Genomic DNA, 57,671 nt, shown 5'->3' on the forward strand with positions numbered 1-57,671 from the left:
GTGAACGCGGTCTGGTACAGCGACGGCGCGAAGGCGAGCGTCACCGCCACGAACGAGAGCGCCACGATGATCGCCGGAAGGCTGCTCGCGAGATAGGCCGCCCCCTCGAGCAGCCGTGACACCCGTCCCGGGTAGCGCACCGCCAGCCAGGCGAACGGCAGGGCGACGGCGATGGTGCAGAGCGCCCCCGCGAGCGCGAGACCGAGCGTCTGGAGCGCCGCGATGCCGACGTCGCCGAAGGCCGCGGCATCCGCTCTCATGAGCCATCGGACCACGCTCGTGAGCGGCACCACGAGAGCGCCCACGAGCACGGCCGCCACCACGGCGAGCGCCGGCACCGTCAGCCGGCCGAGCCCCAGGGCCTCCGCCGGATGGGGAGAGCCGCCGCCGACACGGGCGTAATGGGCGCGGCCCCGGGCAGCCGACTCGGCGCCGAGGAGGATCAGGCACAGCAGAGCGAGCACCAGCCCGAGCGCGGCCGCGTTGGGGCCGGCGAACATGCTCTCGTACGCGACCACGATGGCCGTGGTGAACGTGTCGAAGCGCAGGAACGCGAACGCGCCGTACTCGGCCAGGAGGTGAAGGGCGACCACGAGGGCGCCGCCGAGCACTGCGAGCCGCAGCTGCGGCGCGACGACGCGGAAGAACACGGCCCACGAGCCCATGCCGAGAGCGCGCGCAGATTCCTCGAGCGCAGGGTCCAGACCCCGGATCGCCGCGAGGGCGGGCAGGTACACCAGGGGGAAGTAGGCCAGCGTCGCGACCAGCACCGCTGCCCACAGTCCGTTCATCGACGGGATGGCGCTCGCCCAGCCGTAGCTCGCGACGAACGCGGGGATCGCCAGCGGGGCAGCCAGGGCGACCTTGAAGACCCCGCCGCCCGGCAGCGTCGTGCGTTCGACGAGCCAGGCGCCGCCCACGCCGAGGACGACGGTCGCCGGCACGCCGATCACCACCAGCAGCACCGTGTTGACGAGCAGCTCCGCGACCTTCGGCCGGAAGACGAGGGCCGACAGCTGGTCCCACCCCATGGCGAACGCCGCCTGGACGACGTAGCCGATCGGGATCAGCGCGCCGAGGGCCAGCACCGCGACGACGACGACCAGCCCGGCGGGCGGACGCCTCTCGGTCGTGCCGCGCGCGGGTGCTCGCGTCTGCAGCTGGGTCAGAGGAGTCCGGCTTCCGTCATGAGCTCGATGACCGCGGGCCCGTTGAGCGTGGACGGGTCGATCACGGGTGCGTCGAGCTCGGCGAGCGGGGGCAGCTCGGGCTTGGCGGGGACGTCGGAGGCGACGGGGTACTCGAAGCTGTAGCCCTCGCCGAGGATCTTCTGCCCCTGCTCCCCCGCGATGAACGCGAGGAACTGCTGCGCCTCGTCGGCGTGGGGGGCGTTCTTCAGCACGCCACCGCCCGAGATGCTGACGAAGGCACCCGGATCCTGGTTGCCGAAGTAGTGCAGCTTCGTGTCGGCGCTGTCTTCGGCTGCGGCGTCCTGGTCGCGGAACCAGTAGTAGTGGTAGATGATGCCCATCGGCACCTCGCCGGCGTTGACCGCCTTCATCGTGACGATGTTGTTGCGGTACTCGACCGCGTTCTCGGCCATGCCGTCCAGCCAGTCGCGTGCGCCGTCCTCACCCTGGGTCGCGAGCACGGCCGAGACGATGGCCTGGAAGTCGGCCTTCGCAGGCGCGGCACCCCACTCGCCCTTCCACTGCGGGTCCGCGAGGTCGAGAAGCGATGCCGGGAGCTCGCTCTCCGAGATCAGCTCGGGGTTGTAGACCAGCACCGTCGAGCGGGCGGCGATCCCCGTCCAGAGACCCGAGGACGGACGGAACTGCTCGGGAACGAGCGCCAGGGTGGACTCGTCCACGGGGGCGAAGAGGTCCGCGTCCTCGACGAGCGACATCGCCGGAGAGTTCTCGGTGAGGAACACGTCGGCCTTGGAGGCCTTCCCCTCCTGCACGAGCTGGTTGGCCAGCTCGCTGTCGTCGCCGTTGCGGAGCACGACCTCGATGCCGGTCTCGGCGGTGAACGCGTCGGCCCATTCCTCGGTCAGCTGCTCGTGCTGGGCGTTGTAGACGACGAGGGCGTCCGGATCGGCGGCGTCGTCGCTCGCAGCTCCACCGGCGCAGCCGGCCAGGGCGAGGCCCGCCACCACCACCGGTACGACGAGGAAATGGCGCAGGCGCGCGGAAGACGGGCGGCGTGAAGGCATGGGGAACCCCTCGGAAACAGACAGGTAAGGCTAGCCTAAAGCACGCGATCGCCGTGTTTCGTCCGGTTCCGTGCCCTCCTGTGCCGGATCGGTCAGTACCAGATGCTCAGGCGCGGCGCCGTGTGCCAGCCGAGCACGCGGGTCGCCATGGCGAGCGCGTCCGCGGATGCCTCGGCCGAAGCATCCGTCACCGACACGCGTCCCGCCGCGGCAAGAGTCGCGAGCGAGACACCGCCGAGGTACGTGGCGGACAGTTCGGCGACGCCGAGAGCCACCGTCGGCGCATCGATCGATTCACCGTCGCCGAGGATCCGCACGCGTGCGGCGCCGCGCTCATCGGCCTCGAGCAGGTAACGGCCGGCGGCGATGCCGAGCGAGTCCGAGACGTCGATCAGCAGCGTGCCCGGGCCGCCGTAGCGACGGGTCTCGAGCGCGGCGACGACGTCGATGATCCGCAGGTATTGGTGGTCGCGCACGCTGACCTTCGCCGCGCGCTGGTCCGCGATCATCCACAGCAGCGGCTCATCGACCGACAGCTCGCCCGCGTGCACCTCGGCCACGAGGTCGAGCTCGAGCAGGAACCGCCACAGCGCCGCGTACGCGTCGTCGGTCTCGGCCAGCAGGTAGTGGACCGAGACGGTCGCCTTCGTGAAGTCGTCGTGGTTCTCGCGGACCGCGTACACCGCGACTCCGCGCACCTCGCCCGCCGCGTCGGAGTACTGCACGGCGCGCTTCTCGGCGGTCTTCTCGGCGGCGGGGTGGGTGCCGGCGAACCCGTCCCAGTGACCGCCCGGCACGTCGATCTCGCCCGGGTGGCGGTGCCGCACCCGCTCGTGCAGGGCCGGCATCAGCTCGCGCACACGCTCGCGGCCGATGAAGTCGATGCGCCCGGCGGGCTGCGGGCCGATCCAGCCGGCGCGCTTGGTCTCGATCGTCCAGGAGGCGCCCGCTGCTGCCGGGGCGAACCCGTACCGCCCGTACAGCGGCGACTCGCTCACCGTGAGCATCGCCATCGGGATGCCGGCCGCCTGGGCCGCTCGCAGCTCCCCCTCGAGCATCGCGCGGGCCACGCCCTTGCGCCGGTGCGTCGGTGCGACGGTCACGGCGGAGATCGCGCACGAGGGGATCATCGCCTCGCCCGGCACCGTGAGCTCGCCGAGCCACGACGCGATGGTCGCGACGGGAGCGTCCATCGGCGACTCCGGGTCGAAGACGCCGGTGAGCCGACGGTAGCCGCTGCGCTCGCGCGTCGCGGCGATCTGCTCCGCGGTGCGCTCTGCGTCCTGGAAGCCGCGCGCGACCGACTGGAGCCAGCCGACGTACTCGTCGCTGTCGACGGCGATGCGCCGGTAGTCCAGTCCGTTCGTCGCGAGCCGCCCGGCCGACTCCTCGTCGACCGGACCCGCACGGAAGGCGGCGCGTTCGGTCTCGCTGATGCGGCCGTATGCCGAAACGGACGTGCTCATAGATTCTTCCTCTCCGCGCCCGCGAGGGCTCAGGTGGGTGTGCGGCCGGTCGGGGCCCGGCTCAGGTGACCAGGCGCGCGCCGGCGACCGGCCCGTGCACGTGGAGCGCCTCGTAGCCCGCGGCCGACAAGGTGATCTGCAGTTCGAGCGCCGACTCCGGGTCGACGGTCAGGAAGGCCAGCGTAGGGCCTGACCCCGACACCATGCCGGCCAGAGCGCCGGACTCCTCGCCGAGCTCGAGCACCTCGCGCAGCTCGGGGCGCAGCGACAGCGCAGCGATCTGCAGGTCGTTGCGCGTGTGCTCGGCGAGCGCGATGGGGTCGGCGGCCCGCAGCGCGTGGAGCACGCCGGGCGCGACCGCCGGCACCCGGGCACCCGCGTCGATGTCGGGCCGCGCACGCAGCTCGTCGAGGTGCGCGTAGACCTCGGGGGTCGACAGTCCGGCGTCCGACGGCACCACCACCCAGTCGAAGCGGCCCTTCGCGAGCGCCGGGCTCAGCTCATCGCCCCGCCCGGTGCCGACGGCCGTCCCGCCCATCAGGGCGAAGGGCACGTCGGCGCCGAGGCGTGCGGCCAGCTTGTGCAGCTCGGCGGTGCCGAGCTCGGCCCCCCACAGCGCGTCGCATGCGACGAGGGCGGCCGCAGCATCCGCCGATCCTCCGCCCATGCCGCCCGCGACCGGAACGTGCTTCACGATGTCGAGGTGCACGCCGCCGGCATGGCCGATGCGCTGCGCGACGAGCCGCGCGGCGCGGACGGCCAGGTTGCGGTCGTCGGCGGGGACGCCGGTCACGTCGACGGTGCCGGAGATCGACACGGTGAACTCGTCGGACGGCGACGCCCACACATCCTCGTACAGCGACACCGCCTGATACGCCGACGCGACGTCGTGGTAGCCGTCGTCGTGCACGCCGCCGACCTCGAAGAACAGGTTGAGCTTGCCCGGCGCCCGCACCCGCACGCCGTCCGCGGCGAGAGCCTGACTCACCGGTTCGCCGATTCCGCCCAGAGGTCCACGTCGATGCCGTCCGACAGGGCGTCGATGCGCTCCTGCTCCTCGACCGTGAAGGCCGGCCCGTCGAGCGCCTTGAGGTTCTCGTCGAGCTGCGCGGGACGCGAGGCGCCGATGAGCGCGGACGCGACGACCGGGTCGCGCAGCACCCACTGGATCGACATCTGCGCGAGCGTCTGCCCGCGCTCCTTCGCGATGACGTCGAGCGACCGCAGCGTCGACAGGCCCTTCTCGCTCAGCGAGCCGCTCGGCAGCGACCCGCGCTGCTGCGCGCGCTCGGCCGACCCGTCGCCGAGGTACTTGTCGGTCAGCAGCCCCTGCGCGAGCGGCGTGAACGCGATCGCGCCCATGCCCTCCTGCCTGAGCACCCCGGTCAGCCCGTCCTCGACCCAGCGGTTCAGGATCGAGTACGCCGGCTGGTGGATGACGAGCGGCGTGCCGAGCGAGCGGGCGACGGATGCTGCGACCGCCGTCCGCTCGGCGCTGTAGGACGAGATTCCGACGTAGAGCGCCTTGCCCTGCCGCACCAGCGTGTCGAGCGCGCCCACCGTCTCCTCGACCGGGACATCGGGATCGACGCGGTGCGAGTAGAAGATGTCGACGTAGTCGATGCTCATGCGCTTCAGCGACTGCTCGGCGCTGGAGATGAGGTACTTGCGCGACCCGCCGTTGCCGTAGGGGCCGTGCCACATGTCGTAGCCGGCCTTCGACGAGATGATGAGCTCGTCGCGGTACGGCGCGAAGTCCTCGCGCATCATGCGCCCGAAGTTCGTCTCGGCGGTGCCGTAGGGCGGGCCGTAGTTGTTCGCCAGGTCGAAGTGGGTGATGCCGCGGTCGAACGCGTGGCGCAGCAGCGCCCTCTGGTTGTCGAACGGGATGTTGTCGCCGAAGTTCCACCAGAGCCCGAGCGACACGGGCGGCAGCGTGAGCCCGGAGGTTCCGACCCGGCGGTAGTCCGCACCGGTGTAACGGTCGGCGTCGGCGGTGTAGGGGCGGTGGAGGTCTCCTCCACGGGACAGGTAGCGCGCGTCTTCGGTCACCGGTCCAGGCTAGCGAGGTCGGACTGCTCGCGCAGGGGAGGATGGGAGGCACATCGACCGCGCAGTTGTCAAGGGGCTGGGTGCGAAACGTCGTCGTAACGGACGCTCCGTAGTGTCGAGACCCCGGGGGCGCGCATCCGCGCCATCACCCGGTCGACGAGAAGGAGGACCGCATGACGCTCCTGTCTGCACTGCCCCACGCGGCCGACCCCTGGAGCGTGCTCGTGGAGCGCGCCGACGTGGTCGTCGACCGCGGCATCCTTCATCTCGTCCACGACGATGTCGCGCCGCACGAGGCGCGTGATGCCGACCTGCTCCTGGTCGCCGACGCGCTCGACGACGCCGGCGTCGACACGCTCCTGATCCGACACGACCGCGCCATCCCCGCGCTCGTGGTCGACGTCCGCGATCGCGAGGCTGCGACGGCGGCCCTCGCCGCGATCTGCACGCGCGAGCCGCTGTACGTCAAGTCCAAGGGGCGCGCGCCTCTTCTCGCCTGCGACGCCCCACCCGCTCCGGACGCGCCCTCCGCGATGCGCGTATACCGCCCCCGCCTGACCCGGTCCGGATCGCTCCGCTACGGTGCGGCGCTCGGCGTGCATCTGGAGTTCTGGCGCTTCGGCGAGGACACGGTCGAGGCTCCGCGCGACAACGCGCTCATCCGGAAGCAGACACCCGTCGAGGATCTCGCCTATGAGACGGTCGAGCGCCACGGTCGCACCTGGCGCACCGTCGCCGGCATGTTCGCCCCCCAGCCGCTCGAGGTCACCGACGAGATCGACATCGTCTTCTCGTGGGTCGATGCCTCGTCGAGCGACTTCCGGCGCCAGCGGGCGGCCCAGCTCTCCGAGTACGTGGTGGGCGAGGGCGATGACGGACCCGCGCGGTACCGGCACGTCGACGAACTCCGCTACGCGCTGCGCAGCGTCCACATGTACGCACCCTGGGTCCGGCGCATCTTCATCGCCACCGACTCCCCCGCCCCGGCCTGGCTGCTCGAGCACCCCAAGGTCACCATCGTGCGCAGCGAGGAGTTCTTCGCCGACCCGTCGGTGCTGCCGACGCACAACTCCCACGCGATCGAGGCGCAGCTGCACCGGATCCCCGGGCTCGCCGAGCATTTCCTCTACTCGAACGACGACATGTTCTTCGGACGCGCCGTCGAGCCCGAGCTGTTCTTCACGCCCGGCGGGGTGACGAAGTTCGTCGAGTGCGAGGTGCGCATCGGCGCCGGCGACCCCGCGCTCCACCGCAGCGGCCACGACAACGGTCTGCGCGTGAACCGCGCGCTCCTGCGGGAGCGGTTCGGCCGCACCATCGTCCGCGACCTCGAGCACTGCGCGGCGCCGCTGCGCCGCAGCGTCATGGCGGAGCTGGAGCAGACCTTCGCCGAGGACTTCGCCCGGACGGCGGCATCCCGATTCCGCTCCGCGACCGACATCTCGGTCACCAACAGCCTGTACCACTACTACGCACTGCTGACCGGACGCGCCATCGCCACGCGCGCCCCGCGCGTGCGCTACGCCCAGACGACGCTCGCGGCGGGCATGCGGCGCATGGAGCGGCTCGTCGAACGCTGCGACGCCGACATGTTCTGCCTCAACGACGGCGGCGAGGCCGAGGTGCCCGAAGAGATCCGGGTGCGCGCCCTCCGCAGCGCGCTCGAGCGCATGTTCCCCGTGCGGGCGCCGTGGGAGCGCGACGAGCTCAGCGCAGCACGGGAATCGGCTCGGTCGGCGCATCCCTCCGGGCGGCGATGAGCGGGGCCACCCCGGCCGACAGGAGCCGGCGCGCCGCTTCGTCGGGGTCGATGTACTCGAGGGCCCGCGGCGCGTCCACGGGCACGACCGAGTGCACCACCGTGTCGTCGTACACGTGCACGATGCTGAACGCCTGCGCGCCGTCCTGAGGACGCGTACCGCCGACGGGCACCGTGAGGTCCTGCGCGTAGCAGGTCGACGACGCCACCGACACCGGGATGCCGGCGAACGTCGCGAAGGTCGAGTAGTGCAGGTGACCGGCGAGAATCGCACGCACGTCGGTGCCGCGCAGGACCGCCGCGAGCCGCCGCTGATCGCGCAGCTCGACGCTCGCGGCGAGCGGCAGCACGCTCGGCACGGGCGGGTGGTGCATCGCGAGGATCGTGCCGAGCGGCGCCGGGGTGGCCAGCACGTCGGCGAGCCAGGCGAGCTGCGCGTCGCGCAGCTCGCCGTGGTGGTGACCGGGCACGCTCGTGTCGAGAGTGATCACGCGGAGCCCGTCGAGCTCGTCGACCCGATCGACGGGGCGCGCATCGGATGCCTCGTCGTGCAGGCCCGCCCGGAACGCCCCACGCTCGTCGTGGTTGCCCATCACCCAGAGCACGCGCGAGCCGATGCGCTCGGCGAACGGCTCGACAAGCGCGCGCAGCGCAGCGTATGCGCCGGGCTCGCCGAGGTCGGCGAGGTCGCCGGTGACGACGATCGCGTCGGGGCGGATGCCGCTCGACTCGATCGCGCCGACCGTCTCGGTCAGCCGCGCGGTGCCGTCGACCGCGTCGAAGAGGTGCGGGGTCGCGGGCGCACGCAGGTGCGTGTCGCTCAGGTGCAGCAGGATGCGTTCGGGGGCCGGGTACTCGGCGGTGCGCATGTCAGATCACTCCGGTCCGCCGGGAGGCGAGGTGCCGAGGAACCGGACGACGGACGCTCGAATGTTACCGGCATGTTTCGCACGGTTCCCGACGGCGCGGTGAAGATTCGCTGAATTTCAGCTTTCCGAGATGCTTCCCGCGGCGACCGCGATGCGCACGTAGTCGTCGATCGAGAGCTCCTCGCCGCGCGCGGTCGGCGCGACTCCCGCGCTCTCCAAGATCACGGATGCTGCGGCCGCCGATCCGCCGAGCACCCCGGCCGTCGCCTGCCGGAGCATCTTGCGCCGCTGCTGGAACGCGGCATCCACGATCGCGAAGGTCCGCTTGCGCAGCTCCTCCCCGCCGCGCGGCTCGGCGGCACGGCGGAAGCCGACCAGCACGCTGTCGACGTTCGGGACGGGCCAGAACACCTGCCGCGACACGGTGCCCGCGAGGCGCCACGGCCCGTACCATGCGGCCTTCACGCTCGGTGCGCCGTACACCTTCGACCCGGGCGGGGCGGCGAGTCGCTCCCCCACCTCGGCCTGGACCATGACCACGCCGCGGTCCAGCGCCGGGAAGTGCTCGAGGAAGTGCAGCAGCACCGGCACGCTGACGTTGTACGGCAGGTTGGCGACGAGCACGGTCGGGTCCCCGGGCAGCTCGGTCACGCGAAGGGCATCGGCGTCCACGACCGTGAGCGCGCCGTCCGCGACGCCGTGCGCTGCCGCGGTGGCAGGCAGCCGCTCAGCCAGCCGGTGGTCGATCTCGACGGCGGTGACGGATGCTCCGGCCTCGAGGATGGCGAGGGTGAGCGATCCGAGACCCGGCCCCACCTCGACCACGCGGTCGCCCGGCTCGACCTCCGCGACGTGCACGATCTTGCGGACCGTGTTGGCGTCGACGACGAAGTTCTGCCCCAGCTTCTTGGTCGGCGTCACGTCGAGTTCGGCGGCCAGCGCGCGGATCTCGGCCGCACCGAGGAGTGTCACGGGCATGCGTTCACTGTACGGCGTGCGCGCACCCGATCTCGGATCCGCAGGTGCGGATCACGGGCACGACACGCCGGTTGCGGATGCCGCCACCCGGCGTTTCTTCTCACCGCTCCGCTCGTGCGGATCCGATTCTGCGTACGCGTGCCGCCCGCCGTTGCGGCCCGGACGCTAGCGTGGCATGCATGAACTCGACCGGATCGATCCCCGCAGACGCGTTCTCCCTGCGCAGTCCCTACGGCCGGCGAGCGATCGGCCTGTCGGTCGCGGCCGCCGTCGGCGGGTTCCTCTTCGGCTTCGACTCGTCGGTCATCAACGGCGCGGTCGACTCGATCTCGAAGGACTTCGCGCTCAACGACGTCATCACGGGTTTCGTCGTCGCGATCGCGCTGCTCGGCTGCGCGGTCGGCGCGATCATCGCGGGCAGCCTGTCGGACAGGTGGGGGCGCCTGCGGGTGATGTTCCTCGGCGCCATCATGTTCTTCGTCAGCTCCATCGGCGCCGGTCTCGCGTTCTCGGCCTGGGACCTTGCGCTCTGGCGCGTGGTCGGCGGCCTGGGCATCGGCATCGCGTCGGTCGTCGCCCCCGCCTACATCGCGGAGATCGCACCCCGACAGATCCGCGGCGGGCTCGCCTCGCTGCAGCAGCTCGCGATCACGCTCGGCATCTTCGCGGCGCTCCTGTCGGACGCGCTCCTCGCCAACTCCGCCGGGGGCGCCGACAACGTGCTCTGGTTCGGCCTGGAGGCCTGGCGCTGGATGTTCCTCGTCGGGGTGATCCCGTCCGCCGTCTACGGCATCCTGTCCTTCACCCTCCCGGAGTCGCCGCGATATCTGATCGCGAAGGGCCGGTACGACCAGGCGCGCGAGATCTTCACCCGGCTGGTGCCGCCGGCCGACCTCGACCACACCATCCGCGACCTGCAGACCGCGATCGAGGCCGACCGCAAGAACGCGGGTGTGTCGCTGCGCGGGCCGGTGCTCGGTCTTCAGCGCATCGTCTGGGTGGGCATCATCCTGTCGGTGTTCCAGCAGTTCGTGGGCATCAACGTGATCTTCTACTACTCGACGAGCCTGTGGCAGTCCGTCGGCTTCGACGAGAGCGACTCGTTCACGATCAGCGTGGCGACGTCGATCACGAACGTCCTCGTGACGCTCGTCGCGATCTTCCTTGTCGACCGCGTCGGGCGCAAGCCGATCCTGCTGACGGGCTCGGTGATGATGGCGGTGTCGCTGGGCCTGATGGCGATCTCGTTCGTGTTCTCCGAGACGGACGCCGAGGGAGCGGTCACGCTGCCCGCCCCCTGGGGGCCGATCGCGCTCGTTGCGGCGAACGTCTTCGTGGTCGGGTTCGGCGCCTCGTGGGGCCCGCTGGTGTGGGTGCTGCTCGGCGAGATCTTCCCGAGCCGCATCCGCGGCAAGGCCCTGGGCGTCGCCGCGGGTGCGCAGTGGATCGCGAACTTCCTCATCACGATCTCGTTCCCGGCGATGTCGTCGTGGTCGCTGCCGCTGACGTACGGCATGTACGCCGCGTTCGCGGCGCTGTCGTTCTTCTACGTCCTGTTCCGGATCCCGGAGACCAAGGGCATGGACATCGAGCAGACGGAGACGCTGTTCCTCCGCAAGGACGCGAAGACCCCCAGTTGACGCGCCCCGGTGAAGGGGAGGTCCGCCACAGCTCCTAGGATGGCGGGATGCCTTCGCTCGGGGAACTGATCGCGCCGCGGCGCCTCGGAACGGATTTCCGGTGGCTGCTCGCGTCGTCGTGGACGAGCAATCTCGGCGACGGCATCGCGCTCGCGGCCGCTCCGCTGCTGATCGCCTCGCTCACATCGTCGCCCGTGCTCGTCGCCGCCGGAGCCATGATGCAGTTCCTGCCGTGGCTCCTCTTCGGTCTGTTCGCAGGCGCCGTCGCCGACCACCACGACCGGCGCCGCCTCGTGATGCTGGCGAACGGCCTGCGCGCAGTCATCGTGGCCGTGCTCGTGGCGTTCCTCGTCAGCGGGCAGGCCACCGTGTGGCTGGTGCTGGCGGTGGCGTTCCTCTACGGCACGGCCGAGGTCTTCGCCGATTCGGCCGGCAGCACGCTGCTGCCGATGCTGGTGAAGCCGGCCGACCTCGGCATCGGCAACGCCCGCATGCAGGCCGGCTACCTCGTCGCGAACCAGCTCGCCGGGCCTCCCCTCGGTGCCTTCCTCTTCGCGGTGGGCTCGTTCTGGCCGTTCGTGCTGCAGGTGCTGTGCGTGGCGCTGGCGGTGCTGCTCATCTCCCGGATCGCGCGCACCCCGGCGCCCGAGCACCCGGACTCCGGCCGCGGCAGCAAGGCGCACGCCATCCGCGAGGGTCTGCAGTGGCTGCGCCACAACGCACCGGTGCGCACGCTCGTCATCATCATCCTGGTCTTCAACGTCACATGGGCCGCACCGTGGGGCGTGCTCGTGCTCTACGCCACGGAGCACCTGGGAATGGGTCCCGTCGGCTACGGCGCCCTCACGACCGCGGCCGCGGTCGGCGGCATCATCGCGATCTTCAGCTTCGGCTGGCTCGAGAAGCACGTGCCCTTCTCGACGCTGATGCGGGTGTGCCTGTCGCTCGAAGTGCTCATGCATCTGTCGTTCGCCCTCACCACGTCACCGGCGGTCGCCTTCGCCATCATGTTCGGCTTCGGCCTGTACGCGTTCGTGTGGGGCACCATCTCGACGACCGTCCGCCAGCGCCTCGTGCCGATGGAGCTGCAGGGCCGCATCGCATCGGTGAACATGGTCGGCGTGTTCGGCGGCCTCGTGATCGGGCAGTTCATCGGCGGCATCCTCGCCCAGGTGTGGGGGCTCACCGCTCCCTGGTGGTTCGCCTTCGGCGGCTCGCTCATCACGCTGCTGCTCGTGTGGCGGTCGATCTCGCACATCGCGGCCGCGAAGCCGGTGCTGGACGACGAGTCCGCGAAGCAGGTCGCCGACGAGGACGAGCCCGGCGCAGGCGGACTCCCGCTGATCGACTGACGACTGTCACCTCGCCGAACCGAGAGACTTCCGTCGAGAAGCGGGACCTCACCCCGGGTGTCGGCCCGAGTCCCCGCGTTCGACGAGTGCGGCCAGGCGGTCTGCCCACTGCGCGAGACGAGGCACCCACGGGTCGGCCATCTCGCCCGCGTCGCAACGCCGCAGCGCCTCGGCGAACGGGACCCATTCGCTCTCGCAGACCTCGTCGGGATCCAGCACGACCGGCGGATCCCCCGGCACATGCGCGACATAGAGATCGAACAGCGCCGTCGCCTCGACGACCCGTCCCACCAGGACCAGCTGCGTCACCGGGAGCGGCACGCCTGCCTCCTCGTGCAGTTCGCGCACCGCGCCCTCGGCGCTGGTCTCGCCGGCGAGGGCGCTTCCCGCGGGGAACTCCCACGACAGCGGGTAGTCCTTGATCGCGGCGCGCCGGGTCATCAGCACCCGGCCGTCGCCCCGCACGAGGCAGACCGACGCGACGATGTGGAAGCGGCCCTCCGGGAACTCAGGGTCGCCGCGGCGGTGCGTGATGCCGATCGGCTGGCCGTCGGCATCCGTCACGTCCCACAGCTCGCCGTCGATGATCAGTCCTCGAACGCCCCGTAGACCTCGAGCGTGTTCGCCGCGATCTGCGCACACAGCTCGTCGACGTCGACGCCGAGCTCGGCGGCCATGTACCGCACCGTCACCGGGATCAGGTACGGCGCGTTCGGCCGGCCGCGGTGCGGGGTCGGCGTGAGGAACGGGGCATCCGTCTCGACCAGGATCCGCTCGCGCGGGATCACCGCGAGCGCATCGCGGAGGTTCTGGGCGTTGTTGAAGGTCACGTTGCCGGCGAACGACAGCCAGTAGCCGCGCTCGCCCGCGATGCGCGCCATGTCGGCGTCGCCTGAGAAGCAGTGGAAGACCGTGCGCTCCGGAGCGCCGACGCGCTCGAGCGTCTCGAGCACGGCGTCGTGCGCGTCGCGGTCGTGGATCTGCATCGCGATGCCGTGCTTCTTCGCGAGGGCGATGTGCGCTTCGAAGCTCTCGAACTGCGCGGGCCGGCCGTCCTCGTCGGTGCGGAAGAAGTCCAGGCCGGTCTCCCCGATCGCCCGCACGCGCGGCTGCGCGGCGAGCTCGTCGATCACCGCGATCGCCTCGTCAAGACGTCCGGCGGCCTGGTACGCGGGTGCCTCGTTCGGGTGGATGGCGACTGCCGCGAGCACGCGGGGGTGGGATGCTGCCGCCCACGCCGACCAGCGGCTCGAGTCGATGTCGCCCCCGGCCTGCACCACGCCGACCACGCCGACCTCGCCCGCGCGCGCGAGCTGCTCGTCGAGCGACAGGCCGACGCCGTCCTCGATCTCGAGGTGCGCGTGGTTGTCGTACACCGGTACCGCGAGCGGCTCAGGCGCCGCCGGGTACGTGACGTCGCGCGAGCCCTTCTCGCGCGTGCGCACGTACTGCGACGGGTCGGAACCCGCCTCGGGGTACGGAACCGGAGGTGTCGCCATCAGACCGACTGCTCGACGCGCGGGAACAGCGGCGCGAGGCCGTTCACGCTGGAGCCCGGCTTCAGCACGCCCCAGGTGCCGGCCGCGCGGATCGGCTGATCCTCGAGGCGCCCGATCGACTCGGCCGCACCGAGCGCGATCCAGAGCTTCTCGGTCGAGACGGGCATCACCGGCGACAGCAGGACCGCGAGGGCCCGCAGCCCCTCGGCGGCGGTGTAGAGCACCGTGCCGAGACGCTCGCGCTGGGCGTCGTCCTTGGCGAGCGCCCACGGCTCGTTCTCGGTGATGTACAGGTTGAGCGCGTCGACGATCGTCCAGATCGCGTGGATCGCCTCATCGATGCGGAACCGCTCGATCGCGGCGTCGGCGTGGGCGGCAGCATCCGCCACCGTCTTCTGGATGTGCAGGTCGGCGTCGGTGTAGGCACCTGCCGGGGGCACGACGCCCTCGTAGTACCGCTCGATCATCGCGGTCGTGCGCGAGGCCAGGTTGCCGAAGCCGTTCGCGAGCTCGGCCTGGTAGCGCGCGGAGAGGTCCTCCCACGAGAACGAGCCGTCCTGGCCGAACGCGATCGCCGACAGGAAGTAGAACCGGTAGGCGTCCGAGCCGAAGACATCGGTGATCTCGGTCGGCGCGATGCCGGTGAGCTTCGACTTCGACATCTTCTCGCCGCCGACGAGCAGCCAGCCGTGCGCGAAGACGCCGCGCGGCACCTCGAGTCCTGCGGCCATCAGCATCGCCGGCCAGATGACGGCGTGGAAGCGCAGGATGTCCTTGCCGACGATGTGGTAGGCCGGCCAGCGGCGGCCGAACTCCTCGGGGTCCTCGCCGTAGCCGATCGCGGTGGCGTAGTTGAGGAGCGCATCCACCCACACGTAGATGACGTGCGACTCGTCCCACGGCAGCGGGATGCCCCAGTCGAACGCCGAGCGCGAGATCGACAGGTCCTTGAGGCCGTTCTTCACGAACGACACGACCTCGTTGCGCGCCGACTCGGGGCGCACGAAATCGGGAACCGTCGAGTACAGCTCGAGCAGCTTGTCCTGGAACTCGCTGAGCTTGAAGAAGTAGTTCTTCTCCTGCAGCAGCTCGAGGGGCTTCGAGTGGATGGCGCACACCTTCAGGCCCTCGAACGCGCCGGTGCCGTCGACGATCTCGGACTCGGGCTTGAACTCCTCGCAGCCCACGCAGTACAGCGCCTCGTACTCGCCGGCGTAGATGTAGCCGCGGTCGTAGATCGCCTGCACGAACTGCTGCACGCGCTCCTCGTGGCGCTGCTGCGTCGTGCGGATGAAGTCGTCGTTGGCGACGTCCAGCGTCTTCAGCAGCGGGAACCACGCCTCGGTGACGAGCTTGTCGACCCACTCCTGCGGCGTCACGTTGTTCGCCGACGCGGCGCGCATCATCTTCTGGCCGTGCTCGTCGGTGCCCGTCAGCATCCAGGTGTCGTCGCCCGCCTGGCGGTGCCAGCGCGCGAGGGTGTCGACCGCCACGGTGGTGTAGCCGTGGCCGATGTGGGGCACGTCGCTCGGATAGTAGATCGGCGTCGTGATGTAGAAGGACGAGGGGCCGGAAGTCACCCGACGAGTCTAGTCAGCGCGGATGCCCCGCCCGCCGCTGTGACCGGACGCCCTCGTCCGGACCCGCCGATGCGCCCGAACGTAACACTCGTGCCCTGCGTTTCACGGGCGCCGTGCGCCACGCGGCCGCGGCGAGGCGCGTCGCCTCAGGCGCTGTCGCGGACGACCAGCGTCGTCGGGAGCGTGATGGGCGCGGGCCGTGCCCCGCCGATAGCCTCGAGGAGCGTCGACACCATCTCGCTGCTCAGACGCTCCCAGGGCTGACGCATCGTCGTGAGGGCGGGCTCATGCGTCGCGGCGAGACCGGAGTCGTCGAATCCCGCCACGGCGATGTCTTCCGGCACGCGCAGGCCCGCCTTGCGCAACGTCGCGATGGCGCCGGCGGCCATCATGTCGCTGGCGGCGAAGACCGCGTCGATGTCACGCGTGCGCTCCAGCAGGCGCGCCATCGCGAGCGCGCCGGACTCCTGGCTGTAGTCGCCCTCCTCGACGAGGACGGGGTCGAAGTCGTCGCCCATCTCCTCCTCGAACCCGACGAGGCGGAATCTGCCTCCCGGCGTGTCGTGAGGGCCAGCGATCATCGCGATGCGGCGGTGCCCGCGGCCGCGGAGGTACCGCGTCATCTCGCGGGCCGAGGCGATCTCGTCGACCGAGACCGTCGGCACCTGGGCCTCATGACCCAGCGGGATGCCGCAGCACACGGTGGGCACACCCGCCTCGAGCAGCTCGTCGACGAGCGGGTCGGATTCGTGCGACGAGATGAGGAGCACGCCGTCGACGTGACCGGCGCTCACGAAGTGGGCGACGTTGGCGCGCTCCGCCGGCGTGCCCGCGACCAGCAGCACGAGTGTCATGGAGCGCTGCGCGAGAGCCTCGGCCGCGCCGCGCAGGAGGAGCGCGAACGTCGGGTCCTGGAAGAGCAGGTGCTGCGGCTCGGTGAGCAGGAACGCGAGCGAGCCCGCCCGCCCGGTCGCGAGACTGCGCGCCGCGTGGTTCGCGGTGTACCCGGTGCGCCGGATGGCCTCCTCGACGGCCTCGCGCGCGTCGGGCGACACCCAGTGCCCGCCGTTGATCACCCGTGACACGGTGCCACGCGAGACACCCGCGGCCGCCGCGACATCGCGGATCGTCGGTTTGCGTCGCACGGACGTCGTCTCCCCCACGACGAGCGACTCTACCCCCGTGACGGGGCGGAAGGCGCGCCGACACGATCACGACTGTGACCGGTCACAGTTGCGTAACGGTTCCCGGGCCGAGCCTGCGTCGAGGCATCCGTCCGAGTAAGACTGTGACCGGTCACAGCCACTGCTGCGACCGAAGCGCACTGCACGAACTGCACCGACCCGATGGAGCGTCCATGACCTCGCCCGACCGCTGGCCCGAGATGCGGGGCATCGCCTACGGAGGCGACTACACCCCCGAGCAGTGGCCGCGGGAGGTGTGGCGCGAGGACGTCGCCCTCATGCGTGAGGCCGGCGTCAACCTGGTCAGCGTCGGGATCTTCGCCTGGGCCCTCATCGAGACGAACGAGGGGGTCTTCGACTTCGCGTGGCTCGACGAGCTGATCGACCTGCTGCACGAGAACGGCATCTCTGTCGACCTCGGCACGCCCACCGCGTCGCCCCCGGCATGGTTCTTCGCCGACCACCCCGACGCGCACGTCGTCTCCCGCGACGGCGTCACGATGGGCTTCGGCGCCCGCGGCATGGCCTCGCACGCGTCGCCCGCCTACCGTGAGGCGATCGTGCGCATCGCCTCGGCGCTCGCGGAGCGCTACGGCTCGCACCCCGCGGTGGTCATGTGGCACGTCCACAACGAGTACGGCGTGCCGGTCGGCGAGGACTACTCCGCACAGTCGGTGCGCGCGTTCCGCGGCTGGCTTCGCGAGAAGTACGGCACGCTCGACGCGCTCAACGCGGCGTGGGGCACCACGTTCTGGGGTCAGCGCTACGGCGAATGGGACCACATCGGCGCCCCGGCGGCCGCACCCTCCGTCGTCAACCCCGCACAGCGCCTGGATTTCGCCCGCTTCACCGACGCCCAGCTGCGCGCCTGCTTCGTCGCCGAGCGCGACGCGATCCGCGCCCACGCGACGCAGCCCATCACCACCAACTTCATGGCGAACCAGAGCTGGACCACCGACCTCTGGGCGTGGGCCCGCGAAGTCGACATCGTGTCGGACGACCACTACCTGTGGGCGGCGGATCCCGAGGGCGAGATCGGTCTCGCGATCGCTGCCGACCTCTCCCGCTCGGTCGGCGGGGGCACCCCGTGGATCCTCATGGAGCACTCCACGTCGGCGGTCAACTGGCAGCCGCGCAACGTCGCCAAGCGACCGGGTGAGATGGCACGCAACTCGCTGGCGCATCTCGCGCGCGGGGCCGATGCCATCCTCTTCTTCCAGTGGCGCGCGTCACGCTCGGGCGCCGAGAAGTTCCACTCGGCGATGGTCCCGCACGCCGGCACCTCCTCCCGCGTCTGGCGCGAGGTCGTGGAGCTCGGCGACGCGCTCGGGCGCCTCGAGGAGGTGCGCGGCTCGCGGGTCGCGGCGGACGTCGCCATCCTGTGGGACTTCGAGTCGTTCTGGGCGCAGGACCTCGAGTGGCGCCCGTCGGTCGACGTGTCGCACGCCGACCAGATCCGCGCGTTCTACGAGCGGCTGTGGCGCGACGGCATCACGGTCGACTTCGCCCTGCCCGGCCAGGACCTGTCCGCGTACAAGCTCGTGGTCGCCCCGGCGCAGTACCTGCTGAGCGCGGCGGACGCCGCGAACCTCACCCGCTACGTCGAGGCCGGCGGCACCCTGGTCGTCTCCTTCTTCTCGGCCATCGTCGACGAGAACGACGCCGTGCACCCGGGCGGCTTCGGCGCACCGCTGCGCGACGCGCTCGGCCTCGTCGTGGAGGAGTTCCTGCCGCTGCGCGAGGGCGCACGGCACACGGTCGGATGGGCCGGTTCGACCACGCAGACGCTCGCCGCCGACGCGTGGCAGGAGGACCTCGTCCTGCACGGCGCCGAGGTGAAGGCGACGTACGTCGACGGCCCGGGCGCCGGCAAGGCGGCGATCACGCGTCACGCGCACGGCACCGGGCACGGCTGGTACATCAGCACGCGATTGGATGCCGCGGGCCTCGCCACCGTCATGTCCGACGTGTACGCCGACGCGGGCGTGGCACCGTCGTCCCACCCCGAGGGCCTCGAGGTGGTCGTGCGCCGCGGCGAGAACGCGGACTACGCGATCGCGATCAACCACCGCGACGACGACGCCTCGCTCGCGGCATCCGGCGTCGAGCTCCTCACCGGCGCAGACGTCGACGACGAACTCGTCGTGCCCGCCGGCGGCCTCGCGGTCGTCCGCACGCCGCACACCTCCTGACCCACCCCAACCCTGCAACACCCCATCACCGAAAGGGAAATCATGCGAAAGCAGATCGCACTCGGAGCGCTGGCGCTCACGGCAGCGGTCGTCCTCGCCGGCTGCGCCGGCGCAGGCTCGTCCGACAACTCCGACGACGCGGCCGACAGCAGCGCAGAGCTCGTCGTCTGGACCGACGAGGAGCGCCAGACGGCGGTCAAGGACGCGGCCCAGGCCTTCGAGGAGGAGACCGGCGCCACCGTCAAGATCGTCAAGAAGAACTTCGAGGACCTCCGCAACGACTTCATCGCGCAGGTGCCGACCGGCGAGGGCCCCGACATCACCGTCGGCGCGCACGACTGGCTGGGCGCGCTCGTCGCCGCCGGCGTCGTCGACACGCTCGACCTCGGCGACAAGGCGTCGGAGTTCGAGCCCGTCGCCCTCGAGGCCATGACCTACGACGGTCAGCTGTACGCGCTCCCCTACTCGCTCGAGACCATCGCGCTCGTGCAGAACGTCGACCTCGTGGGCGCGGAGGCCCCCGCGACGTGGGACGAGATGATCCAGAAGGGCCTGGCGTCCGGCGCCGAGCGTCCGTTCGTCATCAACACCGCCGGTGAGACCGGCGACGGCTACACGATGTACGGCTTCCAGACGTCGTTCGGCGCCCCGGTCTTCGTGCAGGACGCGTCCGGCTCCTACACGACCGAGGTCGGCATGGGCGGCGCCGCGGGCGAGGCCTTCGCGACGTGGCTCGGCGCCAACGGCACCTCGGGCACCGGCTACATCTCGACGACCGTCGACTACGACATCAACAACGAGCTCTTCAACACCGGCAAGGCGCCCTACACGATCCAGGGTCCGTGGGCGATCAGCGCCTACACCGACGTGAAGAACATCGCCGTGAACCCCATCCCCTCGGCGGGCGGCGAGACGGCCGCTCCGTTCGTGGGCGTGCAGGGCTTCTACCTCAGCTCGCAGTCGAAGAACGCGCTGCTCGCGCAGGAGTTCCTCGTGAACTACCTCGGCACCGAGGAGGCGCAGCGCGCCCTCTACGAGGCCGACCCCCGCATCCCGGCGTGGTCGACGCTGGCCACCGAGGTCTCGTCCGACCCGATCATCGCGGGTTTCCTCGCGTCGGCCCAGAACGGCGTCCCGATGCCGAGCATCCCGGAGATGGGCTCGGTGTGGGACCTCTGGAACGCCGCGCAGTCGCAGATCATCAGCGGCGCCGACCCCGTGTCGACGTGGAACACGATGGTCGCCGATGTCCAGGCGGCGGTCGAGGGCTGATCCCGACCGGCTGAACCCGGCCACCGACACGGTGGCCGACATGCTCCGGGAGGCGGGTGAGTGCCTCTCCCCGTCTCCCGGATCCCAACCCCTTCCCGGATCGACCCCGTCGATCCCCCTCACGCCCGGCGATGAGGCCCGTGACAGGAGCAGACGCATGACGGTGGACGCCCCCACCCTCCCCCAGGCGCCGGCGAAGACGCCGCCCCGCGAATCGCACGCCCGCCGCTGGCGCGGCCCCGGCTGGGGCTTCCTCGCCAAGCTCGCCCTGATGGCCCTCGTGAACGCCTTCGGCGTGATGACGCTGCTGAGCGCGTTCCGCGTCGAGTCGTGGGTCGTGTTCTCGGCGACGCTCGTGCTGATCCTGGCCGCCGACGTCGTCTACTTCACCAAGCGCGCGCTGCCGCTGAAGTATCTGCTGCCGGGCCTGGCGTTCCTGCTCGTCTTCCAGGTCTTCATCTTCGGCTACACCGCGTACATCGCCTTCACCAACTACGGCACCGGTCACGCCGGCACCCAGGAGCAGGCGGTCGAGGCTGCGCTCATCCAGGGCGAGCGTCGCATCGAGGACTCCCCCACCTATCCCCTCTCGGTCGTCGAGCGCGTCGGCGAGGTCGGCTTCGCGATCGTCGACGAGAACGGCGACGTGCTCGTCGGCTCTGCCGAGCAGCCTCTCGAGGAGGCCCGCGGCGCCGAGGTCGGCAGCGCCGGCTCCCCCACGGAGGTCCCCGGCTGGGACGTCGTGCCGCGCGCCACGGTCATCACCGACGCCGCCTTGCAGGAGCAGATCGCGAGCCTTCGCGTGCCGGTCTCCGAAGACCCCAACGACGGCTCGATCCGCACGCGTGACGGTTCTTCGGGCGCGGTCTACGAATCGACGCTGGTATGGGATGCCGAGGCCCAGACCATCACCGACACCACCACCGGCACCGTCTACACCGCGAACGACCAGGGGCTGTTCGTCGCCGAGGACGGCTCGGCGCTGCCCACGGGCTGGTATGTCAACGTCGGGTTCGAGAACTTCTTCCGGCTGTTCACCGACCCCGCGCTCGCGCAGACGCTGCTGTCCGTCACCGTCTGGACGTTCGTCTTCGCGACGCTGTCAGTCGTGCTGCCCTTTGCGCTCGGGCTCCTGCTCGCGCTCATCTACAACGACGCGCGTCTCAAGGGCCGCCGGTTCCTCAGAACGCTGTACATCCTGCCGTACGCGTTCCCCGCGTTCATGTCGGCGCTGCTGTTTCGCGGCATGTTCAACGCCGAGTTCGGCGTGATCAACGATCTGTTCTTCTTCGGTGCGAACATCAACTGGCTCGGGGACCCGTGGCTCGCCCGCGCGGCCGTCGTCTGGGTGAACCTCTGGCTCACGTACCCGTACTACTTCCTCGTGTGCACCGGCGCGCTGCAGGCGCTCCCGCAGGACACCCTCGAGGCGGCCTCCCTCGACGGCGCCGGCCGCTCGCGGCAGCTGCGCTCGATCATCCTGCCGCTCGTGCTCGTGGCCACCGCGCCCCTGCTGATCTCGTCGTTCGCGTTCAGCTTCAACAACTTCACCGTCATCTACATGTTCAACAACGGCGGCCCGGCGATCCCCGGCGCCCCGTACGCGCTCGGGGCCACCGACATCCTCATCTCCGCCATCTACGACATCTCCGGCGTGTCAGGCGGCGCCGCGGACTACGGCCTCGCGAGCGCCTTGTCGATCCTCGTGTTCGCCGTCGTCGGGGGCATCTCGGCGATCGCGTTCCGTCAGACCCGCAAGCTCGAGGAGTTCCAGTGATGTCCACCGCCACCGATGTCGCCACGGGACCGACCACCCGCACCCCCGGCGCGCTCCGCGACCGCCGCTCCGCACGCCGGCGCCGCTGGCTGCTCGAGGTCGGCTGGAAGTACCTGCTCGCCGTCGTCGTGATCTTCTACGCGATCTTCCCGCTCGTGTACGTGCTGTCGGCGTCACTGAACCCCAACGGCACGCTCGCCGCCAGCAACGCCCTCTTCAGCGTCGTCGACCTGTCGAACTACGCCGCCCTCGGTGAGACGAGCTTCTGGACCTGGGCGGGCAACACCCTCCTCATCGGCGGCATCGCCTCGGTCGGCGCGGTGCTGATGGGCGCGGCTGCCGCGTACGCGTTCTCGCGCTTCCGGTTCTCGGGCCGCCGTGCGGGGCTCACCGGACTCCTCATCATCCAGATGTTCCCGCAGGCGCTCGCGTTCGTCGCGATCTTCCTGATGCTGCTGGGTCTCGGCGAGGTCGTGCCGGCCCTCGGCCTCAACTCCAAGATCGCGCTCATCTGCGTGTACCTCGGCGGCGCGCTCGGCGTGAACACGTTCCTCATGTACGGCTTCTTCAACACGGTGCCGATCGAGATCGACGAGTCCGCCAAGATCGACGGCGCATCCCACGCCCAGATCTTCTGGCGGCTGATCTTCCCGCTCGTGACGCCCATCCTCGCGGTCGTCGCGCTGCTGGCCTTCATCGCGGCGTTCGGCGACTACATCATCGCCAAGATCGTGCTCGTCTCGGAGGAGAACTGGACCCTCGCGGTCGGAATGTACCAGTGGGTCTCGAACCAGCTCGCCTCCAACTGGGGTCTGTTCGCCGCCGGCGCGGTGATCGCCGCGATCCCCGTGCTCGTCCTGTTCCTGTCGCTGCAGCGCTACATCGTCGGCGGCCTCACCGCGGGGTCCGTCAAGGGCTGAGCCTCAGCCCACCCCTGGATCAACGTCGATCGGAGAGCCCCCGTGCCTCACCACCCTCGATCCGCGCGCCTCGCGGCGGCCGCGGCATCCCTCGCCCTGGACATCACCGGGCTCGCAGCGGCACCCGCCGCCGCAGACGACGGCCCCGTCGAGGCCGGCATCACCGTCCCCAAGGTCGAGAACCTTCCGGCGGACTTCATCAGCGGCGTCGACGTGTCATCGGCGATCGCGCTCGAGGCGTCCGGCGTCGTGTTCCGCGACGCAGCCGGGCGGCCCGCCGACCTGTTCGACGTCCTCGCCGATGCCGGCATCACCGACGTCCGCGTGCGCGTGTGGAACGATCCGTTCGACGCCGCCGGCAACGGATACGGTGGCGGTGACAACGACGTCGCCCACGCCGTCGAGATCGGCAGGCGCGCGACGGATGCCGGACTCGGCGTCCTCGTCGACTTCCACTACTCGGACTTCTGGGCCGACCCCGCCAAGCAGCAGGCCCCGAAGGCCTGGGCGGCCGCGACCCCAGCCCAGAAGGCCGTCGCGGTGACGGACTTCACGACGCATGCGCTGGAGGAGCTCAAGACCGCGGGCGTCGACGTGCAGATGGTGCAGGTCGGCAACGAGACCAACAACGCGGTCGCCGGCGTCAGCGGGTGGGACGGCATGGCGCGGATCTTCTCCGCCGGATCGGCGGCCGTGCGCACGGTGTTCCCCGAGGCCCTGGTGGCGGTGCACTTCACCAACCCCGAGTCCGCCGGGCGATACGCCGGCTACGCGGCGAACCTCGCGTCTCGCGGCGTCGACTACGACGTGTTCGCCTCGAGCTACTACCCGTACTGGCACGGCACCGTCGCGAACCTCACCGCAGTGCTCGAGGACGTCGCCGACACCTACGGCAAGAAGGTCATGGTGGCCGAGACCTCGTGGGCATACACGCTCGAGGACGGCGACGGCCACGGCAACGTCATCGACCTCCCCGCAGAGGCCACGCAGTACCCGGTCAGCGTGCAGGGGCAGGCGGACGCCGTGCGCGACGTGATCCAGGCGGTCGCGGACGTCGGCGCGGCGGGCATCGGCGTCTTCTACTGGGAGCCCGCGTGGCTCCCCGTCGGACCGCCCTCCGCACTCGACGCGAACAAGGCGCTGTGGGAGACGCACGGGTCGGGCTGGGCCTCGAGCTTTGCCGGCGAGTACGACCCCGACGACGCCGGCCAGTGGTACGGCGGCTCCGCGTGGGACAACCAGGCGCTGTTCGCGCACGACGGCACGCCGCTGGAGTCGCTCAACGTCTTCGCGTACGCCCGCACCGGCGCGGTCGCGCCGCGCGAGGTCACCGCGGTCGCGCCGGTGAGCCTCACCATCGCGGAGGGCGATGCGGTCATCCTGCCCGCGACCGTGACGGTGTCGTACAACGACGGCTCGTCCGAGATGCAGCCGGTCACATGGTCCGACACTGCGAAGTGGATCGAGGGCCCCGGCACCTACACGATCCCAGGCGTCACCGCGTCGGGGCTCGCAGCGACGGCCACGGTCGTGGTCGCCGAGGCGAACCTGCTGCGCAGCCCCGGCTTCGAAGGCGACAACAGCGCCTGGACGAAGACCGGAGCAGGCCTCACCGTCGGTGCGTGGGACGACCCGCGCACCGGGGAGCACTCCGCGCACTTCTGGGCCGCGGACGCGTACTCCTTCACCCTCTCGCAGCGCGTGGACGGCGTCCCGGCCGGCTCGTACGTCGTGCGCGGTGCACTGCAGGGCGACGGAGAGGATGCCGCGAGCGGCGTGCGTCTGAGCGTCTCGAGCGCGTCGGGCGAGGCATCCATCCCCTTCTCGATGGACGGGTGGCGCAACTGGTCGGTGCCGACCACCGCACCGATCGACGTCCCCGCGGGCGGCAGCGTGACGGTCACCGTCACCGCGGCCCTCTCGGGCGGCGCGTGGGGCACGATCGACGACGTCGAGCTCGTGCGGGCCACGCCCACCGGCGTCGACACCTCCGCCCTCGCCGCGGCGCTCGCGGACGCCGAGGGGGTCGACCGATCCGCGTACACGCCGGCCACCGCGGCAGGGCTGCAGGCGGCGATCGAACGCGCGCACATCGTGCTGGCGGCGAATGCCCCGTCCCTGGGCGCGGTGGACGGCGCGACGACAGCCCTGGTCGACGCCGTCGACGGGCTCCTGGTGCGCGACACGGCCACCGGCGCCCCGGGACGCGGCATCCTGTCGCACGACAACGGGTGGGACACCGGCCTCGAGGACGGTGCGTACACCGTGCGCATGAACCTCTGGTGGGGCGAGAACGCGACGAAGCTGCGTGTGTTCGAGAACGGCGAGCGCATCGCCACCGTGGCGCTCGGGTACGGTGGCGTCGGCGCGCAGTCGGCCGAGATCCCGGTCACCGGGAAGAGGAACGGCGTCTACGTCTACACCGGCGAGCTCGTGAACTCGCAGGGCACCACTGCGCTGGAGCCCGTCACCGTCACGGTCACCGACGCGTCGCCCGCGAAGCCCGTGCTGAGCCATGACAACAAGGACGGCGACGGCACCTACACGCTGACCGCCGATCTGTGGTGGGGCACGAACGCGACGACCTACCGCTTCTACGAGGGCGACACCCTGGTGGGCGAGGGCGCGCTCGTCGCGGCGACGCCGGGCGCGCAACGTGCGACGCTCTCCGTCACCGGCGCCACGCGTGGCACGCACGGCTACCGCGTCGTCTTCGCGAACGACGCCGGCGCGACCACGAGCAAGGCCCTCGCCGTCGTCGTACGCAAATAGCGCCGGTCGCGGATCGTTTTCCGCGGCGCAGGAGCATGGATGCCGGGGGTCGCGCCGAACCCCGGCATCCGGTATGTTCGCCCTCAAGTCGATGATCCGTGCGCTCTCGCGGGTCTCGACGGGAGGCTGTGGGGGCCTCGGCGCCTGGCGACGGCCCTTTTCCTGGGGAGGAAAACGCCATGTCGCGTGCTCGTGTGATCTCGCTGGTCGGAATCGGGGCGCTCGTCGGCGCTCTGCTGGTGCCCTTGGCGGGAGCGGGGGCGGCGTCGGCTGCCACACTCCAGCCCTCAGGGCTCCAGACGGGATTCCAGCTCGACGGCGACAAGGAGGGAGGCACCCCGCCGACCAGCTTCGACTGGAACTCGTTCCTCAGCGCACCGGTCCCCGACGGCGGCTACACGTTCACGCCGACGGGGGCGTACACGACCGCGGCCGGACTCGCGTCGTCCGGCGTCCTGGATGCCACGTTCGGCTGGGACAACGGAAACCTCGACGGCGCCTGCCCCGCGACCGCGCCCGATGCGACAGGGTCGCCGGGCTCCCAGACCCCCGACACCATTCCGTGGGCGCCCGGTAGCGCCAATGTCAACGACAAGGGCAACATGTGCAGCACGGGAGCTGCGTACGAGGTCGTCGTCGATGCGCAGGGTGTCCGCCACGCGATCCTCTACTCCTACTGGACGCGCCTCGTCGGCAACGGGAGCCTGAGCCTCCTCCAGAACCTCGAGGGTCCCGCCGCCGGCCGCTGCGACGACGTGCTCGTCGTCTTCGATTACGAGGCCAGTCTCGGGACCGTGACCGTGCATTTCCGCCGGTGGACGCCGAACGCGAACGACGGATGCGCGAACCCGAACGGCGCCGGACAGTGGCTGCCCACCGGGCAGGCCATCGACTTCGCGTACGCCGTCGGCGTGCGCACCGAGGGGCCGATGCCCGTCGGCAACCAGCCGCAGGCGACGTTCGGCGAGTTCGCCGTCGACCTCACCACGGCCGGCCTGTTCAACCCCGACTCCTGCACCACGTTCGAGGTGTCGACCGAGCTCTCCCGCACCGGATCCGATTTCGGCGCGCAGACGCAGGATTACCTCGACGCCGCCGACCCCCTCGTGCTCTCCAACTGCGGTTCGCTGAGCGTCACGAAGGACGTCGTGCCCGCCGGCTACGAGTCGGCCGACCGCTTCGGCTATCGCGTCGACCGCGCGGGCGGCGGCATCGTGCTGCCGGACACGGATGCCCGGCAGATCGTGGATGATCTCGGCATCGGCGAGACCGACACGTTCCAGAACGTCCTGGGTGGGACCGATTACCGACTGTCGGAGACCGTGGCGGCGCCGTGGCAGCAGCAGTCGGTCGTCTGCACGACGAGCCAACCGGGAACCGGCCAGCCGGTGGTGGTCGCGTTGGCCAGCCCGACGGATCCGTTCACCGTCTTCCCGAACACGCAGACCGACTGCGTCATCACCAACGCCACCTCGACTGTGACCGTGACGAAGCAGACGCTGCCCGACGGGTCGCCGCAGGAATTCGACTTCACCGTCGGCGCGAACTCGACGACGCTCACCGACGGCGAGAGCGTCACGTACGCGTTCACGCCGGGCACCACGGTGGTCATCGGCGAGACCATCCCCGACGGGTGGATGGACAGTCCCGACATCACCTGCTCCGACGAGAACGCGGTCATCACGCCGACGACCGCGAGCGCACAGGTGACCACTGTCGCCGGGCAGGATATCCGGTGTGTGTTCACGAACACACAGATGGGAAACATCCGGATCAGCAAGGAAGCCTTCGGCACGCCGGCGAACTCCGTCTTCAACTTCACCGGCACGTGGCCCGGGCTTCCCGCCGGAGGCGGGTTCTCGATCGACGCCGTCACCGGTGACGGGACCAACTACTACTCGGCCGTCTACCCGGTGGCGCCCGGCAACTACTCGGTGACCGAGCCCGCGGGTCAGCACGACACCGAACTGGGCTCGCTGATCTGCACGATTGAAGGCGTCCCCGTTCCGTTCGAGACCGCGACCGCCAACTTCACGGTCGCACCCGGTGACACGGTGACCTGCTTCTACGTCAACGCGATGCCCGGCCGAATCCTCGTCGTGAAGCTCAGCGATCCGTTCCCGTATGAGCAGCCCTTCGCCTTCACATTCACCCCGCCGACCCCGGGCGCGCCGACGAATTTCCCGCTGACACCGAAGCCCGGTTTCGCGACATGGGACAGCGGGACGCTCGCGGCCGGTGCATACACGATCACGGAAGCAGCCGTCCCGAACTGGACATTGACAGACGTCACGTGCGACCCGATCGCTGGGAGCACAGCCGCCCCCGTGAACGGCGGAGTCACGGTGAATCTCGCGGCGGGAGACATCGTGGAGTGCACCTTCACGAACGTCGCGACCCCGGCGCAGCTGACACTGAAGAAGACCGCGACGGGCATCGCCGACGGCTATCCCTGGTCGTTCGACTTCCTCGTCACGAACGTGGACTCTGGAGAGGCCGACGAGGTCACGCTCGACTCGGAGACCCCGCCCGAAGTCCTCACCGAGATCGTCCCCGGGGCCCGGTACACGGTCGTCGAGGTTCCATCGGACGGCTGGACGAGCGGGATCACCTGCAGCCTGGGAACGGCGATGGAGGACGGATCGGGCTGGGAGTTCACCGCCGCGCCGGGTGACGTCCTCACGTGCGATGCGACAAACGACGCCGACCCGGCGAGCCTGTCGTTGACCAAGACGGTCGACGGCGTCACCGACGACTACGAGTGGGCGTTCGACTTCACGCTCGACCCCGCCGACGGCGTCGCACCCGGCGCAACGCAGACCGTGGAGGGTACGGGTCCTGTCGCGGCCGACCCGATCGAGTGGACGAACCTGCTTGCCGGCGAGACGTACACGATCGCCGAACAGCAGGTGCCCGGCTGGACGCCGGGCGCCCTCACCTGCACGGGAGCCCAGGATACGAACCCCGATCCGGTGGCGGTGACCTTCGTCGCCCAGCCCGGTGGCAAGATCAGCTGCGAGATCGAGAACACCCCCGAGCCGATCGACATCACTATCCTTAAGGCGGCGCGGGGCGGCGATGCCACGTTCCAGTACGTGCTCACGCCGCTCGACCCCGCCGGCGAGGCCATCGTGTCGTCCGTCGTAACTGAGGGCGGCTTCGGCACCGCGACCTTCACAGGTCTCACCGCACGCGGGCTGTACTCGCTCGCCGAGCGCGATCTACCCGGGTGGATCGAGGGCGAGCTCTTCTGCAACGTCGCCCACGCCGACGGCGATGTCGACAACATCAACATCGCGCGCTTCCGCGTGGAGCCCGGCGACGAGATCGAGTGCGAGATCGAGAACTACGCGGTCGGCCGCATCGTCGTGGTCAAGAACGTCGAAGGCGCCGATGGCGTGTTCGACTTCACGGGCACGTGGCTCGATCCGGAGGACTTCTCGATCGAGACGTCCGGGGGCACCGGCTCCGCCACGTTCGCAGAGCTCGCACCCGGCGAGTACGAGGTGAGCGAGGTCACGCCTGACGGCTACGACAACACCGACCTCGTCTGCGTCGACGGCCGCCCGCTGGGCGGCGAGTCGACGGTGGACGGGCTCGTCGGGTCGATCGTGCTCGATCCGGGCGAGACGGTCGTCTGCACGTTCACGAACACGCAGTGGGGCTCGCTCATCGTCGACAAGGCGACGCTGCCCGCCGGCTCGACGCAGGAGTTCAACTTCGAGTGGGGTCCCGACGGCGAGGCGTTCACGCTCACCGATGAGGCCGACCCGTACTCGACGGGACTCATCGCCCCCGGCTCGTACACCGTCACCGAGACGAGCGACCTCGAGCGCTGGCTGCTCGATGACATCGAGTGCGTCGGGTCGGACGGCGACCCGGTGATCGAAGGGGCATCGGTGTCGGTGGAGGTGCCGCTGCGGGCCGCCGTGTACTGCACGTTCGTGAACGCGTACCTGGCCCCGCTCGAGATCGAGAAGACAGTGACATCGGGGCCGACGAAGCAGGCGGACGGCACGTTCGCGATCGCGTACTCGGTGACCGTCACGAACCCGGGCGCACTCGCCGACACCTACGACCTCGACGACGAGCTCCGCTTCGGGAGCGGCATCACCGTCGTCTCGGCCCACGTGTCGTCCGTCGAGGGTCTTCCGGTCAACGCCGGATGGGACGGCGTCGCCGATCTGCGGATCGCCACGGGCACGACGATCGACGGCGGCCTGACGCACACCTACGACGTGAAAGCCACCGCGCGGGTGTCGTCGACGATCACCACCGATCAGGCGGACTGCACGACCGGATCCGACGCGGAGGGCACCGGGCTCCTCAACGCGGCGACGGTTCTCTTCACGGGCGGGGACGCCACCGCGACGGCCTGCGCGCCGGTGCCGGCGGTCCTCCCACCGACGGGCGTGACCCTGACCGCGCTGTGGGTGGGCCTCACGATGCTCGCGGGCGGCGTGATCCTGTTCGCGATCCGCCGGCGGCGCTACCCGCGGACGGAGAGCGCGGCCTGATAGAGCTCGCGGCTGGAGTGTCCGGTCAGTCCGGACACTTCGGCCGCGGCCTCTTTCAAGCGCGTGCCGCCGCGGACGAGTTCGAGCACCTGCGTGACCGCGTCGGGGAACGCCACGCCGCGCGCGGGCGCACCTTCCACGACGATCACGAGCTCACCGCGGACGCCGCCCGCGGCCCACGCCGCGAGCTCGGCGAGCGTGCCGCGCGCGACCTCCTCGTGCAGCTTCGTCAGCTCACGGCAGACCGCGCCGCGACGTTCGTCGCCGAAGGCGGCCGCCATGTCGGCGAGCGTCGCGGCGACGCGCGACGGCGCCTCGAAGAAGACCATCGTGCGCGGCTCGGTGCTCAGCGCGCGCAGCGCCGCCCCGCGCTCCCCCGCCTTGCGGGCCACGAAGCCCTCGAACGTGAAGCGGTCGGTGGGCAGCCCTGAGACGGCCAGCGCCGTCACGACCGCGCTCGGCCCGGGGATCGCGGTGACGTCGACGCCGGCCGCCGCGGCCGCCGCGACGAGGCCGTAGCCGGGGTCGCTCACCGTGGGCATGCCCGCATCGCTCAGCACGAGCACGTCCTGCCCGCGCGCGAGCTCCACGAGCTCGGGCGCGCGCTCCTTCTCGTTGTGGTCGTGCAGCGCGATCAGCCGCGGGCGGTTCGCGATGCCGAGTGCGGCCAGCAGACGCTGGGTCGTGCGGGTGTCCTCCGCGGCGACGACGGTCGCCTCTTCAAGGGCCTCGACGAGCCGGCGGGACGCGTCCCCGAGGTTTCCGATCGGGGTCGCCGCGAGGATGATCACCCCCTCAGCCTAAACTTGACCGGGTGACGGATGCCCCGCGGCTCGAGGCCGACCAGCCCGCCGCGCCGCCGAACCCCCCGGCACGACCGAGCCTGTACGACCGCTTCGCCCGCCGGCTGAGCGAGGACGCACGCGCTCGGCGGCTGTATCGGTGGCTCGGTCCTGCGGTCGTGCTGGTGATCGCCGCGGTCCTGCGGCTGTGGAACCTCGCCGCAGCGCACGACCTCATGAACCAGTTCGACGAGACGTACTACGTCAAGGACGCCTGGACGCTGCTCAACCTCGGGTACGAGGCATCCTGGCCCGCGGGCGCCAACGAGAGCTTCCTCTCGGGCGATGTGGACGTGTTCACGACCGATCCGTCGTTCGTCGTGCATCCGCCGCTCGGCAAGTGGATCATCGCGCTCGGCATGGCGGTGCTCGGCCCCGACTCGGGCTGGGGCTGGCGCATCACGACGGCGCTCCTCGGCATCGCGTCGGTGCTGCTGCTCATGCTCATCGCGAAGCGCCTCACCCGCTCGACCACGTTCGCCGTCGTGGCGGGGCTCTTCATGGCGGTCGACGGCCTCGCCGTCTCGATGAGCCGCATCGCACTGCTCGACACGTCGCTGACGTTCTTCGTGCTGCTCGCCGTCCTGTTCGTGCTGCGCGACCGCGAGCGCACGATGACGCGCATCGCCCAGGCCGTCGCGGCGCGCTACGACGGTGACACGCCGCCCTCCTGGGGGCCCGTCCTGTGGAACCGGCCCTGGATCATCGCTGCGGGCGCCGCGCTCGGGGCGGCCAGCGCCGTGAAGTGGTCCGGCGCGTGGGTGCTCGCCGGCCTCGGGGTCTACCTCGTCGTCACGGACGCGCTGGCCCGGCGCCGCGCGGGCGTGCTGTTCTGGCCGACGGATGCGGTGCGCCAGGGTCTCGCGACGTTCGTGCTGTTCGTCCCGGTGGCCCTCGTCGTCTACGTCGCGTCGTGGTCGGGATGGCTGTTCAGCTCAGGCGGCTACGACCGCCAGGCCGGGAGCAACCCGCTCGAGAGCCTCTGGATCTATCACGTCGCGATGTACAAGTCGACCGCCGGCATCACGTCGGGGCACTCCTACGCGAGCCCCGCATGGCAGTGGCCGCTGCTGTGGCGTCCCACCGGCGTCTACTACCACCACGATGCGCTGGGCGTGAACGGCTGCACCGCGCCGAGCGGCTGCGTCGACGTGATCTCCACGATGCCCAATCCGCTGATCTGGTACGCCGGGGTGGCCGCCGTGCTCTACCTCGCGTACCGCTTCGTGGTGGCGCGCGACTGGCGTTACGCCCTCGTGCTCACCGGTGTCGCGGTCACCTACGTGCCGTGGCTGTTCCTGCCCGATCGCACGATCTTCCAGTTCTACACGGTGCTGGTCCTGCCGTTCATGCTGCTCGCGCTCACGTTCGCCCTCAAGGACATCGCCGGTCCTCCCTCGGCCGACTCCTACCGCCGGCTCACGGGCCAGCGCCTCGTGCTGGTGTTCCTCTTCGTCGCGCTCGCGCTGTCGGCGTTCTGGTACCCGATCATCTCCGCGATGACCGTGCCCTACGACTTCTGGCACGTGCACATGTGGGTGCCCAGCTGGGTGTGAGCCGGGCTCAGGCCTGCAGGTCCGCGACCTCGGTCACCGGCAGCCGGCACGTGAAGTCCCGGCAGTCGTACGCCGTCGGGCGTCCGTCGCGCTGCCCCTTCTCGGCGAACAGCTCGAATCCCGCTTCAGCCCACGAGAGCGACTGCTCCGGCGACACGATGGCCACGACATCGGCACGGATGCTGCGCGCCGCCGTCGCGAGCGGGGCCCGGGCATCGTCCGTGACGACGACGACCTGCCGCGGCGGCTCGGCGAGACCTGCCGCGACCCTCAGGAGCGCGCCGTACGCGAGCGGCTGGGCGAGGGCTGCGGGTGCGTGGGCGGCGACGAGCCGCTCGGCGATCGACCGATAGCGGTCCCCCGCGCCCAGCACCCAGAGCGCCGCGGCGGCCGCCGCGACCGACGCGGCCCCGGACGGCTCATCGGCGTCGGAGGCGGCATCCGGCGCGCCGATCCCCTGCCGGGACAGCACCGGATCTCCCCCTCCGGGGACGGCGACACGGTGCTCCTCGTGCACGCATGCGTCGATCAGCTCCCGCGCCCGCGCGGCGTAGGCGACCTCCCCCGTGGCGACGGCGAGGGAGATGAGCCCCATGGCGAGCTGGCCGTGGTCGGCGAGCGTCGCGTGCGCGCGCGACGGCACCTCGTCGAGGGAGGCGCGCAGCAGCCGGCCGTCCGCGGTGACGTTGACCTCGAGCACGGCGTCCGCCGCCCAGCGCGCCGACTCGATCCACGACGGCTCGCCCAGCCGTGCGCCGGCTCGCGCGAGGGCCGAGATGGCGAGGCCGTTCCAGCCGCTGACCACCTTGCCGTCGACGGCCGGGGCCTCGAGACCGGCCCGGGCCGCGGCATCCCGTGCGTAGTAGCCGCCCTCGCTGCGAGCACCGTCGATCCACGACTCCGAGTCCTGCGCGGCGCCGAAGCCTCCGCCCGGCTGCTGCAGCACATCGCGCAGGAACCCGGCGATGCCGCGAGCGACGTCGTCGCGGGGCGCGACCGCGTCCATCGCGACGTCGAGCAGCTGGGCGTTGTCGGTCAGCATCCGCTCATAGTGCGGCACCGTCCAGTCGGGCCGGGTCGCGTAGCGGAAGAACCCGCCCTCGACGGCATCGCGCAGCGGCGAGGAGGCCATCGCGCCGAGGGCACGCTCGGCGACGGCGGATGCCTCGGGGGCGTGCTCGCGGACGATCCGCGTCTGCAGGAAGCGGAGCGCCGTGGCGACGGGGAACTTCGGGGCGCCGGCGCCGGGCTCGCCGAACCCGCCGTGCCGCGGATCCTCCCGACCCGCGAGGGAGCGTGCAGCGCCGATCAGGTCATCGGCGGACGGCGTCGTCGCCTCCGGGGCGGGCGTGGAGTCGCGGACCTCCGCGAGAGCACCGGCGACGGCATCCGCCGTCTCGTCGATCTGCTCGCGCCGCTCGGTCCACGCCTCGTGCACTGCGGCGAGAACCTGCCGGAACGCCGGCATGCCGGCGCGCGGCTGCGGCGGGAAGTAGGTGCCGGCGTAGAAGGGCCGCCCCTCGGGCGTCGCGAACACGGTCAGCGGCCAGCCGAGGCTCGGCGAGAACGCGGAGGCTGCGGCCATGTAGGCGGCGTCGACCTCGGGGTGCTCCTCGCGGTCGACCTTGATCGAGACGAAGCCGGCGTCGAGCTCGGCGGCGGTCGTCTCGTCCTCGAACGACTCCCGGGCCATCACATGGCACCAGTGGCATGTCGAGTAGCCGATCGACACCATGACCGGCACGTCCCGGCGTCGTGCCTCGGCGAACGCCTCCTCGCCCCACGGAAACCACGCGACCGGATTGCCCGCGTGGGCTCTCAGGTACGGGCTCGTCGCTTCCGCGAGGCGAGGGTTCACGGCATCCGCTCCCGCTCGCGAGCGGTCAGTTGACCTCGTCGGGGTGCGCGCTCACGCGCCCCGTGCCGTCGCCCGGCTCCATCGCGTCGATGGCGGCGATCTCGTCGGCGCTGAGCTCGAAGTCGAACACGTCGAGGTTCTCCTCGAGGCGCTCGCGCCGCACCGACTTCGGGAAGACGATGAAGCCCTTCTGGAGGTGCCAGCGCAGCACCGCCTGCGCCGGCGTCTTGCCGTGCGCCGCAGCGGCCGCGGCGACCGGCGCCGCGCCGAACAGGTCGTACTTGCCCTGCCCGAGGGGTCCCCACGACTCGATCTTCACGTCGTGGGCGGCGGCCCAGTCCGTGATGTCGCGCTGCTGGTGGGCGGGGTGCAGCTCGATCTGGTTGACGGCCGGAACCACCCCGGTGGCCGCCACGATCTTCTCGAGGTGCGGCACGAGGTGGTTCGAGACGCCGATGCTGCGGGTGAAGCCGGCGCCCCGCAGCTCGATGAGCTTCTCCCACGCGTGCAGGTAGTTGTCCTGCGCGGGCGTCGGCCAGTGCACGAGGTACAGGTCGACCTGCTCGAGTCCGAGCTTGGCGAGGCTCTCCACGATCGCGGCGTGGGGCTCGTCGCCGTCGTGGCGGTCGTTCCAGAGCTTGGTGGTGATGAACAGCTCGTCGCGCGCGATCCCGCTTGCCGCGATGGCCGCGCCCACGCCCTCTTCGTTGCCGTAGATCGCGGCGGTGTCGATGTGCCGGTAGCCGACCTCGAGCGCCTCGGCGACGGCCCGCTCGGTGTCCGCCGGCGGCACCTTGAAGACGCCGTAGCCGAGCTGAGGGATCGTGTTGCCGTCGTTGAGGGTCACGCTGGGGACTGTCATGGTTCCCAGCCTAGGCGCGCGGACGCGGCGTCGGACGGGTCGATCCGGGGCGCGGCCCGAGGGGATACGATCGAAGGCTATGTCCGCGCCCGAACCCGTCATCTCCTACCCGCCGGAGCTCCCCGTCAGCGCCGCGCGCGACGAGATCGCGCGCGCCGTCCGCGACCACCAGGTCGTGATCGTCGCGGGCGCGACCGGTTCCGGCAAGACCACGCAGCTGCCGAAGATCGCGCTCGAGCTGGGGCGGACGCGCATCGCGCACACACAGCCCCGCCGCATCGCGGCGCGCACGATCGCCGAGCGCATCGCCGAGGAGCTGCAGGTGCCGCTCGGCTCGACGGTCGGCTACAAGGTCCGCTTCACCGACAAGGTGTCGGAAGACACGCGCATCGCGCTGTTGACCGACGGCATCCTCCTCAACGAGATCCACCGCGACCGGCTCCTGCGCCGCTACGACATGGTCATCGTCGACGAGGCTCACGAGCGCTCGCTGAACGTCGACTTCCTCCTCGGGTACCTGCGGCGCATCCTGCCCAAGCGCCCCGACCTCAAGGTCGTCATCACGAGCGCGACGATCGACCCCGAGAGCTTCGCGAAGCACTTCGCGAAGCCCGACGGAACCCCGGCGCCGATCATCGAGGTGTCGGGCCGCACGTATCCGGTCGAGATCCGGTATCGGCCGCCGGCACGACCGGCCACGGGCGAGGAGGAGTCCGACGACGTCGACGGCATCACCGCGGCCCTGCGCGAGCTCGACCGCGAGGCCGCCGGCGATGTGCTCGTGTTCCTCCCGGGCGAGGCCGAGATCCGCGACGCCGCGGACGCCGTGCGCGGCATGTACGCGAAGGATGCCGCCCCCACCGAGGTGCTCCCCCTCTACGGGCGTCTGTCCGCGGCCGAGCAGCACCGGGTGTTCGAGCGGTCGCAGGTGGCCGGCATCCGTCGCCGTGTCATCCTCGCGACGAACGTCGCCGAGACGAGCCTCACGGTGCCCGGCATCCGGTACGTCGTCGACACCGGCACGGCGCGCATCTCGCGGTACAGCAATCGCAGCAAGGTGCAGCGTCTGCCGATCGAAGCCGTGTCGCAGGCGTCCGCGCAGCAGCGGTCGGGGCGCGCGGGCCGCACCAGCGACGGCATCGCGATCCGGCTGTACTCCGAGGAGGACTTCGGCACCCGGCCCGAGTTCACCGAGCCGGAGATCCTGCGCACGAGTCTCGCCTCGGTCATCCTGCAGATGCTCTCGCTCGGCTTCGGCGACATCTCGTCGTTCCCGTTCCTGACTCCCCCGGACTCGCGCGGTGTCAAGGCCGCACTGGATCTCCTCGTCGAGCTCGGGGCGGTCCGCCTTGCGACGGGCTCGGGGGCCGGCGGGGGGCACCCGGCGCTCACCGATCTGGGCCGGGAGATCTCGCGACTGCCGATCGACCCGCGCTTCGCGCGCATGATCGTCGAGGCGCGGCGCACCGGTGTGCTGCGGGACGTCCTGGCGATCGTCGCAGGGATGTCGATCCAGGATGTGCGCGAGCGCCCCGAAGACCGCCGAGAGGAGGCCGACCGCCTGCACGCGCGGTTCACCGATCCGTCGAGCGACTTCCTGAGCCTGCTCAACCTGTGGAACCACCTGCAGGAGAAGCAGGCCGAGCTGGGCTCGAGCGCGTTCCGGCGTCTGTGCCGCGCGGAGCACCTCAACTACGTGCGGGTGCGCGAGTGGGCCGACGTGCATCGCCAGCTCAGCGCACTCGTCAACGCTCCGCGCTCCTCGCCCGGTGAGCGAGCTCGCGAGTCGAAACGCAGAGTCGAAACGGGAACCGCCGACCCCGACGAGCTCCACAAGGCGATCCTGTCGGGGCTGCTCTCGCACCTCGGCATCCTCGACGAGCGCACCACGTCGTCCGCAACACGGGGCCGCACCGGCTCCGACCGCGTCGAACAGCGGCGCGGTGCCGAATACCTGGGCTCGCGGGGCACCCGGTTCGCGATCTTCCCGGGCTCCGGGCTCAAGAAGAAGCGGCCGACCGCCGTCATGGCCGCCGAGGTGGTCGAGACGAGCCGCCTGTTCGCGCGCACCGTCGCCGCGATCGATCCGGCCTGGGCAGAACCGCTCGCCGGCGATCTCGCCAAGCGCTCGCTGAGCGAGCCGCACTGGTCGAAAGCGGCCGGCGCGGCATCCGCCTACGAGAAGGTCACGCTCTTCGGCCTCGAGATCGTGCCGAAGCGCCGGGTGCAGCTCGCGCGATTCGACCGGCCGTTCGCGCGCGAACTGTTCGTGCGCCACGCGCTGGTCGAAGGCGAGTGGGACTCGTCGCACCTCGATAAGAAGCTCACGGCGTTCGAGCGCCGCAACCTCGAGCTGCGCCGGCGTCTCGAGAAGATCGAGGAGCGCGAGCGCCGCCGCGACATCCTCGTGGGCGACGAGGCCGTGTTCCGCTTCTACGACGCCCGTCTTCCCCGCGACGTGTTCGACGCGCGCTCCTTCGAGGCATGGTGGAAGGAGGCCTCGGCCCGCACGCCGCGCCTGCTCGACATGACGGAGGCCGACCTCGTCGACGAGGCGTCGCGCGGTGACGAGCGCGACTTCCCGGCACGCTGGACCCAGGGCGACCAGGTGCTCTCCCTCGCTTATCGGTTCGAGCCCGGCGCCGCCGACGACGGCGTGACCGCCGTCGTTCCGCTGGCCCTCCTCGCACAGCTGCGCCCCGACGGCTTCGACTGGCAGGTGCCGGGGATGCGGGACGAGCTCATCACGGCGCTGCTGCGCTCGCTGCCCAAGTCCATCCGCCGTCACGTGGTCCCCGCCGCGGACTGGGCGGCGACCTTCGCCGCCGACCTCGCCGGGCAGGGTCCCGAGGCTCACGACGGCGTTCCGCCGGTGCCGCTGCGCGACGCTCTCGCGGCACGCATCCAGCGCGTCGCGAGCCAGTCCGTGAGCGCCGACGACTTCGAGATGGAGCGGGTGCCCGGTCACCTGCAGGTGTCGTTCCGCGCGGTCGACGAGCGCGGTCGAGCGGTGGGTTCCGACCGCGACCTGGCTGCGCTGCAGGCACGACTGGCAGACCGGGCGCGCACATCCGTGTCCCGTTCGCTCACCGCGACGGCGCCGGCGAACGGCCGCGGCGACCGCGCCAGGGGCCCCGCGGCCCGCCTCCCGGGTACGCCGGGCGGTGCCGCGCGGCCCGAGTCGACGTTCACGGAGCGCACCGGCCTGACCGACTGGACGTTCGGGGATCTCCCCGACGTCGTCGACACGAAGGTCGCCGGCGGCGTCGTGCGCGGCTATCCCGCGATCGTCGACGAAGGGGCCTCGGTCGCGCTGCGGATCGAGACGACCCCCGAAGCCGCGACCCGGGCAACCCGGGCCGGCGTCCGGCGTCTCGTGCTCCTGTCGGTCGCGTCGCCGTCGGCCTACGTTCTCGAGCACCTGACGTCCGCCGAGAAGCTCGCGCTCGCGGCATCCCCGTATCCGTCCGCGAAGGCGCTCATCGAGGACAGTCGCGTCGCGGTGGCGGACGCCGTCATCGCACGCACCGCCCCTGATGCCGTCGTGCGCAGCCGGGCCGGCTTCGAAGCGGTGCGCGACGCGTTCTCGGGCGCGGTCGTCGACGAGCTGTTCCAGACGGTGTCGCTGACCGCCCGCATCCTCACGGCTGCGCGCGACGTGGAGCGCGCGATGCGCGACGCGAACTCGCTGACGCTGCTCGGCGCGCTGAACGACATCAAGGGCCAGCTGGCGGGCCTGGTGTTCCCGGGCTTCGTGTCGCGGACCGGCACCGCCCGGCTGGCGCAGCTGCCCCGCTACCTGCGCGGCGCGCTGGATCGCGTGCGGGCACTCGCCGACAATCCGGGCCGCGACCGCCAGCGGATGACCGAGTTCGAACGCGCCGCGACCGTGTTCGCCGAGGCCGGCGGCGTGATCCCGCCGGCGGATGACGCCCCGCTGCCGCTCGTGCACGCCCGGTGGCTGCTCGAGGAGTACCGTGTGAGCCTGTTCGCGCAGTCCCTCGGCACGGCCGAGCCCGTGTCGCTGCAGCGGATACAGAAGGCCCTCAGGGAATAGCCGTCTCGACGACAGGAGTTGCCCCCGTCATGACCACTGCGATCGCGTACACCGAGTTCGGGGGCCCTGAGGTCCTGCACGAGATCCCTGTTCCCGAGCCGGTGCCGGCAGCCGGGCAGCTCGCGATCCGCGTGACGGCGGCCGGCGTCAACCCGATCGACGGCAAACTCCGCTCCGGTCGTCGACCCTCGGGCGAGATCACTGCGCCGCGTCGCGTCGGCGGCGACGGCGCGGGTGTGGTGACCGGCGTCGGCGAAGGGGTCGACGGGTTCCGCGTCGGCGATCCGGTGGTGTTCGCCGGGGCGTCGGGAGCGTACGCGACGGATGTCGCGGTGACCGCCGCCCACGTCTTCCCCCGACCCCCGCAGGTGAGTGCGGCCGAAGGCGCTGCGCTGGGCATCCCGATCGGCACGGCGTACCAGGCGCTCCGCTCGCTCGCGGTCGGCAGCGCGGACACGGTGCTCGTGCACGGCGGCTCGGGCGCGGTCGGCCAAGCGCTCATCCAGTTCGCCGTGCTGTGGGGAGCGACCGTCGTCGCCACCTCGTCCGAAGGCCGATTCGACCGCGTCCGCGAGCTCGGCGCCCTCCCGGTCGCGTATGGCGATGGGCTCGCCGACCGCGTGCGCGCAGCCGCTCCGCGGGGCGTGACCGTCGCGATCGACGCCGCCGGCACCGATGAGGCCCTTCACACCTCCCTGGAGCTCGTCGCCGACAGGCAGCGGATCGCGACGCTCGTACGAGGGCGGGATGCCGCCGGCCTCGGCATCCGCGCCTTCTCGGGCGGCTCGCCCCAACCGCTCACCGCGCAGCAGCAGCTCTGGCGCACCGAGGCGGTGCCCGTCGCGCTCGCGCTCATGGCCGCTCGACGCTTCTCGGTCGAGCTCGGTCCGTCCTTCGCGCTCGCCGACGCCGCCGAGGCGCATCGCGCGATCGAGTCCGGCGTCGCCGGCAAGATCACGCTCGTGCCCTGAGCCGGCCGGTCACACGATGCCGGTGACCTCCGCGGGCGCCGGGCCGGTCGCGACCGGGCGTCCCGGAGTGTTCGACCACTGGCTCCACGAGCCCGGGTAGATCCCCAGCTCCAGCCCGGCGAGGTCGGCGGCGAACACCGCCTGCGCGGCGGTGACGCCCGACCCGCAGTACGCCGCCGCGGTCACGCCCTCGCGTGCGCCGACCGTGGCGAAGAGTGCACGCAGGGTCGCCGCATCCCGGAATCGCTCACCGTCCATGTAGGCGCCGGTCGGGAGGTTCACGGCGCCGGGGATGTGGCCCGCGATCGGGTCGATCGGCTCGACCTCGCCGCGATAGCGCTCGGCGGCGCGCACGTCGATGAGGACGCCCGACGCGGCGAGCGCGGCGGCCTCGTCGATCGACAGCACCGGCTCGGCGATCGGCGCGAGCGAGACCGCGCCCGGCTCGGGCGTGACGGGCCCGGACTCCAGCGGCAGGCCGGCCGCGGTCCAGGCGCCGAGGCCGCCGTCGAGGAGGCGGACGTCCGCGATGCCGGAGCGCGTCAGCAGCCACCATGCGCGCGATGCGCCCAGCGCGCGATCGTCGTCGTAGACCACCACCGTGTCGCCGTCGTCGATGCCCCAGCGGCGCGCGGCCGCCTGCAGCGCTTCGCGGGGAGGAAGCGGATGCCTCCCCTCGTCGGGACGGCCGTGCTGCGAGAGCTCCGTCTCCATGTCGACGTACACGGCGCCCGGCACGTGAGCTTCGAGGTGCTCGGCACTGCCGTCGGGGCGGTCGAGCCGGTAGCGCACGTCGAGCACGCGCACGGCGGAGGACCGGAGGAGATCGTCGAGTTCTACGGGGGTGATCAGCTGCGCCACCCGACCATTCTCGCGTGCCCGCGCGCTACCGCTCCTCGAGCGGGGCCGGGCCGGGCGCGCAACAGTTCGACACACGAAACACCGCCCTGGGCACCGCGGCTCGACAATGGTCTGCATGCCTGAACAGACTCGTCCTGCCGCCCTTCGCTCGTTCGCGACGGCGCAGGTGCAGGCCGGGTTCGACTCCGGCATCGCGGAGAACACCGCCGTCCCCTCGATCCACCAGTCCAACGGCTTCGAGTTCCGCTCGCTCGCCGAGGCACGCGACCTCTTCGCGCTGCGCAAGGACGGCAACATCTACAGCCGTGCGGCGAACCCGACCGTGCTCGTGTTCGAGCGTCGCGTCGCCGAGCTCGAAGGCGGCATCGCCGCGGCCGGTGTCGCATCGGGGCAGGCCGCCGTCGCCGTGGCACTCCTGGCGCTCGCCAAGCAGGGCGAGCACATCGTCGCCGCCCGTCAGCTCTACGGCGGCACCATCGACCTGCTCCAGGACACCTTCGCCGACTGGGGCATCGAGGTGAGCTTCGTCGATCAGGACGACCTCGACGCGTGGCGCGCCGCCGTCCGGCCGACCACCCGCGCGCTGTTCGCCGAGTCGATCTCGAACCCCATCGCCCAGGTGCTCGACCTCGCCGCGGTCGCCGCCGTCGCCAAGGAGGCCGGCGTGCCCCTGGTGATCGACAACACCGTCGCGACGCCGTACCTGCAGCGCGCGAAGGACTTCGGCGCCGACATCGTGGTGCACTCCGCCACGAAGTTCCTCGGTGGCCACGGCACCTCTCTCGGCGGCGTCGTCGTCGACCTCGGCACCTTCGACTTCACGGCGGAGCCCGCGCGCTGGCCGCAGCTGACCCAGACCTACCCGCGCGTGCCGGACGGCAGCCTCATCGAGCGCTTCGGCGAGACCGGGTCTGCGTACATCGCGCTGGTCAAGACCAAGTACGTGCACGACCTGGGTCCGTCCCTCTCGGCCTTCAACGCCTTCCAGCTGCTCCAGGGCCTCGAGACCCTCGACCTGCGCATGCAGCGCCACACCGCGAGCGCCCTCACGGTCGCCCGCTTCCTCGAGACCCACCCCGCCGTGTCGCGTGTGCACCACCCCGGGCTGGAGTCGAGCCCGTGGCACGCGCAGGCCGCGGCGTACCTCCCCGACGGCGTGAGCTCGGTGTTCGCGTTCGACCTGCCCGCCACGGGCGACGCCGAGGCGGACTTCCGGCTCGTCGAGGGGTTCATCTCGCGCCTGCAGGTGATCCGTCTCGTGGCGAACATCGGCGACGCGCGCAGCCTGGTCGCGCACCCTTCGTCGATGACGCACAGCCACATGTCGCCGACGCAGCTCGCCGAGGCGCACATCGGCCCGACCACGGTGCGCCTGTCGATCGGTCTCGAGGACGCCCGCGACATCGTCGACGACCTCGCCCGCGCGCTCGACCAGATCCCGGTGGCCGCGAGCCGCGTCGAGTTCGCGGAGAGCGTCGCCCGCTAGTCATCCGGGCACCGGGGGCATCGCGCCGCTAGCCTCGTTCCATGACTTCGCCCTCTTCCCCCCGCTGGGGGATCCTCGGACCGGGCGGCATCGCCCGTGCGTTCACCAGCGACCTGCGCACCGCCGGGCTCGACGTCGCCGCGGTCGGCTCGCGGCGACGCGAGACCGCCGAGGCGTTCGCCGCCGACTTCGGCATCCCGCACGCCCACGGCTCGTACGAGGAGCTCGTCGCCGACCCCGATGTCGACATCGTGTACATCGCGACGCCGCATCCGATGCACGCGGCGAACGCCCTCCTCGCCCTCGAGGCGGGCAAGCACGTGCTGGTGGAGAAGCCGTTCACTCTCAACGCGGCGGAGGCCGCGGCGGTGCGCGACGCGGCCGCGCAACGCGGTCTTCTCGCGATGGAGGCCATGTGGACGCGGTACCTGCCGCACATGGTCCGCATCCGCGAACTCGTGGACTCGGGCGCCCTGGGAGAGATCCGCGCCGTCACCGCCGACCACACTCAGCTGCTTCCCGCCGACCCGGCGCACCGCATCAACGCGCTGGAACTCGGCGGCGGTGCCCTTCTCGACCTCGGGATCTACCCGATCTCGTTCGCGTGGGACATCCTCGGCGAGCCGCTGTCGATCGCGGCCGCCGCACGCATCGGCGATGCCGGTTCCGACACCGAGGTCGCGACCATCATGACGCACGCATCGGGCGCCCTGTCGACCTCGATCTCCGCATCCCGCGGCGCCGGCCCCAACACCGCGGCCATCATCGGCACCGAGGCCCGCATCGACATCGACAGTGTCTGGTACTCGGCCACCTCGTTCCGCCTCGTCGGCCCCGACGGGACGGTGATCGAGGAGTTCCGCTCCGACATCGACGGCCGCGGCATGCAGTACCAGGCGCTCGCGGCAGCGCGGTACCTCGCCGAGGGCCGCACCGACTCCGACGTGCTGCCGATCGACGAGACCGTCGCCATCATGGCCACGCTCGACGAGATCCGCGACCTCGTCGGCGTCCACTATCCCGGTGAGGAATGACATGCCCGACCTGCTGAGCCCCCGCGTGGCGGTGTACCTGGACTTCGACAACATCGTGATGTCGTGGTACGACCGCGTGCACGGCAAGAACTCCTACTCGCGCGACCGTCAGAAGATCGCGACGGATGCCTCGGACCCCGAGATCGCCGAGCGCCTCGCCGCCGCGACGATCGACGTCGGCGCCATCATCGACTACGCGACGTCGTTCGGCACCCTGGTGCTCACCCGGGCGTACGCGGACTGGTCGGCGCCCGTCAACGCGGAGTACCGCTCGCAGCTCGTCGCGCGCGCCGTCGACCTGGTGCAGCTCTTTCCGGCGGCCGCGTACGCGAAGAACGGCGCCGACATCCGCCTCGCCGTGGACACCGTCGAGGACATGTTCCGCCTCCCCGACCTCACGCACGTGGTGATCGTCGCCGGCGACTCCGACTACGTGCCGCTCGCCCAGCGCTGCCGCCGCCTCGGCCGCTTCGTCGTGGGGGTGGGTGTCGCGGGATCGACCGCCAAGTCCCTCGCGGCGGCGTGCGACCAGTTCGACTCGTACGACGCGCTCCCGGGTGTGGCGGCTCCGCCGACGGGGAAGAAGGATGCCGCGCCGCAGCGCGCGTCCGGCAGCCGGCGCTCGAGGAAGGCCGCCGTCGACCCGACCGAGTCGCTGCTCGAACGCGCGCTGCGCCTCGAAAGCGACAAGGAGGGCGTGGAGTGGCAGCACGCCTCGGCGGTGAAGAGCCTCATCAAGCGGCTCGACCCGTCGTTCAGTGAGAAGGCCCTGGGGCACAAGAGCTTCTCGGAGTTCGTGAAGGCCCACTCCGGCGTCGCCGAGGTCGACGAATCGGGAAACATCGTCCTGATCCGCCTCGCCGCCGACCGGCGCTGAGTCAGGCGGGGGCGACCCGAGCGAGGAACTCGAGCATCCCCGCGTTGAAGGCCTTCGGCTGCTCGATGTTGGCGGCGTGTCCGTCCTGGGCGATCACGGCCGACTCGCCTCGCGAGGCGAGCGCCGCCGAGGCTGCGGCGTGGGAGCTCGGCCAGAACTCGCTCTCGGCGCCGGCGACGAACAGCACCGGCACGTCGGTCGCGGCGATGACGCTCCGCCAGTCCGCCTTGGCGTGGTCGTTCAGGAGCGCGAGCTCGCCGTGGGTGAACTCCCGTTCGGCGCCCTTCATGGCGCGCAGCAGTCGCACGAGCCGCCTGCCCCGCCGCAGCATGGGCGTGCCGTGCCCCGTGTCAGGGATGCCTTCGGCGAAGTAGGTGTCGACGTTGCCCTCGGTGTACCCGTAGAACCCGTGCGGCCAGTCCGGGCTGTTGAGCATCTTCGGCGTCTGATCCACGCTCACCACCGCGGCGACCCGCTGGGCGCCTTCCTGCCCGAGATACGACCAGATCGTGCTGGCACCCATCGACCCGCCGACGAGCACCGCGCCGCGGAGCTCCAGCCCCTCGAGGACGTCGCGCACGTCCCGCCCTCTGCGGTCCATGTCGACTCCTGACGACGGGCGTTCGGCGGCGCCGTGCCCGCGGAGGTCGACGGCGAGCACGCGGTACCCGGCACGTCGGAGTTCCGGCAGCTGGTACGTCCAGCTCGATGCGGCGGCTTTGAAGCCGGCGAGAAGCACCACGGGGCGGCCCGCCGGATCGCCGGACTCTTCGTACTCCAGCCGGACGCCGTCGTCGGCGCGGAACGAGCGCATGTCATTCTCCGTTCGGGAAGGCCTTGCCGGGGTTGAGGATCGCCGTGGGGTCGAGCGCGTCCTTGATCGCGCGGTGCAGGCGCAGCACCGCGGGGCTCAGCTCCGCCGCCGCACCCGGCAGCTTCAGCAGCCCGACGCCGTGCTCGCCGGTCACCGTGCCGCCGAGGGCGCGGCAGTCGTCGACGATGCGATCGAACGCCGCCTTGGCCCGTGCTTTCGCGTCGTCGTCGCCCTCCGGCGCGATGATCAGCGGATGCAGGTTGCCGTCGCCCGCGTGGGCGATGTTCGCGATCACGACGCCGGCGTCCGAAGCGGCGGCTTCGATGCGCGCCAGCATCTCGGGGACGGCACCACGCGGTACGCAGATGTCCTCGGTCAGCACCGGACCGAGCCGCTCGAGCGCGGGGTAGGCAAGCCGACGGGCGGTGAACAGCCGGTCGACCTCGTCCGGGTCGGCGGCGCGCTCGACACGGCTGCCGCCCGCCGTGCGGAACAGCTCTTCGACGGCGGCGGCGAGCTCCTCGCCGCGGGCGCCGGCTTCGTCGACCTTGGCCAGCAGGAGCGCCGACGCCTCCTCGGGCAGGTCCCATCCCTGCCACTCCGCGACGGCGTGCAGGCACGTGCGATCGATGAGCTCGAGGGCGGAGGGCACGATGCCCGCCTCGGTGACGGCGGCGACGGCAGCGCCCGCGTCGGTCAAGGAGTGGAAGTAGCCCACCACCGCACGCTCCTCGCGACCGCCGAGTGGGCGGAGCTTGAGCGTGACGTCGACGATGATCCCGAGCGTGCCCTCCGACCCGACGAAGAGGCCGGCGAGGTCGTAGCCGGTGACCCCCTTCGCCGTGGTGCGTCCGAGCTTCGCCACGCTCCCATCGGCGAGCACGACGGTCATGCCGAGCACATAGTCGCGCGTCACTCCATACTTGACGCAGCAGATGCCGCCGGCGTTCGTCGCGACGTTTCCGCCGATCGTCGAGATCGCCTGGCTCGCGGGGTCCGGCGGATACCAGAGCCCTGATCCTGCGACGTGCCGTCGCAGGTCGTCGTTGAGCACGCCCGCCTCGACCACCGCATACCGCTCGGCGACGTTCACCTCGGTGATCCTGGTCATGCGTTCGAGCGAGAGGACGAGGCATCCGTCCGTCGCATTCGCACCTCCCGACAAACCGGTGCCGGCACCGCGAGGCACGATCGGCACGCCGAGTGCGGCGGCGACGCGGACCGCCGCGACGACGTCGTCGACGGACGACGCGAAGACCACGGCGGCGGGCAGCGCGTAGTCGGCCCACTCGGCGTCGTCGTGGCTCAGACGCTCGCGCGTCTCGTCGTCCGTGACGACGGTGTGCGGGGGCAGTGCGGCGCGGAGCGCTTCGACGAGGGTGTGCATGGCGTACCGATGCTAGTGCGTGCCGCGCGCCACTGGTCCGCGACGCCGTGTGATCCCACAGCCGACCTGGGAAATCGGCCGTGGGATACAGTGTGACCTGTGGCACGCCGTCAAGCCCCACCGGGCTCGCAGACCTCGCTCCGCGAGGCCAATCGCGCGCGCGTCATCGAGTCCCTGAAGCGACACGGCCGTCTCACCCAGATCGAGCTCGCCGGCAGCACGGGCCTGTCTCCCGCCACCGTCTCGAACATCGTCAAAGAGCTGACCGCGTCGGGCCTCCTGCACACGTCTTTCACCACGAGCAGCGGACGCCGCGCAACTCTCGTGTCGCTCGCACGCCGCCTCGGCCTCGTCGCCGGCGTCCACTACAGCTCCCGCCACCTCCACATCGCGATCGCCGACACCGCGCGCACCATCGTGACGCAGTCGTCTCTGCCGCTCCCCCTCGACCACCGCCACGACTCCGAACTCGACCGCCTCGCACTGCTGCTCGGCGACATGATGGAGTCCCTCGGCGGGTCCATCACCGACCTCCTCGGCGTCGGCCTGGCCCTCCCGGCGCCCATCGATCCCCGCACGGGGATGGTGTCGACGCCGGGCCTGCTGCGCGGCTGGGAGAACGTCGACGTCGCCGAGAGCCTGGCGATCCGCATCGGACGCCCGGTGCACGTCGACAGCGAGGCGAACCTCGGCGGACTCGCCGAGGCCCGCGAGGGCAACGGGCGGGCTGCGGCATCGTCGGTGTTCATCCGCGTCGGCCACACGATCAGCGCCGGCCTCGTCGTGAACGGCGACCTCTTCCGCGGCGTCAACGGCAAGGCGGGCCAGATCGGCCACGTGACGCTCGACGAGAACGGCCCCATCTGCCGCTGCAGCAATCGCGGATGCCTCGAGACCTATGCCGGCGGCCCGGCACTGCTCTCGCTCTTCCCGCCGAGCGAAGGCATGCACCGCCTCGGCGACCTGCTGCACGCAGCCGAACTCGGTGACGGCGCCGCACGCCGCGTGATCGCCGACGCCGGCCGCCACATCGGCATCGCCGCCGCGAGCCTGTGCAACCTCTTCGACCCCGAGATCATCGTCGTCGGCGGCGAGCTCGGCCAGGCCGGCGAGATCCTCATGGCCCCGATGCGTCACTCGCTCGAGCGCACCGCGCTCCCGTCGGCCGACGGCCTCCCCGAGATCGTGGGCGCCTCGTTCGGGGAGTGGGCCGAGACGCGTGGCGCCATCGCGATCGCCCTCGACCACGTCACGGTCGACGCCCAGCTCCCGACTGCACCGTCGCTGCCCATCACCGCATAGGCTCGTCCGATGCCCCGTACGCGCCTGGATCGGCCGCGACGGCGCCCGAGCGGGCGTCGCGCGGTGGCGGCGGCATCCGGGCTCCTCCTCGCCGCAACGATGCTGTCGGCGTGCTCCGGCGCGCCCAGCCCGGGCGGCACCCCGTCGGACGACACGATCGCGCTGCTGCTGCCCGACGCGAAGACCGCACGGTACGAGACGTTCGACCGGCCGATGTTCGAGGCCCGCGTCGCCGAGCTCGGCGACTACGAGGTGCTCTACGCCAACGCCGACCAGGACGCCGCGAAGCAGCAGCAGCAGGCGGAGTCGGCGCTCACCGCCGGCGCCGGGGTGCTCGTGCTCGACCCGGTCGACGCGAACGCCGCCGTCAGCATCGTGAGCTCGGCGAACGCCAAGGGCGTGCCCGTCATCTCGTACGACCGGCTCATCGCGGGCGGCGACCTGGCGTACTACATCTCGTTCGACAACGAGAAGGTCGGGGTGCTGCAGGCCACCGCATTCGTAGAGGGCGTGCAGGCGGGAGACGAGGGCAGCGGCATCCTGATGGTCAACGGCTCCCCCACCGACAGCAACGCGGCGCTGTTCAAGCAGGGCGCCCACAGCATCATCGACGGCAGCGGTCTGCGCGTGCTCGCCGAGTACGACACCCCCGGCTGGAGCCCCGAGGAGGCGCAGGAGTGGGTGTCGGGCCAGATCGCCCAGCACGGCGGCGCCATCGCCGGCGTGTACGCGGCGAACGACGCGACGGCGGGCGGCGCCATCGCGGCGCTGCGGGTCGCGAACGTCGACCCCCTCCCCATCGTGACCGGCCAGGATGCGGAGCTCTCGGCGATCCAGCGCATCCTCACCGGCGATCAGTACATGACCGTCTACAAGGCGATCGAGCCGCAGGCAGAGCTCGCCGCCGAGGTCGCGGTCAAGCTGCTGCACGGCGAGGAGGTCACCGCCCCGCTCGAGATCCAGGGCACGCCGGCCACGCTGCTCGACCCGGTGGCCGTGACGATCGACGACATCATGGACACCGTCGTCGCCGACGGGTTCTGGAGCGTCGAAGACATCTGCACTCCGGCGTACGCGGATGCGTGCGAAGCGGCGGGCATCGGGTAGGGTCCTGACTCTGACAGGGGTCGGCTGGGGATCGATGAGGACGAGGCGATGATGTCGATGACGCACCCGCGGGCGGGACGCCCGCGCGAACGCGTGCTGACGATGCGCGGCATTGGCAAGCGCTTCGGCGCGGTCAAGGCGCTCACCGACGTCGACTTCTGGGTCAACGAGGGTGAGGTCGTCGCCCTCGTCGGCGACAACGGAGCCGGCAAGTCGACGCTCGTGAAGGTGCTCGCCGGTGTGCACCCGCCCGACAGCGGGTCGATCGAGTTCGACGGCGAGCCGGTGGGCATCGACACCCCGGCCGACGCCCAGGAGCTCGGCATCGAGACGATCTTCCAGGACCTCGCCCTGTGCGACAACCTCGACGTGGTCGCCAATCTGTGGCTGGGCAGGGAACTGCGCGACGGTGCGACGCTCGACGAGGTCGACATGGAGCAGCGCACCTGGACGCTGCTGCGCGAGCTGTCGGCGAAGATCCCGTCGGTGCGGGTGCCCGTCGCCTCGCTCTCGGGCGGGCAGCGCCAGACCGTCGCGATCGCGCGCTCTCTCATCGGCGAGCCCCGCGTCGTGATCCTCGACGAGCCGACCGCGGCGCTCGGCGTCGCGCAGACCGCCGAGGTGCTGAACCTCATCGAGCGGCTGCGCGAGCGCGGGCACGGCGTGATCCTCATCAGCCATAACATGGCCGACGTCATGGCGGTCGCCGACCGCGTGGTCGTGCTGCGCCTGGGCCGCAACAACGGCGTCTACAACGTCGCCGACGTCACGAGCGAGACGCTCATCGCGGCCATCACGGGTGCCGTCGATCACTCGGCCGCCCGACGCGCACCGGAACGGGCGGATGCTGCGCCCCCGCCCGCGCCCGCCGGTCCGCCGCTCGACGAACCGCCGCTGGACGAGCACACTGCCGGCGGCACCGTGATCCGCATGCCCCGCGCCGGCTCCCGCACGCCCCGTCCGCGCGGGGACGGGTCCCGATGAGTCTCCAGGGCGACGAGCGCCTCGCCGAGCCGATCGCGGAGGAGCGCCTCCTCAGCGGCAGCAGCATCCGTCACGCACTCGAGGCCTTCGTGTCCCGCGTCCGCGGCGGCGACCTGGGGGCGCTGCCCGTCGTTCTCGGGATCGCGGTGATCTGGACCGTGTTCCAGCTCCTCAATCCCGTGTTCCTCTCGAGCGAGAACCTCGTCAACCTCACGATGCAGTGCGCGGCCATCGGCACCATCGCGCTCGGCGTGGTGCTGGTGCTCCTCGTGGGCGAGATCGACCTCTCCGTGGGCTCGGTGTCGGGCCTCGCCGCCGCCGTGCTGGCGGTGACCTTCGTGCAGCTGCAGTGGAACGTCGTGCTCTCACTGATCGCGGCCATCGCGATCGGCTGCCTCGTCGGGCTGCTCTATGGGTTCCTGTACACCAGGTTCGGGCTGCCGAGCTTCGTCATCACGCTCGCCGGTCTGCTCGGCTTCCTCGGGCTGCAGCTGTGGGTGCTCGGCGAGACCGGGTCGATCGCGATCCCGTTCGACTCCTGGCTCGTGCAGTTCGCGCAGCAGATGTTCCTTCCCGCGTGGGCCTCCTACGTCGTGGCGGTGCTCTCCGTGGCCGCCTTCGCCTGGTCGCTCATCCGGCGATCGCGACGGCGCGCGGCCGCCAACCTCGTGAGTCAGAGCTACGGCGAGATCGCCGTGCGCAGCGGCGTGCTGCTCGCGTTCCTGCTGGCGGCCACGTGGTATCTGAACCTCTACCGCGGCATCGGCGTGATGTTCCTGTTCTTCCTGGGGCTGGTGGTGGCGATGAACTTCGCCCTGACGCGCACCCGCTGGGGGCGCGCGGTCTACGCGGTCGGCGGGTCCGTCGAGGCGGCACGGCGCGCCGGCATCCGGGTGGATCGCATCTACCTCTCCGTCTTCGCGATGTGCTCCACGCTCGCCGCGGTGGGCGGCATCCTCGCGGCCGCACGGCTGGCTTCCGCGAACCAGAGCTCGGGGACCGGAGACGTGAACCTCAACGCGATCGCCGCGGCCGTCATCGGCGGGACGAGCCTGTTCGGCGGGCGCGGTTCGGCCTTCTCGGCCCTGATCGGCATCGTGGTGATCCAGTCGATCTCATCGGGCCTGACCCTGCTCAACCTCGACTCGTCGGTGCAGTTCATGGTCACCGGCGTCGTGCTCGTGCTCGCCGTGATCGTCGACTCGCTGTCGCGCCGCACCCGTGCCGCGACAGGTCGAGCGTGAGCGCTTCATCACCCCTCGCTGTCTTCACTTGACGAACGCTCCCAGCGGGAGTACAGGTTCTGATGTGGCTCCGACTACGCGAAAACCGGAGTTTTCACCCGCTTCGGGCGCATTCTGCACGGTAAACGCTCTCTCGCGAGGGCGAACGCGAGTCCGCGCCGGGTGCGATTCGGGGCGTTGCCAAAGCGTTATGTTCAAGACTTGACGATAAGAATCCATGTCGTCGATGATCGCATCAGCGCGATGAACGCCAGGGACGATCCTGGGGACTCGCCCGCTTCAATGACGAAAGGCAAGAGATGAAGAAGTCTTCGATCCTCGCCGTGGCCGCCCTCACGGGCGCCGCCGCGGTGATGCTGGCCGGCTGTTCCAGCAGCGGCAACGGCGACGGTGGGTCCACCGAGGGTGGCGGCGATGCCGCCAGCCGCGCATGCGTGATCCTGCCGGACGCGGCCTCGTCGCCGCGCTGGGAGAACTTCGACCGCAAGTACCTCCAGGAGGGCCTGGAGGCGGCCGGATTCGACGTCGACATCCAGAACGCGCAGGGCGACGTCAACAAGTACTCGACGATCGCCGACCAGCAGCTCACCCAGGGCTGCGGCGTCATGCTCCTCGTGGACTACCAGGGTGCGGCCGAGGCCGTCGCGACGAAGGCCAAGGCCGAGGGCATCCCGGTCATCGCCTACGACCGTCCGTTCACCGGCGCCGACTACTACGTGTCGTTCGACAACACCGAGGTCGGGCGCCTCGAGGGCCAGACGGTGCTCGACGGCCTCGAGGCCGCGGGCAAGGACCCGGCCACGGCTGTCGTCGTCTATATGGGCGGCGACCCGACCGACGGCAACGCGAAGATGTTCCACGACGGCGCCGTCGAGGTGATGGAGGCCGCCGGCATCACGGCGGCAGCCGAGCCTCCCGGGGTGTGGGACCAGGCCAAGTCGCAGACCAACTTCGAGCAGGCTCTGACCTCGCTCGGCGGCAAGGTCGACGGCGTGTGGGTCGCGAACGACACCAACGCGGCGGGCGTCATCAAGGTCCTGCAGGACAACAACCTGACCGGCGTGGCCGTGTCGGGCCAGGACGCGAATGTCGCGGGCCTGCAGAACATCCTGCTCGGCTGGCAGACCGCCACGGTCTACAAGCCGGTCAAGGACGAGGCCACGGCCGCCGTCGCGACCGCCGTCGCGCTGCTGAAGGGCGAGGAGGTCAAGGCGCAGGCCGAGCTCGACGACGGCACGCCCTACGTCCAGGTCACGCCGCAGCTCGTCGGACCCAACGAGGTCAAGGAGGTCATCGCCGCCGGCGACGCCGCCTACGACGACGTCTGCACGGCCGACGTGATGGCTGCCTGCGAGCAGTACGGAGTCACCGCGCAGTAACGGATCGGCTTGCGGCTCAACCGCAAGGGGGCGTCGCGCCGCTCGGCGTGACGCCCCTTCGCGCCGCACCACGGCACTCCAAGGAAGCGAGCATGTCAGACACAACCACCACCACTCCCGCCACCGTCGGCGCCGAGCCGATCATCCAGCTGGTCGGAGTCAAGAAGTCCTTCGGTCCGGTCAGCGTCCTCAAGGGCGTCGACCTCAAAGTCCACCCCGGCAAGGTCACCGCACTCGTGGGCGACAACGGCGCCGGCAAGTCCACACTCATCAAGGGCCTCGCGGGCGTGCAGCCCTACGACGAGGGCGAAGTCCTCATCGACGGTCAGCACCGCGATCTGCACGCTCCCCGCGACGCCTCGGGCCTCGGCATCGAGGTGGTCTACCAGGACCTGGCACTGTGCGACAACCTCGACATCGTGCAGAACATGTTCCTCGGTCGCGAGGAGCTCTCTTTCGGCACCTTCGACGAGGGCCGCATGGAGAAGGAGGCCTCCGACACGCTCCGCTCGCTCTCGGTGCGCACCGTGAAGTCGGTGCGCCAGAAGGTGTCGAGCCTCTCCGGCGGCCAGCGCCAGACCGTGGCGATCGCCCGCGCCGTGCTCAAGAAGGCGCGCGTGGTCATCCTCGACGAGCCGACCGCGGCGCTCGGCGTCGCGCAGACCGAGCAGGTGCTGAACCTCGTCAAGCGCCTGTCAGAGCAGGGCGTCGCGGTGATCCTCATCAGCCACAACCTGGCCGACGTCTTCGAGGTCGCCGACGACATCGCCGTGCTGTACCTCGGCCAGATGGTCGCGCAGATCCCGACGTCCTCGACCACCCGGGACGACGTGGTCGGCTACATCACCGGCACCAAGACACCCGCCGGCGTCTCGATCCTCGACACGTCGACCGTTCGCACCGAAGGAGGCGCGGAATGAGCAGCAACGCCACCCGAACCGAGGCCGCGCCCGACCCGATCGCCAGCGACCTCATCGGCAGCGGCGTCGAAGGCGGCCTCGGCGACCAGATCCAGGCTTGGTGGCAGCGCGTGCGCGGCGGCGACATGGGCGCCCTCCCCGCGATCGGCGGCCTCGTCGTGCTCGGGGCGCTGTTCTCGATCCTGAGCCCGTTCTTCCTCACCGAGCGCAACTTCGCGAACCTTCTGAACCAGGCGGCGACACTCGTCGTGCTGGGCATGGCGCTGGTGTTCGTGCTGCTCCTCGGCGAGATCGACCTGTCGGCCGGCGTGACCGGCGGCGTCGGCATGGCGCTGTTCGTCGTGCTGAACGCCCAGTTCGGCATCCCGTGGCCGCTCGCGCTGCTGATCGGATTCGGGTTCGGATTCCTCACCGGCGCCTTGATCGGCTTCTTCGTGGCGAGAGTCGGCATCCCGTCGTTCGTCGTGACATTGGGCTTGTTCCTGGGCTTCCAGGGCCTCGCGCTGGTGATCATCGGCCCGGGCGGCCTGTTCCGTCTCGAGGTGCCCGAGCTCATCGCACTGCAGAACGGCAACCTGCCGGTGTGGGGCGGCTGGGTGATGCTCGTGATCATGCTCGCGATCTCGGCGGGCACCTCGTTCTGGGACCGCGCCCGCCGTACCCGTGCCGGCGTGCCCAACCGTGCGTTGTCCATGGTGTGGATCAAGCTCGCGGCCATCGCGGTCATCGGCGGCGTCGTCGTCTTCGTGCTCAACCAGAACCGCGGGCAGTCCGTGGTCGAGGTTGCGGGCGTGCCGATCGTCGTGCCCGTCGTGCTCGTGATCCTGTGGATCGGCACCTTCCTGCTCGACCGCACCAAGTTCGGCCGGTATATCTACGCGATCGGCGGCAACGCCGAGGCCGCGCGCCGCTCGGGCGTCAAGGTGCGCTGGATCAAGTGGTGGGCGTTCGTGATCTGCTCCAGCCTCGCCGTCTTCTCGGCGCTGCTGAGCGTCGCACGCGTGGGCTCGGTCGACGCGACCGTCGGCCGTGACATCGTGCTGTCGGGCGTCGCCGCGGCGGTCGTCGGCGGCGTCAGCCTCTTCGGCGGTAAAGGCCGGTTGATGCACGCCGCGATCGGCGCCCTCGTCATCGCGACGATCACGAACGGCCTCGGTCTGCTCAACCTCCCCGCCGGCATCAACCTGCTGGTCACGGGCGGCGTGCTGATCCTCGCCGCGACCGTCGACGCCCTCTCGAGGGTGCGGTCGGGCGGCGCGCGCTAGCGTCGCGACAGCACGCGAAGAGCGCCGGGTGGACTCATCCACCCGGCGCTCTCTTCGCCTATCCGGCGCTCCGCGCCGCGATCACCTCGTCGACCCACACCGGCACGAGCTCGCTCGCCGGGCCCGCCCGTGCCTCGTCGAACGGCACGGCCGGGTCGCTGGGCTCGAGGTTCAGCTCCACCGTGCGTGCCCCGAAGGCGGCGGCGAGCGCGACGTATCCCGCGGCCGGATACACCTCCCCCGACGTGCCGATCGAGACGAACACGTCGCACGCGACGACCGCCTGCTCGATGCGATCGAGCTCGTACGGCATCTCGCCGAACCAGACCACGTCGGGGCGCAGCATCCGTTCTCCGCACTCCGGGCAGGCGGGGCGGTCGATGAGGTCGCCGTCCCACTCGGGGCGGGATCCGCAGGCCAGGCAGAGAGCCCGGCGCAGCTCGCCGTGCATGTGCACGAGGTTGCGGGTGCCGGCGCGCTCGTGCAGGTCGTCGACGTTCTGCGTCACCACGAGGAGGTCGTCGCCGATGGCACCCTCGAGGCGGGCGAGCGCGCGGTGCGCGGCATTCGGGACGACCGATGCGGCCACCCGTCGTCGGGCGTCGTAGAACGCCTGAACGAGGTCGGGGTCGCGTTCGAACCCCTCCGGCGTCGCGACGTCCTCGATGTCGTACCCTTCCCAGAGACCGTCGGCCCCGCGGAACGTGGGCACACCGCTCTCGGCCGAGATGCCGGCGCCGGTCAGCACGACGATGCGGTTCATCGCAGGGTGCCGGGCGCGACGTGCGACAGCACGCGCTCCCAGACGTCCGCGAGGATGAGCCGAGCCTCGATGTCGTCCGTCCTCGGCACCATCTCGACCCGCGCCGACGACAGGTGGTTCTTGAACCACTGCGCCGCCCCCGAGGCGGCGGTCGGATCCGCCTGGCCGTTCATGAGGAGCGTTTTCGCGGCGATGCGGTCGAGGATCTCGGCGACCTCGCTCGCGCCGAGCTCGGACTCGGGTCGAGGAACGGCGACGAGTGCCAGCCTGTCGACGCCCTCGCCGAGATGGGCCGCGACCAGGATCGCGAGCTCGCCGGCTTCGCCGACTCCCACCAGACCGACCGGGCGCCCGTGTGCTTCCTCCGCGATGAACCGCGCGACGACGCTCGCGGTCGCTTCTGCGGGGGTCGCGCCGCGGTAGGCGACGGGGTCGTCGATGTCGTCGACCGTGAGGCCCACCGCGACGATCCTCACGTCGCGCCGCGCGGTGACGTCCGGGCGCGGATCCGACAGGGTCGAGACCCCCGAACGGAGCAGCGCGACGGTGCGCTGCGCCCCCGGTGCCCCGAAGCTGCGGTACTCGTACGAGGCGTCGGGCCCGGCTCCCTTGGTCATGCCGAAATCCTACGAGCCCTCCGATACGAGTTGGGGGCACCGGTCGCCTCCACGACCGTGAAACGACAGCCGGCCGCCGAGACGGCGGGCAGAACCCGCGGTCTCGGCGGCCGGCTGTGGTCGCACGCGAAGGAGCGCGTCGTCAGGCCATGAGCGGAATGGCGCCGACCAGCACGCCGACCGCGAGCATGGCGAGCGAGACGATCGTGGCGCGCCACAGCACCTTCTTGTGGTGGTCGCCGAGGTTGACGCTCGCGAGCGACACCAGCAGGAGGATCGCCGGCACCAGCGGGCTCTGCAGGTGCACCGGCTGGCCGGTGATCGATGCCCGCGCCATCTCGACCGGGGCGATCCCGAAGTGCTCCGCGCTCTGCGCGAGCACCGGCAGGATGCCGTAGTAGAACGCGTCGTTCGACATGAAGAACGTGAACGGGATCGACAGGATGCCGGTGATCACGGCGAGGAACGGGCCGAGCGAGGCGGGGATCACAGTCGTGATCCAGGTGGCCATGGCGTCGACCATGCCCGTGCCGTTCAGCACGCCGACCAGCACGCCCGCCGCCAGCACCATCGACACCACGCCGACGATGCTCGGAGCATGCGCGACGATCTCGTCGGCCTGGCTCTTGAGCTTTCGGAAGTTGACCACCAGCGCGATCGCGGCGCCGACCATGAAGACGTATGCGAGAGGGAAGATGTCGAGCACCAGCAGCACCATCACCACGAGCGTGAGCGCCAGGTTGAACCAGATCAGCTTCGGCCGCAGCGTCGCGCGGTTCGGGTCCAGCATCGTGTCCGCCATTGCGGTGTCTTCACGATCGACCACCGCGGTCGCCGCGGGCACGCCACCGTGACCGCCGGCGAGGGTGACGATGTTGCCGGTGCGCAGCGTCGCACGGGCGCCCGGCTTCGTGTCGGCGCCGCGGAAGATCCTCGGGCCGGCGAGCGCGCCGCCGTCGCCGAGGCGCGAGGCGTCGATGCTGCCGATGCGCTTGCGCTCCGAGAGGCCGAGGAACCACGAGAACGTCAGCGCGATGACCAGGCCGGCGGCCAGGGACGGCAGCATCGGCACGAAGATGTCGGTCGGCTGCAGGCCCAGCGCGGTCGCGGCGCGCACGGTCGGACCACCCCACGGCACGATGTTGAGCGTGCCGTTCATCAGGCCCGCCACGCAGGTGAGCACGACCGGGCTCATGCCCAGACGCAGGTAGATCGGCAGCATCGCGGAGGTCGTGATGATGAATGTCGTGGACCCGTCGCCGTCGAGCGACACCGCTCCCGCGAGGAGCGCCGTGCCCAGCACGACCTTCGCCGGGTCGTCGCCCAGCAGCCTCGTGATCGCGCGGATGAGCGGGTCGAACAGCCCGACGTCGATCATGATGCCGAAGTACATGATCGCGAACATGAGCAGAGCGGCGGTAGGGGCCATGCTGCTGATGGC

General features: G+C 70.9%; 42 protein-coding genes (2 of these 42 only partly in view). 22 read left to right on the forward strand and 20 right to left on the reverse strand.

Annotated elements, in window-relative coordinates:
• From AC3A46_RS00540 to AC3A46_RS00560, 5 genes are all read right to left on the reverse strand, one after another.
• Positions 1-1,088, reverse strand: the 5' portion of a protein-coding gene (locus tag AC3A46_RS00540) for an ABC transporter permease (RefSeq protein WP_487663302.1). It extends 388 nt beyond the left edge of the window; the window shows 1,088 of its 1,476 coding nt (coding positions 1-1,088); the start codon lies at positions 1,086-1,088; its stop codon lies beyond the left edge, outside the window.
• Positions 1,089-1,165: 77 nt separating this feature from the next.
• Positions 1,166-2,215: an iron ABC transporter substrate-binding protein gene (locus AC3A46_RS00545; protein ID WP_487663303.1), complete on the reverse strand. Its 1,050-nt coding sequence runs from the start codon at positions 2,213-2,215 to the stop codon at positions 1,166-1,168.
• A 92-nt stretch (positions 2,216-2,307) separates the two neighbouring features.
• The gene (locus tag AC3A46_RS00550) at positions 2,308-3,681 is read right to left on the reverse strand and encodes a GNAT family N-acetyltransferase (protein WP_487663304.1); all 1,374 of its coding nucleotides are present in this window, start codon (positions 3,679-3,681) and stop codon (positions 2,308-2,310) included.
• Between the two features lie 61 nt (positions 3,682-3,742).
• A complete protein-coding gene (locus AC3A46_RS00555; protein WP_487663305.1) occupies positions 3,743-4,669 on the reverse strand; it encodes a 4-(cytidine 5'-diphospho)-2-C-methyl-D-erythritol kinase in 927 nt (308 codons plus the stop codon).
• The gene (locus AC3A46_RS00560; RefSeq protein WP_487663306.1) at positions 4,666-5,733 is read right to left on the reverse strand and encodes an aldo/keto reductase; all 1,068 of its coding nucleotides are present in this window, start codon (positions 5,731-5,733) and stop codon (positions 4,666-4,668) included. The genes AC3A46_RS00555 and AC3A46_RS00560 overlap by 4 nt, the downstream gene beginning before the upstream one ends.
• Before the next feature lie 173 nt (positions 5,734-5,906).
• Between AC3A46_RS00560 and AC3A46_RS00565 the strand changes: the two genes are divergently transcribed.
• A complete protein-coding gene (locus AC3A46_RS00565; protein WP_487663307.1) occupies positions 5,907-7,493 on the forward strand; it encodes a stealth conserved region 3 domain-containing protein in 1,587 nt (528 codons plus the stop codon).
• Here the strand turns inward: AC3A46_RS00565 and AC3A46_RS00570 are convergent.
• Both AC3A46_RS00570 and rsmA read right to left on the reverse strand, forming a co-directional pair.
• On the reverse strand, positions 7,441-8,361 hold the full coding sequence (locus AC3A46_RS00570; protein ID WP_487663308.1) for a phosphodiesterase: 921 nt from the start codon (positions 8,359-8,361) through the stop codon (positions 7,441-7,443). The two genes, AC3A46_RS00565 and AC3A46_RS00570, sit on opposite strands and share 53 nt — an antisense overlap.
• A gap of 117 nt (positions 8,362-8,478) precedes the next feature.
• Positions 8,479-9,339 carry a 16S rRNA (adenine(1518)-N(6)/adenine(1519)-N(6))-dimethyltransferase RsmA gene (rsmA, locus tag AC3A46_RS00575; RefSeq protein ID WP_487663309.1) on the reverse strand — a complete coding sequence of 287 codons (861 nt, stop codon included), beginning with the start codon at positions 9,337-9,339 and terminating at the stop codon, positions 8,479-8,481.
• 179 nt (positions 9,340-9,518) lie between these two features.
• On the opposite strand from rsmA, the gene AC3A46_RS00580 reads away from it, so the two are divergent.
• Positions 9,519-10,979 (forward strand): sugar porter family MFS transporter, encoded by a 1,461-nt coding sequence (locus AC3A46_RS00580; protein ID WP_487663310.1) that lies wholly within the window; start codon positions 9,519-9,521, stop codon positions 10,977-10,979.
• Positions 10,980-11,026: 47 nt separating this feature from the next.
• A complete protein-coding gene (locus tag AC3A46_RS00585) occupies positions 11,027-12,331 on the forward strand; it encodes an MFS transporter (protein ID WP_487663311.1) in 1,305 nt (434 codons plus the stop codon).
• A 48-nt stretch (positions 12,332-12,379) separates the two neighbouring features.
• Here the strand turns inward: AC3A46_RS00585 and AC3A46_RS00590 are convergent, their stop codons facing one another.
• From AC3A46_RS00590 to AC3A46_RS00605, 4 genes are all read right to left on the reverse strand, one after another.
• Positions 12,380-12,895, reverse strand: a complete 516-nt coding sequence (locus AC3A46_RS00590; protein WP_487663312.1) for an NUDIX hydrolase — start codon at positions 12,893-12,895, stop codon at positions 12,380-12,382.
• 23 nt (positions 12,896-12,918) lie between these two features.
• Positions 12,919-13,830, reverse strand: a complete 912-nt coding sequence (locus tag AC3A46_RS00595) for a TatD family hydrolase (RefSeq protein ID WP_487663313.1) — start codon at positions 13,828-13,830, stop codon at positions 12,919-12,921.
• Positions 13,830-15,410, reverse strand: coding sequence for a methionine--tRNA ligase (gene metG / locus AC3A46_RS00600; protein ID WP_487663314.1), 1,581 nt, complete (start codon positions 15,408-15,410; stop codon positions 13,830-13,832). Before metG ends, AC3A46_RS00595 begins: the two co-directional genes overlap by 1 nt.
• Positions 15,411-15,556: 146 nt before the next feature.
• Complete coding sequence (locus AC3A46_RS00605; RefSeq protein ID WP_487663315.1) at positions 15,557-16,555, reverse strand: LacI family DNA-binding transcriptional regulator; 999 nt, start codon at positions 16,553-16,555, stop codon at positions 15,557-15,559.
• Between the two features lie 212 nt (positions 16,556-16,767).
• On the opposite strand from AC3A46_RS00605, the gene AC3A46_RS00610 reads away from it, so the two are divergent.
• The 6 genes from AC3A46_RS00610 (at position 16,768) to AC3A46_RS00635 (ending at position 30,044) form a co-directional block, all read left to right on the forward strand.
• Positions 16,768-18,786, forward strand: a complete 2,019-nt coding sequence (locus tag AC3A46_RS00610; protein ID WP_487663316.1) for a beta-galactosidase — start codon at positions 16,768-16,770, stop codon at positions 18,784-18,786.
• Positions 18,787-18,828: 42 nt separating this feature from the next.
• On the forward strand, positions 18,829-20,058 hold the full coding sequence (locus AC3A46_RS00615) for a sugar ABC transporter substrate-binding protein (RefSeq protein WP_487663317.1): 1,230 nt from the start codon (positions 18,829-18,831) through the stop codon (positions 20,056-20,058).
• Between the two features lie 157 nt (positions 20,059-20,215).
• Positions 20,216-21,835: an ABC transporter permease subunit gene (locus AC3A46_RS00620; protein WP_487663318.1), complete on the forward strand. Its 1,620-nt coding sequence runs from the start codon at positions 20,216-20,218 to the stop codon at positions 21,833-21,835.
• The gene (locus tag AC3A46_RS00625) at positions 21,835-22,755 is read left to right on the forward strand and encodes a sugar ABC transporter permease (protein WP_487663319.1); all 921 of its coding nucleotides are present in this window, start codon (positions 21,835-21,837) and stop codon (positions 22,753-22,755) included. Before AC3A46_RS00620 ends, AC3A46_RS00625 begins: the two co-directional genes overlap by 1 nt.
• A 42-nt stretch (positions 22,756-22,797) precedes the next feature.
• Positions 22,798-25,527 (forward strand): glycosyl hydrolase 53 family protein, encoded by a 2,730-nt coding sequence (locus AC3A46_RS00630; RefSeq protein ID WP_487663320.1) that lies wholly within the window; start codon positions 22,798-22,800, stop codon positions 25,525-25,527.
• 179 nt (positions 25,528-25,706) lie between these two features.
• A complete protein-coding gene (locus tag AC3A46_RS00635; protein ID WP_487663321.1) occupies positions 25,707-30,044 on the forward strand; it encodes a prealbumin-like fold domain-containing protein in 4,338 nt (1,445 codons plus the stop codon).
• Here AC3A46_RS00635 and rsmI read toward each other — a convergent pair.
• Entirely contained in the window at positions 30,017-30,835 is an 819-nt protein-coding gene (gene rsmI / locus AC3A46_RS00640; protein WP_487663322.1) for a 16S rRNA (cytidine(1402)-2'-O)-methyltransferase, read from the reverse strand. The genes AC3A46_RS00635 and rsmI overlap by 28 nt on opposite strands.
• Before the next feature lie 23 nt (positions 30,836-30,858).
• Between rsmI and AC3A46_RS00645 the strand changes: the two genes are divergently transcribed.
• On the forward strand, positions 30,859-32,442 hold the full coding sequence (locus AC3A46_RS00645) for a dolichyl-phosphate-mannose--protein mannosyltransferase (RefSeq protein WP_487663323.1): 1,584 nt from the start codon (positions 30,859-30,861) through the stop codon (positions 32,440-32,442).
• 7 nt (positions 32,443-32,449) lie between these two features.
• Here the strand turns inward: AC3A46_RS00645 and AC3A46_RS00650 are convergent, their stop codons facing one another.
• Positions 32,450-34,300 (reverse strand): thioredoxin domain-containing protein, encoded by a 1,851-nt coding sequence (locus AC3A46_RS00650; protein WP_487663324.1) that lies wholly within the window; start codon positions 34,298-34,300, stop codon positions 32,450-32,452.
• Between the two features lie 25 nt (positions 34,301-34,325).
• Positions 34,326-35,162, reverse strand: coding sequence for an aldo/keto reductase (locus tag AC3A46_RS00655; RefSeq protein ID WP_487663325.1), 837 nt, complete (start codon positions 35,160-35,162; stop codon positions 34,326-34,328).
• 79 nt (positions 35,163-35,241) lie between these two features.
• On the opposite strand from AC3A46_RS00655, the gene hrpA reads away from it, so the two are divergent.
• Both hrpA and AC3A46_RS00665 read left to right on the forward strand, forming a co-directional pair.
• Complete coding sequence (gene hrpA, locus AC3A46_RS00660) at positions 35,242-39,219, forward strand: ATP-dependent RNA helicase HrpA (protein WP_487663326.1); 3,978 nt, start codon at positions 35,242-35,244, stop codon at positions 39,217-39,219.
• 29 nt (positions 39,220-39,248) lie between these two features.
• Positions 39,249-40,190 carry a quinone oxidoreductase family protein gene (locus AC3A46_RS00665; protein WP_487663327.1) on the forward strand — a complete coding sequence of 314 codons (942 nt, stop codon included), beginning with the start codon at positions 39,249-39,251 and terminating at the stop codon, positions 40,188-40,190.
• 9 nt (positions 40,191-40,199) lie between these two features.
• Here the strand turns inward: AC3A46_RS00665 and AC3A46_RS00670 are convergent, their stop codons facing one another.
• Positions 40,200-41,051: a sulfurtransferase gene (locus AC3A46_RS00670; protein WP_487663328.1), complete on the reverse strand. Its 852-nt coding sequence runs from the start codon at positions 41,049-41,051 to the stop codon at positions 40,200-40,202.
• A gap of 115 nt (positions 41,052-41,166) precedes the next feature.
• On the opposite strand from AC3A46_RS00670, the gene AC3A46_RS00675 reads away from it, so the two are divergent.
• The 3 genes from AC3A46_RS00675 to AC3A46_RS00685 are packed head-to-tail and all read left to right on the forward strand — an operon-like array spanning position 41,167 to position 44,448.
• Positions 41,167-42,537, forward strand: coding sequence for an O-acetylhomoserine aminocarboxypropyltransferase/cysteine synthase family protein (locus AC3A46_RS00675; protein ID WP_487663329.1), 1,371 nt, complete (start codon positions 41,167-41,169; stop codon positions 42,535-42,537).
• Between the two features lie 41 nt (positions 42,538-42,578).
• Entirely contained in the window at positions 42,579-43,571 is a 993-nt protein-coding gene (locus tag AC3A46_RS00680) for a Gfo/Idh/MocA family protein (RefSeq protein WP_487663330.1), read from the forward strand.
• 1 nt (position 43,572) lies between these two features.
• Positions 43,573-44,448, forward strand: coding sequence for an NYN domain-containing protein (locus AC3A46_RS00685; protein ID WP_487663331.1), 876 nt, complete (start codon positions 43,573-43,575; stop codon positions 44,446-44,448).
• A 1-nt stretch (position 44,449) separates the two neighbouring features.
• Here the strand turns inward: AC3A46_RS00685 and AC3A46_RS00690 are convergent, their stop codons facing one another.
• Both AC3A46_RS00690 and AC3A46_RS00695 read right to left on the reverse strand, forming a co-directional pair.
• On the reverse strand, positions 44,450-45,262 hold the full coding sequence (locus AC3A46_RS00690; RefSeq protein ID WP_487663332.1) for an alpha/beta fold hydrolase: 813 nt from the start codon (positions 45,260-45,262) through the stop codon (positions 44,450-44,452).
• Position 45,263: 1 nt separating this feature from the next.
• Entirely contained in the window at positions 45,264-46,649 is a 1,386-nt protein-coding gene (locus AC3A46_RS00695) for an FAD-binding oxidoreductase (RefSeq protein ID WP_487663333.1), read from the reverse strand.
• A 99-nt stretch (positions 46,650-46,748) separates the two neighbouring features.
• Here AC3A46_RS00695 and AC3A46_RS00700 point away from each other — a divergent pair, with 99 nt between their 5' ends.
• The 7 genes from AC3A46_RS00700 (at position 46,749) to AC3A46_RS00730 (ending at position 54,850) form a co-directional block, all read left to right on the forward strand.
• Complete coding sequence (locus AC3A46_RS00700) at positions 46,749-47,951, forward strand: ROK family transcriptional regulator (RefSeq protein ID WP_310245876.1); 1,203 nt, start codon at positions 46,749-46,751, stop codon at positions 47,949-47,951.
• 9 nt (positions 47,952-47,960) lie between these two features.
• Positions 47,961-49,058, forward strand: a complete 1,098-nt coding sequence (locus AC3A46_RS00705; RefSeq protein WP_487663334.1) for a sugar ABC transporter substrate-binding protein — start codon at positions 47,961-47,963, stop codon at positions 49,056-49,058.
• Positions 49,059-49,109: 51 nt separating this feature from the next.
• A complete protein-coding gene (locus tag AC3A46_RS00710; RefSeq protein ID WP_487663335.1) occupies positions 49,110-50,042 on the forward strand; it encodes an ATP-binding cassette domain-containing protein in 933 nt (310 codons plus the stop codon).
• Positions 50,039-51,286, forward strand: coding sequence for a sugar ABC transporter permease (locus AC3A46_RS00715; protein ID WP_487663336.1), 1,248 nt, complete (start codon positions 50,039-50,041; stop codon positions 51,284-51,286). Before AC3A46_RS00710 ends, AC3A46_RS00715 begins: the two co-directional genes overlap by 4 nt.
• A 299-nt stretch (positions 51,287-51,585) precedes the next feature.
• Positions 51,586-52,665, forward strand: a complete 1,080-nt coding sequence (locus tag AC3A46_RS00720; protein ID WP_487663337.1) for a sugar ABC transporter substrate-binding protein — start codon at positions 51,586-51,588, stop codon at positions 52,663-52,665.
• Between the two features lie 92 nt (positions 52,666-52,757).
• Entirely contained in the window at positions 52,758-53,585 is an 828-nt protein-coding gene (locus AC3A46_RS00725) for an ATP-binding cassette domain-containing protein (RefSeq protein WP_487663338.1), read from the forward strand.
• Positions 53,582-54,850, forward strand: coding sequence for a sugar ABC transporter permease (locus AC3A46_RS00730; protein ID WP_487663339.1), 1,269 nt, complete (start codon positions 53,582-53,584; stop codon positions 54,848-54,850). The genes AC3A46_RS00725 and AC3A46_RS00730 overlap by 4 nt, the downstream gene beginning before the upstream one ends.
• A gap of 58 nt (positions 54,851-54,908) precedes the next feature.
• Here the strand turns inward: AC3A46_RS00730 and AC3A46_RS00735 are convergent, their stop codons facing one another.
• From AC3A46_RS00735 to AC3A46_RS00745, 3 genes are all read right to left on the reverse strand, one after another.
• Positions 54,909-55,613 carry an NAD-dependent deacylase gene (locus AC3A46_RS00735; protein ID WP_487663340.1) on the reverse strand — a complete coding sequence of 235 codons (705 nt, stop codon included), beginning with the start codon at positions 55,611-55,613 and terminating at the stop codon, positions 54,909-54,911.
• Positions 55,610-56,230 carry an alpha/beta fold hydrolase gene (locus AC3A46_RS00740; RefSeq protein ID WP_487663341.1) on the reverse strand — a complete coding sequence of 207 codons (621 nt, stop codon included), beginning with the start codon at positions 56,228-56,230 and terminating at the stop codon, positions 55,610-55,612. The genes AC3A46_RS00735 and AC3A46_RS00740 overlap by 4 nt, the downstream gene beginning before the upstream one ends.
• Positions 56,231-56,372: 142 nt before the next feature.
• Positions 56,373-57,671, reverse strand: the 3' portion of a protein-coding gene (locus tag AC3A46_RS00745) for a CitMHS family transporter (protein WP_487663342.1). It continues 234 nt past the right edge of the window; the window shows 1,299 of its 1,533 coding nt (coding positions 235-1,533); its start codon lies beyond the right edge, outside the window; the stop codon is at positions 56,373-56,375.

It is taken from the genome of Microbacterium sp. Soil_C_42 (assembly GCF_057656735.1).

Coding starts and splice junctions, on each gene's coding strand:
- AC3A46_RS00545 (WP_487663303.1), bottom strand. CDS start 2,215: ATGCCTTCACGCCGCCCGTCTTCCGCGCGCCTGCGCCATTTCCTCGTC.
- AC3A46_RS00550 (WP_487663304.1), bottom strand. CDS start 3,681: ATGAGCACGTCCGTTTCGGCATACGGCCGCATCAGCGAGACCGAACGC.
- AC3A46_RS00565 (WP_487663307.1), top strand. CDS start 5,907: ATGACGCTCCTGTCTGCACTGCCCCACGCGGCCGACCCCTGGAGCGTG.
- AC3A46_RS00570 (WP_487663308.1), bottom strand. CDS start 8,361: ATGCGCACCGCCGAGTACCCGGCCCCCGAACGCATCCTGCTGCACCTG.
- rsmA (WP_487663309.1), bottom strand. CDS start 9,339: ATGCCCGTGACACTCCTCGGTGCGGCCGAGATCCGCGCGCTGGCCGCC.
- AC3A46_RS00580 (WP_487663310.1), top strand. CDS start 9,519: ATGAACTCGACCGGATCGATCCCCGCAGACGCGTTCTCCCTGCGCAGT.
- AC3A46_RS00585 (WP_487663311.1), top strand. CDS start 11,027: ATGCCTTCGCTCGGGGAACTGATCGCGCCGCGGCGCCTCGGAACGGAT.
- AC3A46_RS00595 (WP_487663313.1), bottom strand. CDS start 13,830: ATGGCGACACCTCCGGTTCCGTACCCCGAGGCGGGTTCCGACCCGTCG.
- AC3A46_RS00610 (WP_487663316.1), top strand. CDS start 16,768: ATGACCTCGCCCGACCGCTGGCCCGAGATGCGGGGCATCGCCTACGGA.
- AC3A46_RS00615 (WP_487663317.1), top strand. CDS start 18,829: ATGCGAAAGCAGATCGCACTCGGAGCGCTGGCGCTCACGGCAGCGGTC.
- AC3A46_RS00620 (WP_487663318.1), top strand. CDS start 20,216: ATGACGGTGGACGCCCCCACCCTCCCCCAGGCGCCGGCGAAGACGCCG.
- AC3A46_RS00625 (WP_487663319.1), top strand. CDS start 21,835: ATGTCCACCGCCACCGATGTCGCCACGGGACCGACCACCCGCACCCCC.
- AC3A46_RS00635 (WP_487663321.1), top strand. CDS start 25,707: ATGTCGCGTGCTCGTGTGATCTCGCTGGTCGGAATCGGGGCGCTCGTC.
- AC3A46_RS00655 (WP_487663325.1), bottom strand. CDS start 35,162: ATGACAGTCCCCAGCGTGACCCTCAACGACGGCAACACGATCCCTCAG.
- hrpA (WP_487663326.1), top strand. CDS start 35,242: ATGTCCGCGCCCGAACCCGTCATCTCCTACCCGCCGGAGCTCCCCGTC.
- AC3A46_RS00665 (WP_487663327.1), top strand. CDS start 39,249: ATGACCACTGCGATCGCGTACACCGAGTTCGGGGGCCCTGAGGTCCTG.
- AC3A46_RS00675 (WP_487663329.1), top strand. CDS start 41,167: ATGCCTGAACAGACTCGTCCTGCCGCCCTTCGCTCGTTCGCGACGGCG.
- AC3A46_RS00680 (WP_487663330.1), top strand. CDS start 42,579: ATGACTTCGCCCTCTTCCCCCCGCTGGGGGATCCTCGGACCGGGCGGC.
- AC3A46_RS00685 (WP_487663331.1), top strand. CDS start 43,573: ATGCCCGACCTGCTGAGCCCCCGCGTGGCGGTGTACCTGGACTTCGAC.
- AC3A46_RS00690 (WP_487663332.1), bottom strand. CDS start 45,262: ATGCGCTCGTTCCGCGCCGACGACGGCGTCCGGCTGGAGTACGAAGAG.
- AC3A46_RS00695 (WP_487663333.1), bottom strand. CDS start 46,649: ATGCACACCCTCGTCGAAGCGCTCCGCGCCGCACTGCCCCCGCACACC.
- AC3A46_RS00705 (WP_487663334.1), top strand. CDS start 47,961: ATGCCCCGTACGCGCCTGGATCGGCCGCGACGGCGCCCGAGCGGGCGT.
- AC3A46_RS00710 (WP_487663335.1), top strand. CDS start 49,110: ATGTCGATGACGCACCCGCGGGCGGGACGCCCGCGCGAACGCGTGCTG.
- AC3A46_RS00715 (WP_487663336.1), top strand. CDS start 50,039: ATGAGTCTCCAGGGCGACGAGCGCCTCGCCGAGCCGATCGCGGAGGAG.
- AC3A46_RS00720 (WP_487663337.1), top strand. CDS start 51,586: ATGAAGAAGTCTTCGATCCTCGCCGTGGCCGCCCTCACGGGCGCCGCC.
- AC3A46_RS00725 (WP_487663338.1), top strand. CDS start 52,758: ATGTCAGACACAACCACCACCACTCCCGCCACCGTCGGCGCCGAGCCG.
- AC3A46_RS00730 (WP_487663339.1), top strand. CDS start 53,582: ATGAGCAGCAACGCCACCCGAACCGAGGCCGCGCCCGACCCGATCGCC.
- AC3A46_RS00735 (WP_487663340.1), bottom strand. CDS start 55,613: ATGAACCGCATCGTCGTGCTGACCGGCGCCGGCATCTCGGCCGAGAGC.
- AC3A46_RS00740 (WP_487663341.1), bottom strand. CDS start 56,230: ATGACCAAGGGAGCCGGGCCCGACGCCTCGTACGAGTACCGCAGCTTC.